This is a genomic window from Streptomyces sedi, from assembly GCF_006335015.1.
Lineage (GTDB): Bacteria > Actinomycetota > Actinomycetes > Streptomycetales > Streptomycetaceae > Streptomyces > Streptomyces sedi.
On record NZ_VDGT01000009.1, the window covers coordinates 1 to 56,125 of the forward strand.

Here is a 56,125-nt window from a genome sequence, read left to right on the forward strand (position 1 = left end):
GTAGTCGACCTCCACCCGGCGGACGGTTGCCCGCGCAGTTCCCCGCGCCCCCACACAACCCGCCGGCGGCCCGCAGACAACAACCGTCCAAGCCGCAACAACCCCAGGGGCGCGGGGAACTGCGCGGTGCACCCGAGCCGGGCCGCAGACGACAACGGCCCTAGCCGGACCGGTACGTAGTCGACCTCCACCCGGCGGACGGTTGCCCGCGCAGTTCCCCGCGCCCCCACACAACCCGCCGGCGGCCCGCAGACAACAACCGTCCAAGCCGCAACAACCCCAGGGGCGCGGGGAACTGCGCGGCGCACCCGAACCGGGCCGCAGACGACAACCGCCCAAGCCACAACGGCGCGTAGTCGACCTCCACCCGGCGGACGGTTGCCCGCGCAGTTCCCTAGTTCTTGTCCGTGACGCCCGCCGAGTCGAACGTCGCGACCTGACGCATCGCGCGGGCCACGCTCTGCACCACCGGCAGCGCCAACAACGCGCCGCTGCCCTCGCCGAGGCGCAGGTCGAGGTCGATCATCGGGCGCAGGCCGAGCGCCGTGAGCGCCGCCTGGTGGCCGGGCTCCGAGCTGCGGTGCCCCGCGACGCAGACCGAGACCGCCTCCGGCGCGATGGCGCGGGCCGCCAGCGCGGCGGCGCCGGCGCTCACGCCGTCCAGCAGCACCGGGACGCGCTGCGCCGCGCCGCCCAGGATCAGGCCGGCGAGCGCCGCGTGTTCGAGCCCGCCGACGGCGGCCAGCACGCCCAACGGGTCGCCGGGGTCCGGCTGGTGGAGTTGGAGCGCGCGGCGGACGATGTCCACCTTGCGGGCGTGGGTCTCGTCGTCGACCCCGCTGCCGCGCCCGGTGACCTCGGCGGCCTCGGCGCCGGTGAACGCGGCGACCAGCGCCGCCGCCGGCGTCGTGTTGGCGACTCCCATCTCGCCGGTGAGCAGCGCGAGGTTGCCGGCCGACACCAGGTCGCGGGCGATCTCGATGCCGATCTCGACGGCGCGCAGCGCCTCGTCACGGGTCATCGCGGGGCCGATGCTGAGGTCGTTGGTGCCGGGCCTGACCCGGCGCGGGATCAGCCCCTGCATCGGCGGCAGTTCGTCCCTGACGCCCACGTCGATGACGCAGACCTCAGCGCCGACCTGCGCGGCGAACGCGTTGCAGACCGCTCCCCCGCCGAGGAAGTTGGCCACCATCTGGCCGGTGACCTCCTGCGGCCACGGGGTGACGCCCTGGGCGTGGACCCCGTGGTCGGCGGCGAAGATCGCCAGGGCCGCGGGCTCCGGCACGGGCGGCGGGCAGCTGCGGGAGAGGCCGCACAGCTGCGCGGAGATGACCTCCAGCGCGCCGAGCGAGCCGGCCGGCTTGGTCATCCGCTTCTGGCGTTCCCATGCCTCGCCGAGCGCCTGGGCGTCCAGCGGGCGGATCTCGGCCAGCGTCTCGCTCAGCAGGTCGTGCGGCTCCGCGCCGGGCAGGGCCCGGCGGCCGTAGGACTCCTCGTGGACGACCCAGGACAGCGGCCGGCGATGCGTCCAACCGCCCTGGCCCTGCTCGGCCTCCTCGGGGAAGGTGTCGACATAGCCGACGCACAGGTAGGCGACGACCTCAAGGTGCTCGGGCAGGCCCAGGGTGTGGACCAGTTCGCGTTCGTCGAAGAACCCGATCCAGCCCACGCCCAGGCCCTCGGCGCGGGCGGCGAGCCAGAGGTTCTCGACGGCGAGCGCCGAGGAGTAGGGCGTGGTCTGGGGCTGCGGGTGCCAGCCGTAGGTGTTGCGTCCGCCGCGGGTCGGGTCGGCGGTCACCACGATGTTGACGGGGGTGTCGCGGATGGCGTCGACGCTGAGCTGGCGGTACTGCCGGGCCCTGGCCCTGCTCAGGGACTTGGCGTAGGAGTCGCGTTGCCGCCGGGCCAGCTCGTGGATGGTGGCGCGGGTCTCGGGGGACTTGATGAGCACGAAGTCCCAGGGCTGGGCCGGGCCGACGCTGGGCGCGCTGTGCGCGGCCTCCAGCACGCGCAGCAGCACCTCGGGGGGCACCTGGTCGGGGCGGAAGCCGTGGTGCACGTCGCGGCGGTCGCGCATCAGCCGGTGCACGGCGTCCCGTTCGGACTCCGGGTACCCGGCGACGGGCGCCTCGGCAGTGGCCTCGACGGGCTCGGCGGCGGCCGGCTCGGCGACGGCCGGCTCGGGCTGTGGGAGCGGCTCGGCCGGCGGCGGGGCGGCGACCACGACGGTCTCCGCGTCGACCGCCACGGGCGGCGCCGGTGCCGGTACGGCCGGCTGCTCCGGCCGCGGCTCGACGGGAGGCGCCGCCTGCGCGGGGACCTCGACCGGCTCGGCGGGAACGTCGACCTGTGCGGCGGGGGCCCCGTCCTCTTCGGGCTGGAGCGGCTCAGGTGCCGGCGCCGGCTCCGGCGCCGCCTCAGGCTCCGGAACGTCCTGCTCGGCCACGGGTGGCGCGGTCGGGGCCTCTTCCGCGGGGGCCTCTTCCGCGGGGGCCTGCGGCGCCGGAACGGCCTCCGTCTCGACGGCCGGCTCGGGCGCCGGAACGGGCTCGGCCGCCTCGGCCACCGCCGGCTCGGCGGCGGGCTCCGCGACCGGTTCGGCAACGGCGGGCCCCGGCTCAACCGGCTCGGCGACAGCGGGCGCCGGCTCGGCCACCGGCTCCGCCGGGGCCGCGCTCGCCGCTGACGGCTCGTCGGCACGGGTCATCGGAACGTCCAGGTACTCCGGCTCCGTGGGGTGCGGGCCGGGGCCCGCCACCGGGCGGACGTTCTGCCGGGGCCGGGGCGCGGGTCGCACCGGCTGGGGCGGCGGCGCGGACGCCGACTCGCCCCAGGCGGCGGCGCTGCCGGGCATGAGCAGCTCCTCCTCCTCGGCCTCCTCGTCGTCGGCCACCGGGACATGCCCCGCGACGGGCTGCCCCTGGTACGGGTAGGCGGCGGGAGTGGATGGCTCCAACCCGCCCGGCTGCTCCGGCTGTTCCCGCTCGGGAATCTCACCCGGGGCGTCCGTCATGCGTCCACCTCGCCCATCGCACGTGCTCCTTCCGTTGCCACATGCCGGACCAAGCGGGACGAAACCGCGCGGCCGGCCGATGGCACAACGGTCGATCAGCCTACCCGGGATGGGAGCACGGCCGGCCGCCGGGTGGGCGACTGACCCCGGATGATCCGCTTTTGTCAGGTCACCGACGACAACAGCCGCGCGGCGAGCAGAAAGACGACGCTCCGCCCGCGTTCCGACCAGTCCTGGGCGGCGAGTTCCACGGACTGGAGCAGCGTGCACTCCACCGTGTAGCCGGCGCCGGTGAGCACCCGTCCGGCCTCCTCGGCCTGGTCGCGGTTGATGGCGTGGGTGACGAGCCGTTGGGGTCGGCGGTCGGCGCAGGCGACCAGGACCCGTTGGCCGCCGCCGCCCACCCGGATCAGGTCCGGCTGCGGCAGGTCGGTCAGCACCTGGGGCGCCGCGCCCCGCACGCAGCTGACCTGGACGCCGACGCGGCGGGCCGTGGCCTCGGTGAGGGCGGCGGCGTTCGGGTCGCGGTCCACGGCGATGGCCGCCGCGCCCAGCCGGGCGGCCTCGATCGCGGTGAGCCCGTTGCCGCTGCCCACGTCCCACAGCAGGTCGCCGAAGCGCGGGCCGAGCGCGGCGAGTTCGAGGGCGCGCAGCCGGCGGTCGCGGCCCGCGCCCTCGCTGTCGGGGGCGGGCACCGGCTGGCCGTAGTCGGCCGGGTCCAGGCCCCAGCCGCGCGGGCCCTCGGGGACGTCGCCCGTGGCGAGCCCGGCGAGCCAGCTGCTGGTGCTGGAGTGGGGGACGTTGCCGCCGATGACGATGACCACGTTGGGGTCGCGCCAGCGGTGCTGGGGAACGCGGTCGGAGGTGAGGACGGAGACCCGTTCGTCGTCGGTGCCCAGCGACTCGCAGATCACGAAGGTGCGTTGCTCGGGCCCGAGGAGCAGCGCGATCTCTGTGGGGCCGGCGTCGGGCGAGGTGAGGACGGCGACCTTGGGGTGGGCCCGGCAGACGTTGACCGCGCGGCGCAGGGTGCGTTCGCCGGCGACGACGATCCTGGCGTCGTCCCACGGCATCCCGGCGCGGGCGAACGCGGCGGCGACGGCCGAGACGGCGGGCACGACCTCGACCTCCAGGCCGTGGGCCGGGGCGCGCAGGGCGCGGACCACGCCGAAGAAGCCGGGGTCGCCGTCGGCGAGCACGACGGCCGTGCCCCGGTGCGCGGCGATCCGCTCGGCGGCGAGGGTGAGGCTGCCCAGCACGACGCGTTCGGCGTGCGGGGGGATGCCCGGCAGGGCGAGGTGGCGGGGCGCGCCGGCTACCAGGGTCGCCGCCCTGAGGGCGGTCACTGCGGCCGGGGCGAGTGGCGACCCGTCCCATCCGATCACGGTGACGCGGTCGGCCATGGTCAGGGGTCTCCTGCGGGGCGAGCGTTGGGTGGACGGCAGTTGAGCCTACCCCGCCGTTCAGCCCTCGGTCGTCGCGTCCCCCGCGTCGCCCAGGTCCTCGACGTCCTCGGGGAGCAGGCCCCAGACGATCAGGTCGGTGCGGATGTCGGCCCAGCCGCCGTCCTCGGTGCGGGAACGCACTATCAGCGCGTTGCGCAGCACGCCCTCGCTGATGCAGCCGATCTTCTGCGCGACCTGCTGGGAGGCGGTGTTGCCCGCGGCGGTGCGGAGTTCGAGGCGTTCGAACTTCTGGTCCCTGAAGAGCCACTGGGCGACCACCAGCACCGCCTCGGCGGCGTAGCCCTCTCCCCTGGCCCAGGGCGCCACCACGTAGCCGACCTCGGTGCTCAGCGTGCGCCAGTCGGTGTTCATCAGGTGGACGCTGCCCACCAGCCGGTGGGTGAGGTACTCGACGACGGCCAGCACGATGCCCCGGCCGCCGACGCGTTCGGCGGGGGCTCTTCGGGTGATCCAGTCGTACGCCTCGCGGCGGGTGTAGGGGATGGGCGCGGAGGTCCAGGCGACGCTCAGCTCGTCGCTCATCATCGCGGCCAGCTCGGGGGCGTCGGCCTCCTCGAACGGACGGAGGGTCAGGCGTTCTGTGCTGAGGGAGATGTCGGGGAAGGTGGGTGTCATACGTCGCTCCATCGCCTGGCCTGGGATTCATGCCAAGCATGGCGCATCCCGTCTCGGCCCCGGCCGTCGGGCCCCGGCTGTGTGTCGCCGCGAAACGGGGTCCCCGCACGCTCCCACCCTCTACCCTGCTGCCCAGGACGAGCCCTGGAGGTCGTGCGGTGGCCCAAGACGCCCTGACACCCGAGCAGTTGGGGCTGCTCCACGGTGCGGGAAGCGAACGTTCGTGGGCGCGCGGGGAGGTGGTCGTCCTGGAGGGCGCCCCGGCGCGTGACGTGATCCTCGTCGAGTCGGGCCTGGTGAAGGTGACGACGGTGTCGGCCAACGGCTACACCAGCGTGCTCGCGGTGCGCGGCCCGGGGGAGCTGCTGGGCGAGCTGTCCTGCCTGGACGGCGGGCCGCGTTCGGCGACGGTGACGGCGCTGGGCGCGGTGCGGGGCACGGTGGTTCCCGGCGAGAGGTTCCGGCGGCTGCTGGCGGCGCACGGCGCGCTGGCGCTCGCGGTGCTGCGCAGTGTCGCGGTGCGGCTGCGCGACTCGGACCGGCTGCGGGCCGAACACGGCGCCTACCCGGCGGGGGTGCGGGTGGCCGGGGTGCTGTGGGAGATGGCGGTGCGGCACGGGAGGCCGGTGGCCGGGCCGCCGGGGGCGCTGGCGGTGCGGGTGACGCAGCAGGAGCTGGCCGGCGCCGCCGGAACGTCGCGGGAGTCCCTGGTGCGGGCGCTGGGCGAGCTGGCGGCCGAGGGGCTGATCGTCCGCCGCCGGGGCCACACGGTGGTGGTGGACCTGGACGGGCTGCGGGACTGGCACCGGGACTGAACGGGCTGCGGGACTGGCGACGGGACTGAACGGGTGGGCGTCGACGCGTCATCTGACGCTGTGCGGGCGGGCGTCGAGCGGTGTGCTGGGGGTTGAGCGGGCGGGCCGGTCGACGACGGGGGGCGGCCCGCCTCGCTCGCGGAAGGGGTGTTCAGACGATCACGAGGGGAAGTTCATGCCGGTCAAGTACAGGTACCACACGATCGTGGTCCTCGATGTCGAGGGCTTCGGGAGGCGTCCCAACACCGTCCAGTCCTGGCTGCGGGACCGGCTGCGCCAGCTGTGGGAGGACGCGTTGGAGGGCGCCGGGATCGACTGGGAGGCGGGGCCGGCGCCCGAGGACCGCGGGGACGGCTGCGTTCTGCTGCTGCCGGGGACGGTGCCCAAGGAGGATGTCACCGGCCCCTTCGTGGAGCGGTTGCGGCACGGTCTGATCGCCCACGCGCGCACCAGCGGCGAGGCGGGCCGGATGCGGCTGCGGCTGGCGTTGCACGGCGGCGAGGTCGGCCACGACGGTCACGGCTGGGTGGGCGCCGACCTCAACACCGCCTGCCGGATGGTGGACCACCAGCCGCTGCGGGACGCGTTGGCCTCGGTGCCGGAGGCGGAGATGGTGGTCGCGGTCTCGGACGAGTGGCACCGCAAGGTGATCAGCCACGCCCACCCGGGGATCGACGCGCGGGAGTACCGGCCGGTGCGGTTCGACGCCAAGGAGATCGTCGGCGAGGCGGTCTGGGTGCGGGTCCCCGGGCACGCGTGGTCGCCGCCGGCGCCGGTGGCGGGGGCCGATCCCCGCGCCGGCTGGTCGCGGCGCGCGCGGGCGGCGGAGGAGGAGTCGGGGAGGTCGGAGGAGTCGGGGACGCGGGGCACGCCCGGCGTGTACATCGAGAACAACTCGGGCATCGGCTCCGTCCGCGACCTCCGTGACGGCGGGATCGGCGTGATGCACGGGTCGGTCCACCAGGTGTTCGGCGACCGCGCGGCCCGCCCCGCGGGGCGGGGCGACGAGCGGCTGGTGCGGGAACTGGAGGCGCTGCGCGGGCTGTTGAAGCAGTCCCTGGAGCGCGGGGACATCGACGACGGCACCTACCGGGACGCCGCGCACGAGCTGGACACGGCCGAGGGGTGCGCGGAGGCGGAGGACGGGGAGAGCCGGGGCACGCTCACCCGCGCCCTGGTGAAGCTCGGCGCGCTGGTCGCCGGCGTCGCCTCGGTCGCCGAGCCGGTGAGGCGGCTGGTCGAGACGCTGCGGGGTGGGGAGTGAACGGGCCCGTGATCACCGACAACAGCGGCATCGGCGCGCTCAACGGGGACATCACCCAGGGCGGCGTCGGCGTGCTCCACGGCGACCAGTACGTCAACCAGTACGTGCTGGACCCGACGGCCTCGCCCGAGCGGGTCTTCGCGGAGGGGATGCGCTGTCTGAACGCGGGACTGCGGGAGCGCGCCCGGCACCTGGTGGAGATCGCGTTCGGCAGGGGCCACCGGCACTCCCGTGAGCTGTTCTACGGCTGGGCGCTGACGATCATCAGCCGGCGCTCCCCCGAGGACCTCACGGACGAGGAGTGGCACCCGTTGCGCACGGCCCTCGACGGCGTGCGGCGTTCCGCCCCCGAGGCGTCGAACGGGCCGGCGGACGGGCCGGCGGACGAGGGCGGGTACGCGGAGGCGGCGGCGCTGATCGACGACCTGCTGACGGCGGCCATCACCCCGCGGGACGCGGGCGGTTCGGCGGACGCGGACGGTTCGGGGGACGCGGCGGGCGAGCCGCGGGGCGCGGTCTTCGAGCTGCGGATGGCCGCGCTGCCGCCCGCGCGGCGGGCCGAGATGGCCGACCATCTGCGCAAGGTGTGGGAGAGCGTGGAGCGGTCGGTGCTCAGCTCCGTGGAGTCGGCGGAGATCGACGCGAGCCTGACGCCGGAGGCCAGGGGCGAACGGGCGGCGCGCCTTCCGCTGTTCTTCACGCCCGATCCGCTGCCGCTGGTCGAGCCGCCGCCGGTCAAGGAGTCGGCGCTGCCTGGCGACCGCTCGGGCGCGGCCACGGTGCTCGGGATCGCCGGCGCCTTCTTCGTGGCCGGTCTGGTGCTGGCCCTCTCCGAGCTGGCCGAGCTCGCCGCGCCCGTGCTGGTGCTTCTGCTCGTCTTCGCGACCCCCGCCGTGGTGCTGCTGTCGGTCGGCGGGCGGGGCGAGTTACGCAGGCGGGCGCGCCAGCGCCGCCGGCCGCCGTGGCTGCGGGAGGGGCGTCCGCTGTCGCCGGAGAAGGCGCGGCGGCGGGAGATGGCGGACCAGGAGTCGGGGGCGTCGCCGCCGGCGAGCGAGGCGTTGGCCTTCCACGCCTTCCGCGCCCGGCTGGCGGTGCTGGCCGCCGCCAGGTTCGCCGAGAAGCGCCCGGCGGGCGGTCAGGATCCCGACACCTGGCGGTTCGTCACGGCCCAGCTCAGGTCCGAGCTGGTCGAGAGGCTGTCGGTGCGCTACTGGCGGACCGGGCAGCCCGAGGGCCTGGACTGGCTGCTCCAGCTGCGGGCCGGGCAGGCGGCGCACGGCGGGAACCTGCCGCCCGCCCCCCGCCCGGCCTACCAGCAGTGGGCCTGGGTGCGCCTCGGTCTGATCCTCCTCGCCGTGGCGCTGGCGGTGCCGGTGCTGCCGCTGGCCGTGGTCGCGCCGCCGATGGCGCTCCTGGTGCTGCTGCTGTGGGGGGCGTCGGTGTGGACGGCGCTGAGCGTGGGGGTCCGGCTGGTCGAGGTGGGCATGGCGGCCCGGGAGATGGCCGACTTCGCCGACGAGGGGCGGGCCCACGCCGAGTGGAGCGCGTTTCTGCGGGCCAACAGGCCGGGGGACGAGCTGGTGGGACGCTGGATCGACCTGGAGCAACGGGCGATGCTGCGCGACGTGTTGCGGGATCACCGGATGCGGCACCACGGCATCCTCTTCACGTTCTCCCTGCTGGAGCCGGCGCCCGACTGCGTGCGGGCCAAGGTGCCGTTCGGGCCGCCGCGCTACTCGCGTTACGGGCTGAGGCTCTTCGTGCTGACGATGGCCGGCGTGTGGGTCTGCAGCTGGGAGATCGACGCGGCCACCGCGGTGCACGACGGGCGCAGGGACTTCGTCTTCCGCTTCGACTCGATCAGTTCGGTGGTGCTCCAGACCGCCGCGGCCCGGGCCGGCTCGACCGGTCTGGGAACGGCGCCCGAGCCCCGGGCCCGCACCGGGGAGGTGCTGCGTCTGGTGCTGAACAACCGGGAGGACCTGGAGGTGCGGATCGAGGACCACCACCAGCTGGTGGCGGCGGGCGCCGACCTCGGGCAGCTGCGGGAGGTGGCGTTGGAGACCTCGGGGGTCACGGCCGGCTTCCGGGTGCTGGCCGCGTTGGCCACCGAGGGCGAGGGATGGTTCGACGTGCGGCGCGCCCAGTCCCGCCAGGCGTTCCTCGACGAGGACGAGGACGAGGGGGAGGCGGAGGGGGGAACGGGCCGCCGCCCCGGCCCGGAGGCGGGGGCGGCGGCCCGGGAGGCGTTCGGGGCCGGTGCGCGTCAGGCGCCCGGGGCCTCGAAGGCCGGGATGACGGAACCCTCGTAGGTGTCCTCGATGAACTGCCGCACCTCGTCGGAGTTCAGCAGTTCGGCGAGTCGCTCGACCCGCGGGTCGTCCTCGTTGCCCGCGTTGACGGCCAGGAAGTTGGCGTACGGGTTGCCCTCGGCCTCCTCCAGGATCAGCGCGTCCTCGGCGGGGGCCAGGTTCGCCTCCAGCGCGTAGTTGCCGTTGATCACGGCGGCGTCGAAGTCGTCCAGGGCGCGGGGCAGGGAGGCGGCCTCCAGTTCCTGGAAGGTGATGCCGTTGTCCTCGGTGACGTCCGCCGGGGTGGCCTCGGCGCCGACGCCGTCGGCGAGCTCGATGACGCCCTCGGAGGCGAGCAGGTGCAGCGCCCGGCCGCCGTTGGTGACGTCGTTGGGAATGGCGACCCTGGCCCCCTCCCCCAGCTCGTCGGCGCCGGCCAGCTCGCTGGAGTAGAGGCCGAGCGGCTCCAGGTGGACGTTGGCCACCGGCACGATGTCGGTGCCCTGCTGGGCGTTGAAGTCGTCCAGGTAGGGCTGGTGCTGGAAGAAGTTGGCGTCCACGTCGCCGTCGTTGACCAGGGTGTTGGGGGTCACGTAGTCGGTGACCTCCCGGATGTCCAGGTCGAGCCCGGCCTCCTCGGCCAGGTTGTCGCGGACGAACTCCAGGATCGCGACGTGCGGGACGGGGTTGGCCGCCACGCTCAGCGGCTGCGACGGGTCGGCGTTGTCGCCGTCCCCCGAGCCGCCGGTGTCCGGGTCGGAGTCCGTGCCGCAGGCCGTCAGGGCCAGGGCGAGGGCGGTGGTGGCGGCGAGAACGGCGCCGTGCCTGAGGTGGGTACGCACGAAGAGTGCCTTTCACTTGCGGCGGGTGGTGACAGGGGCCGGGAGTCGTCCCGGGGTCTGTGGGGCGGGCCGGCGGGTCAGCCGGTCCGGGTGCGGCGGGCGAGGAGCCGGACGACGCCGTCGCCGAGCAGCTGCACGGCGGTGACGATCACCAGCAGGACGACGACGGTCAGCAGCATGAACTCGTCCTCGAAGCGCTGGTAGCCGTAGGTGTAGGCGAGGGTGCCGAGCCCGCCGCCGCCGACCGCGCCGGCCATGGCCGAGTAGCCGATCAGCGCGATGACGGTGGTGGTCAGCCCCGCGACCAGCGAGGGCAGCGACTGCGGCAGCAGCACCTTCCCGACCACGGTCCAGGTGCCGCCGCCCATCGCGTGCGCCGCCTCGACCAGCCCGTGGTCGACCTCGCGCAGCGCGGTCTCCACCAGCCGCGCGAAGAACGGGATGGCGGCGATCGCCAGCGGCACCACGGCGGCCGTCGGCCCGATCGCCGTACCGACCACGAAGCGGGTGAACGGGATCAGCGCGACCAGCAGGATGATGAACGGCAGCGAGCGGCCGACGTTGACGACGACGCCGATCGCCCGGTTGGCGACCACGTTGCGCAGCGGCCCGCCCTTGTCGGTGAGGACCAGCAGCACGCCGAGCGGCAGGCCGCCGAGGACCGAGTAGAACGTGGCCCAGCCGACCATGTACAGGGTGTCGATCGTGCCCTGGGTGAGCAGCGGCTCCATCTGGGACCAGGTCATCGGGTGCCCTCCGGGGCGAGTGCGTCGGTGGGCCGGGGCCCGGGGTCTTCGTCGGTCCCGCCGTCGGCGGGGGTCTCCCGGGGCGCGGGCGCCTCCCGCGCGGCGGGCTCCACGGTGAGGCCGCGCTCGCGCAGATAGGCGAGGGCCTCCGCGTTGCTCTCCGGGTGGCCGGGCAGCTCGATCCGCATCCGGCCGACCTGACGGCCGCCGACGGTGTCCATGGCGGCGCCGAGGATCGACACGTCGACATCGTGGGCCCGCGCCAGGTGGGAGATGACCGGCTGGCCGGCGTTCTCCCCGTGGAAGGTGACGTCCACGACGGTGCGCCCGTCGCCGGCGACCGGCCCGGCGACGGGGAACAGCTCACGCGCCAGCCGGGAGCCCGGCGTCGCCAGCAGCTCGTTGACCACGCCGGCCTCGACGATCCGGCCGTGCTCCATCAGCGCCGCCGAGTCGCACACCGCCTTGACGACGTCCATCTCGTGGGTGATCAGCAGCACCGTCAGGCCGAGCTGCTTGTTGAGGTCCCGCAGCAGCCCCAGCACGGAACGGGTGGTCTCCGGGTCCAGGGCGGAGGTGGCCTCGTCGGAGAGCAGCACCTTGGGGTCGCCGGCCAGCGCCCGCGCGATCCCGACGCGCTGCTTCTGGCCGCCGGACAGCTGCGCCGGGTAGGCGGCGGCGTGGTCGGCGAGGCCCACGAGGTCGAGCAACTCCAGTGCCTTCCGGGCCCGTTCGCGCCGGGTCAGCCCCAGGATCTCCAGCGGTAGCTCGACGTTGCCGCGCACCGTGCGGGAGGAGAGCAGGTTGAAGTGCTGGAAGATCATGCCGATGCCGGTGCGCGCCCGGCGCAGCGAACGGCCCGCCCTGTGGCGCGGTCCTGGCAGCGCGGTGAGGTCCTGGCCGTCGACGGTCACGGTGCCGGAGTCGGGGCGTTCCAGCAGGTTGACGCAGCGGATCAGGGTGGACTTGCCCGCCCCGCTGCGACCGATGACGCCGTACATCTCGCCCGGCTCGACATGGAGGCTGACGCCGTCGAGCGCGGTGACCTCGCGGCCACGTGAACGGTAGACCTTGGTGAGATCCGTGGTGGTGATCACTGGCTTCCATCGCTGTAGGCGGGCGCACGACGGCCGTGGGCCCTGGCGGAGGTGTCAGGTGCGGAGCGCGTGAGCGGGGAACGGCCGGCCGGGGACCGTCCGGTCAGGTCCGGCCGTTCCGGCGACGCACGGGCGGGCCGGCGCGGCGGCGGGTTCGCTTCGGGGCGCGAGGCGCTCGGTGGGGGCCCTCAGCGGGCACACATTCGACACGGACAGTGAGCACCGGGCAACATCTGCGCCTCGGTCGCCGCGTGGGGGCTGCTCGTCGGTGTCATGCCGTCCAGTAAAACAGACCGGTCAGAGCGTTATCACCACGGTCCGGCGCGCTGTGGCCAACGCCACGTCGCGCCGTCCCCGGCGGGCGGCGTCTCCCGGGCGCCGGGGGCCGGGCCCCGAGGTCCGGCGGGCCCGCGAGCCGGGCTAGAGTCGTCGCCATGTTCACCCCGTTGACGGTCACGGTCGTGGTGACCGGGCTGCTGCTGGCGGTCTGGTGCGGGTACGCGTCCTTCCGCGACCAGCCGGTCAAGGACTGGCACTACGGGGGCGCGGCGCTCGTCGAACTCTTCGCCCTGGCCCAGGCCGTGGTCTCCACGGTCGCCCTCGCGGGCGGCGACCGGCCGGCCGGCGACGGCAGCACGGTGGTCTTCGTCTGCTACCTGGTCGCGGTGCCGCTGTGTCTGCCGCTGACGGTCGTCGTCTCCTTCACCGAACGGAACCGCTGGGGCTCGGCGACGGTCGCCGTCGGCGCGGCCGTGGCGGCGGTCCTGGAGCTGCGGCTGGCCGACGTGTGGGCGGGGGCGGCCGGTGTCTGAGGCCCCGACGACCGCGTCCCCCGGCGGGCGGCCGGACCTGAAGCACGGCCCGGGGCGGCTGCTGGTGCTGCTCTACGGGATCTTCGCGGTGGGCGCCGCCTCGCGCTCGCTCTACCAGCTGTCGACCAGGTTCGACGACGCGCCGGTGGCGTATGTGCTGTCCGCGGTGGCCGCCGTGGTCTACGCCGCGATCACCTTCTGCCTCGTCCGGGGCGGGGAACGCGCGCGGCGCGTCGGACTCGTGTGCTGCGCGGTCGAGTTGGTCGGCGTCCTGACCGTCGGCACCTGGTCGCTGGTCGACCCCGGCGCCTTCCCCGACGCGACGGTCTGGTCCGACTACGGCATCGGCTACGTCTTCCTCCCCCTGATCCTCCCCCTCACCGGCCTGCGCTGGCTCCGCGCGGCGGCGTAGCCGCTGCGCGGCAGTGCGGGGACGCGGGCCCGTGCGGGGACGCGAGCAACCCACCACCGGGCCGGCGGACGACCACCCACCCGCACCACCCGGCACCGCTGTCGGCGGACGGCCCGCCGGAGGCCTCAGCGGGGCCGCGCCGGCTGGTATCCCTCACGGATACGGGCGTCCAACACCTCCAGCAGACCGGCGAGGTCCCCCGCGACGGCGAGGTCGTCCAACGTCCTGGCCGAGAGCAGCCCCGTGTCGGCGATGCCGCGCAGGGCGTCCAGCAGCGGCGTCCAGAAGCCGCCCGCGTCGAGAAGCCCGACCGGCTTGGCGTGGAGCCCCAGTTGGCGCCACGACCACACCTCGAATATCTCCTCCAGCGTGCCGAGCCCGCCCGGCAGGGCCGCGAACGCGTCGGCGCGGTCGGCCATGAGCGCCTTGCGTTCGTGCATCGTCTCGCAGATGACCAGCTCGGTCAGGCCCTCGTGCGCCCACTCCCGTGCGATCAGGTCGCGCGGCATCACGCCGATGACCTCTCCGCCCGCCTTCAGCGCGGCGTCCGCGACGACGCCCATCAGCCCCGAGCGGCCCCCGCCGTAGACCAGCCCGACACCCCGTTCGGCCAGCCCGGTCCCCACGGCGGCGGCCAGCGCGGCGTACGCCGGGTCGTTGCCGTGGGACGAGGCGAGGAAGACAGCGAGGCGGCGCATGGGGCACTCCGGACGAGAACGAGGGGCGGACAACACCTCGGCCGGCGGCAGACGCCGCCGGCCGGTGGGTGGGGGCGCGCCGCGAGGGAAGCGGGCGCCCGGGTGGGAACGGGTCGGAACGGGTGGGAAGCTACGCGGCGACCGTGCGCTCCGGCTCCGGGACGGCCACCGGCTTCTCCATGGTGACCAGCGACAGATGGCGCGAGATCTGCTCCACGGAGACCGGGGCGTAGCCGAGGCGGCGGTAGAGCCGCTGGTTGGCCGCGCCGCGCTGCCCCGTGGAGAGGCGGTAGCGGGCGGCGGAACGCTCGGCGGCCAGCCGCCGTTCGACCGCGACCAGCAGCCGCCCGCCCAGCCCGTGCCGCTGCATCCTCGGATGGACGATCAGCCGGCCGATCGGGGCCGTGCCGTCGGCCTCGACCGTGCCGCGTACCGAGCCGACGACCTCCGCGCCGAGCCGCGCCACCAGGACGCAGCTCTCGGCCAGTTCGGCGCGCAGCTCGTCGAGGGACTGGGTGAGCGGTTCGATGCCGTAGTCGCCGTACAGCTCGGCCTCCGACTGGTAACACAGGTACTGGAGTTTGAGGATCTGCTCGACATCCCGCTCGGTCGCCGGCTCGATCGTGACGCTCATGCCCATTGCACACGCCTCCAGGTGAGGAGTTCGGCCGGCCGCGCTGAGGTGAGGGTGCAGGCGGGCCGGCAACAGCCCTGACGACGCAGGTCAGAACCCGCGCCGTCAGCATTGTGCTAGGGAGCGGCCCGTGGGGGAATGCCCCCGGGCCAACCGCGCTGTGAGATTCACGACTCACTCACCGTTCCGGCCGCCACGAGCCGGGCGAAACGGCAGGGAAACGGACGGCGAACGACGCGCGCCGCCCGGTCGCTCGTTCGGGTGAAGGAGCCGGGCGGCGCGGTGGTGACGTGGCGTCAGCCCCTGAAGTCCTCCGCCGCGAGCAGCGCCGTGTCGGGGTGGTCGGCGAAGATCCCGTCGACGCCGGCCTCGAAGTAGGCGCGGGCGGCGCCGAAGACGTCGCCGTAGCCGTTGGGGTCCGTGCCGCGCTGGAAGTCGGCGGGCAGGAAGGCGTTCTCGTTGCGCAGCGTGTACGGGTGCACCAGCAGCCCGGCGCGGTGGGCGTCGGCGACCAGGGACGAGGGCTCGGCGAGCGAGCCGTCGTCGGCGCGCGGGATGACCAGGTCGAGGGTCGGGCCGAGACCGTGCGCGTAGCCGGCGATCTCGGCGAGTCCCTCGGGGGTGACCAGGTCGGCGACGGTGCGCGGGTCGCCGGACTCGACGAAGTCCCACGGCCGGTCGTCGGCCGCGCCCAGCAGCACCACGCCCGGCGTGTCGACCAGTTCGGCGAGCCGCTGGACGCTGGTGGGCTCGAAGGACTGGAGGAAGATCGGGGCGTTGGCGCGGTGCAGCCGGTGCCGGCGCAGCAGCCGGGCCAGCGGCTCCTCCAGACCGAGGCCGAGGGAACGGAAGTAGCTCGGGTGCTTGGTCTCCGTGTACAGCCACACCGGCCGCCCCCGCTCCCGGCCGCGCTCGGCCGCCCACTCCAGCACCTCATCGAAGGTGGGAACGGTCCAACGGCCGTCGTAGAGCGTGTTGTGGGGACGCTGCTCGGGGATGCGCTCGGTGGCTCGCAGGGTCTTCAGCTCGGCGAGGGTGAAGTCCTCGGTGAACCAACCCGTCAGCTCGACACCGTCGATGCTCTTCGTGGCGCGGCGGTCGGCGAACTCCGGGTGGTCGGCGACATCGGTGGTGCCGGTGATGTCGTTCTCGTGGCGGCAGACGAGATGGCCGTCGCGGGTCGGGACGAGGTCCTGCTCGATGATGTCGGCGCCGAGGTCGAGGCCCAACTGGTAGGAGCCCAGGGTGTGTTCGGGGCGGTAGCCGGAGGCGCCCCGGTGCGCGACGACGGTGGGTGTCGGCAGCCGGTCGCGCCCGCCGCCGGGGCGGCCGGGGCCGCCGGCCGCCCGGGCGGTGCCGGCGCCCAGCAGTCCCGCCGTGCCGGCGCCGGCCATCGCCGCGCCGAGCACGGCGCGGCGGCCCGGCCGGCCCCGCTCTGTCTCCGTCACCTGTCGCGCTGCCATCTCGTCTCCCTCGTCGGTGCTCCACGAAACGTCGCTCGACCCTAGGGAGCGGGGGTGGTCGTGTCCGGGAAGCGTGGGCGAACTCCAGACGAACCTGCTTGCCGCAGGATGTGAGGACGACAACGGTGCGGGGCCGCACGGTGCGTTGTCGCCCTCACCCCGGTGATGGGTTACCCGCGCAGTTCCCCGCGCCCCTGCACTGCCGGTGGGCGGCTTGGGGGCGCGGGGAACTGCGCGGTGCATCCGTGGCGGGGGAAAGACGGCCGCGGTGCCCCACCGGCAAGGTGAGTCGTGGGCCGGAGAGGGCCGGCCGCCCAGGCCCCCGTGGTGTGATGTTCTCCGCACCATGGGGTGAACCCTGTGCGGGAAGACTCCGTGCGCGCGAGTATCGTCCCTATGCGTCACGGTCCCCCGGATCGTGGCGCCCCGCGCGCGACCATGACCGACCGGAGGGGAAGTTGTCCCGTTTCGTTGTACTGAAGGTGCTGCTCGGCCCGCTGCTGAAGCTGCTTCTGCGCCCCCGGGTCGAGGGGCTGGAGCGGATTCCGGCCAGCGGTCCCGTGATCCTCGCCGGCAACCATCTCACCTTCATCGACTCGGTGATCCTCCCGCTGGTCTGCGAGCGCCAGGTCTTCTTCATCGGCAAGGACGAGTACGTCAAGGGCCGTTCGCTGAAGGGGCGGCTGATGGCGTGGTTCTTCACCGCCGTCGGGATGATCCCCGTGGACCGCGACGGCGGGCGCGGCGGCGTCGCGGCGTTGATGACGGGGCGCCGGGTGCTGGAGCGCGGTGACATGTTCGGGATCTACCCGGAGGGCACCAGGTCGCCCGACGGGCGGCTGTACCGGGGCCGGACGGGGATCGCCCGGCTGACGCTGATGACCGGCGCGCCGGTGGTGCCGTTCGCGATGATCGGCACCGACCGGGTGCAGCCGGGCGGCCGTGGGCTGCCGAAGCTGGGCGCGGGGCGGCGGATCACCGTGCGGTTCGGCGACCCGCTGGACTTCTCCCGGTACGAGGGCATGGACCGGGACCGCTATGTGCTGCGGGCCGTGACCGACGAGGTGATGACGGACGTGATGCGGCTCTCCGGTCAGGAGTACGTCGACATGTACGCCACGAAGGCGCGCGCCGCCTGATCCGTTCGGCCGTGCGCGCCCCGGCGACGACGGTTCACCGCCAGGGCAGCGCGGCGCGGGTGCGCCAGTAGGTCTCGGGGGTCTCGACCAGCCGGGCCAACGAGGTCAGCGGCGCCGGGTCGAGGCTGAGCCCGGCGGCGGCCACGTTGTCGTTCAGCTGGGCGACGGTCGCCGCGCCGGAGAGCACGATCCCCGCCCACGGCTGGGCCAGCACGGCGGCCAACGCGACCGCGTCGGCGCTGGTCGCGGTCTCCTGGGCGAGCCGCAGCAGTTCGGGCGGCGCCGCCTCGCCGGCGAGGCGGCCGTTGGCCAGCGCCTCCTTAACGATCACGGTGCGGCCCGCCTCGTGGGCCTCGGCGAGCGCCGGCGCGGCCGAGGGCTCCAGCAGGTTGAACGTCGCCTGCACGGTGGTGAAGAGCGGGCGTCCGGCGACCGTGATCTCCAGCGCCGCGCGGATCGCCTCCGCCTGCGCGGGCCCGCTGGTGGAGAGCCCGACGCTCACGCCGTCCTCGACCAGCCGCGCCAGTCTGGCGTGCACGGCCGGGTCACTCAACGCGGGGCTGGCGGGTGTCACCGAGTGGATCTGGTAGAGGTCGAGCCGGGCTCCGAGCAGCGCCGTGGTCTCGGCGTGCTGCCGGTCGAGGGTGGCCGCCGAGTGGTCCTTCACCTCGTGGACGTCGGCCTCGGTACGCCAGTCGGCGGTGTAGGTATAGCCCCACTTGCTGCCGACGACCAGTTCCTTGGCGGCCTCGGCGCGGCTGTCCAGCCAGCCGGCCAGGAACTCCTCCGACCTGCCGTAGGAGCGCGCCGCGTCGACGTAGCGCACGCCCTGGGTGAACGCGGCGTCCAGCAGCCGGTGGGTGCGTTCCCGCAGCGCCTCGGGGGTGCGTTCGGCCGGCAGGTCGGCGGCGCGGCCGAGGTTGAGGTAGCCGGGGCGGCCGACGGCGGCGAGCCCGAGCCCGATCCTGGCGGTCGGGGTGGCCTCGGGGTGGAACCGTGTGAACGCCATCGCGTCCCCTTTCACGCCTGTTCTCGTGGCTGTTCTCGCGCCCGTCCCGCGCCCGCCGGGCTGCCGCGGGCAGCGGCCCGTTCGTCGTCGGGCGGATGCTCACCGTACCGGCAGTGTCCCGGCGGCGGCCGTGGCGGCGTCGACGGCGCGAACTACGATGATCGGCCGGTGGCCGCCCGCCGGGTGGCCTGGCACGACGAGGGAGCACGGATGGCTGACGAGCAGGCTGGACTGGCCGGGCGACCGGTGCGGTGGGGCATCCTCGCGACGGGTGGCATCGCCGACAGGTTCGTCTCGGACGTGGCGAAGCTGCCGGACGCCGAGATCGTGGCCGTCGGCTCGCGGACGGCGGAGTCGGCGGAACGGTTCGCCGGGCGGCACGGCATCGCCCGCGCGCACGGGAGTTGGGCGGCGCTGGCCGAGGACCCGGGGGTGGACGTCGTCTATGTGGCGACCCCGCACAGCGCGCACGCCGAGCCGGTGCGGCTGTGTCTGGAGGCCGGCACCCCGGTGCTGTGCGAGAAGCCGTTCACGCTGAACGCGGCGCAGGCGACCGAGCTGGTGGAACTGGCCAGGGAGCGCGGGGTCTTCCTGATGGAGGCCATGTGGACCTACTGCAGCCCCGTGGTGCGGCGGATGATGGGGGTGATCGCGGAGGGCGCGATCGGCGAGGTGCGGTCGGTCCACGTGGACTTCGGCTTCGTGGCGCCCACGGACCCGGCGCACCGGCTGCGCGACCCGAAGCTGGGCGGCGGGGCGCTGCTGGACCTGGGGGTGTATCCGGTGGCGTTCGCGCAGCTGGTGCTGGGCGAGCCGAGCGAGGTGCGGGCCTGGGCGGCGATGTCGGGCGGCACCGACGAGAACACCGGGCTGCTGCTGGGCTACGAGTCCGGCGCGGTCGCCGCGTTGACCTGCTCCTTCGTCGCGGACACCGCGCGGACCGCGGTGGTCACCGGCTCGCGGGGCCGGATCGAGGTTCCCCGGGGCTTTCTGCACCCGGAGAGCTTCGTGCTGCACCGCGCGGGCGCGGACGCGCCCGAGGAGTTCACCGCGCCGGGTCCCGCGGTGAGCTACGCCCACGAGGCGGCGGAGGTGGGACGGGCGCTGCGGGCCGGCGAGTTGGAGTCGCCGCTGGTCCCGTTGGACGGCACGCTGGCCGTGATGCGCACGCTGGACGCGGCGCGGCGGGAGATCGGGCTGCGCTACCCGGGCGAGTGAGGGCGGCGGCTACGGCGCCCGGCAGCCCAGGCGTTCCGCCTCCGCCGCCGCGTACGCGTCGAGCAGCGCCGGCACGTCGATCTCGCGCAGGGACGGGATCCCGAGGTGTCTGCCGCGCGCCATGACCTGGACGGTGGTGTCGCCGCACTCCAGCGCGACCACCGGCCGGGCCGACAGCTCGCCGTGGGTCCTGAACGGGCCCGCCAGGTGCGGGTCCTCGACGGTCACCAGGCTCAGGACCTGGTCCGGGTCGCCGGGGTCCATCACGCCGCAGACCCGGACCGGCCCGCCCGTCGGGCCGAGGATCGTGCGGGGCAGCCCGCCGGGGCGGTGGGCGCCGGTGCCGCAGAACTCCTCGCTGGCGTCCTCGGGCTCGTCCCACGAGCCCGGCGCGCCGGCGAGCGGGTTCCCCTCGGTGGGGTAACGCCCGTGGCAGTCGTGCCGGTCCAGCGCCGCGTTGGCCACCAGCAGGGCGGCGCGGGCCAGTTCGCCCGGTTCGGGGTCCGGCCAGTCGCCCTCGGCGCGCACGGAGACCACCCGGCTGTGTGACCTGCCGGGGAGGTCGGCCGGGCGGCAGTCGGGGGGCAGTTTCAGCCAGGCGGCGGTGGGGCCCGCCAGGCCGTCGGCCGCGCCGGCGTAGGGGACGAGGTCGGGGCGGAGGAAGTCGCGGGCCCAGGCGCCCTCGATGTCGAAGTCGTCGATCGGGCCGACGGTGACGGCGAGTTGGCGCCCGGAGGTGCCGGCGTCGACCAGCACGCGGCACTGGGTCCCGGGGGCGTCGAACGGGGTCGCGCCGTGCTCGACGACCGCCGCGTGGCCCTCGTCGCCGAGGAAGCCCGCCAGGTCGTCGGGGGTGAGGGCGTCCCAGCAGTACGACGCCCGGTCGTCCTGGTCGTCGGCGAGCGCGCCGACCCCGGCGGCGCCGCCGGCTCCGAGCAGCAGGCCGGCGAGCAGGCCGAGCAGGGGCGCGCGGCGGAGCGCCGGGGAACGGAGGGCGCCGCGCCACCGCGGGCTCGTCACGCGCTCAGGCATCGGGGGTCACCTCCCCGCAGCCGCGGTGGGGTGCCGTGGCCCGCGTGTAGTCGGCGAGGAGCCGGGGGGCGTCGTCCCTCTCGTACGCCGCGAAGAGTGTCCTGGCCGGCTCGGCCTCGTCGCCGCGCGCGCAGTCGAGGGCGGCGAGGGCCAACGAGCCGCCGTGGACGACCGTCGCGCCGTTCAGCCCCTCCGGGCCTTCCCAGTCGTCGACGGGGCGGGCGCCGAGGCGGTCGGCGAGGTCCTCCAGCAGGCGGGCGGTGTCGGGTTGGGCCGTGGAGAGCAGCACGGTCGCCGAGGTCGGCGGGCCGAAGGCGAGCCGGTCGCCCGCCCGCGCGTCGAAGCCGTGGAGGCGCCGCGCGACGGTGCAGACGGCCGTGTCGTCCCCGGCGCCCACGGCCGAGGTCCAGGCGTGGAAGTAGCCCCGCGCGCTGTTCAACGATTCGGTGGGGCGGCCCTCCTCCGGCAGGTCGGGGTGGCCGCACAGGTGTCGGGCGCCCTCCCGCTCCGTGGGCCGGCCCCCCACGGGGGCGATGTCCGTGGACGCGTCGAGCGGCCCGGCGTCCGGGTCGTCCTCCCCGGCCGCGCAGCCCGCCCCCGCCATGCCCCGGCGGGCGACCTCGACCAGCAACCCGGCCATGTGGGAGGGGCCGTTCGCCGGCCGCGAGCCGTGGGCGGCCTCGTCGCCCCTGTCGGTCCGCTCCTCGCTGTACCGGGTGGTCATGGTGACGACGGTGGGGGCGCCTTCGGTGTCGCACCGCTCGGGGAGCACCAGCAGCCCGTGCTCGGCGGAGACGCCGCCGGGCAGGCCGTCGGGCAACGGGGCGGCGTCTCCGCGCAGATGTTCCCGGGCCCAGGTGCCCAGCTCCTCGCGGCCGTCGGGCAGGGTGCCGTAGGAGACCTCCAGCACGTGGCGCCAGGGTTCGTCGCCCTCGTTCTCCGTCATCGTGACCGCCACCTCGCACCGGCCCTCGGGGTGCTCGGGCGTCGGCGGGGATTCGGAGACGGCGACGTCTCCGCCGGACCAGGGGGACTCGACGGCGCCCCAGGCGCCCCAGCAGTCCGCTTCGTCCGACCCCGGCTCGCCGGCCAGCACGACGGCGGTCGCCACGGTGGCGAGCGCCACGGCCACGCCGCAGCCCCCGTACAGCAGTTTGCGTCCGCGACGAGTCAGCCCCGTCCCCGCTCCCCCGACCACGCTGTTCCTCCCCGTCGCGCCGCCTCTCAGTGCGGCATCCTACGTGGGTTTTCGCGCGAGTTGGTGGCCGGGGTCCGACGCGCGACATGGGGCCCGATCCCGGGGTGGGATCGGGCCCCTGTCATGCGCGAGCGCGAACGGGTGTCAGACCAGTCCGGGCCTGGCGGCGAGCCAGCTCCGCTGCTCGCCCAGGTCGGCGCGGACCTCGGCGAGCTGGGCGGCGACCGCGACCGGGGCCGTGCCGCCCCGCGCGGAGCGGGCCGCCAGCGCGCCCTCGACGGTCAGCACCTCGCGGACCTCGGGGGTCAGCCGGGGCGAGATCTTGGCGAAGGTCTCGTCCGTCAGCTCGTCCAGCTCGATGCCCTCGGCCTCGGCGGCCTGGACGCACTCGCCCGCCGTCTCGTGCGCGTCGCGGAACGGCACTCCGCGCTTGACCAGCCACTCGGCGATGTCGGTCGCCAGCGAGAAGCCGGCGGGCGCCAGCTCGGCCATCCGCTCCGCGTTGACCGTGAGGGTGGCCAGCATCCCGGTGAACGCGGGGAGCAGCACCTCCAGTTGGTCGCAGGAGTCGAAGACCGGTTCCTTGTCCTCCTGGAGGTCGCGGTTGTAGGCCAGCGGCAGCGCCTTGAGGGTGGCGAGCAGACCCGTCAGGTTTCCGATGAGGCGGCCGGACTTGCCGCGGGCCAGCTCGGCGATGTCCGGGTTCTTCTTCTGCGGCATGATCGAGCTGCCGGTGGAGAACGCGTCGTGCAGGGTCACGAAGGAGAACTCCTTGGTGTTCCACACGATCACCTCCTCCGCGATCCGGGAGAGGTCGACGCCGATCATCGCGGTGACGAACGCGAACTCCGCCGCGAAGTCCCTGGCGGCGGTGCCGTCGATGGAGTTGGCCGAGGAGCCGCCCTCGAAGCCCAGCTCGGCGGCGACCGCCTCCGGGTCGAGCCCGAGCGAGGAACCGGCCAACGCGCCGGAGCCGTAGGGCGAGACGGCGGTGCGGGCGTCCCACTGCCGCAGCCGCTCCGCGTCCCTGGACAGCGCCTGCGCGTGCGCCAGCACATGGTGGGCGAAGAGCACCGGCTGGGCGTGCTGGAAGTGGGTGCGCCCCGGCATGGCCACGGCCGGGTGGGCCTCGGCCAGCGCGATCAGGGTCTCCTGGAGGTCACCCAGCAGGCCGGCGATGATCCGCGCGTGGTCCCGCAGATACATCCGGAAGAGGGTGGCCACCTGGTCGTTGCGCGAACGGCCCGCCCGCAGCTTGCCGCCCAGCTCCGGGCCGAGCCGCTCCAGCAGGCCGCGCTCCAGGGCGGTGTGCACGTCCTCGTCGGCGACGGTGCCGGTGAACGAGCCGTCCTCCACGTCGGCCGCCAGCCGGTCCAGGCCGGCGAGCATCGCGGTCAGCTCGGCCTCGTCGAGCAGCCCGGCGCGGTGCAGGACGCGGGCGTGGGCGCGGGAGCCGGCGATGTCGTAGGGGGCGAGCCGCCAGTCGAAGTGGACGGAGGCGCTGAGCTTCTCCAGCGCCTCGGCCGGCCCGTGGGCGAACCGGCCGCCCCAGAGCCGCACCTCGGGCCCGGCCCCGGTCTGCTGCTGCTCGGTCACGGGGCGACGTCCCTCTTGGCGGCGATCTTGCTGGAGAGCGAGAACAGGTCGATGAAGCCCTTGGCCAGCGACTGGTCGAAGCTGTCGCCCGTGTCGTAGGTGGCCAGGCTGAAGTCGTAGAGCGACTGCTCGGAACGCCGGCCGGTGACCACCGCGCGACCGCCGTGCAGGGTCATCCGGATGTCGCCGCTGACGTGCTGGTTGGCCTCGTTGACGAAGCCGTCCAGGGCGCGCTTGAGCGGGGAGAACCACAGGCCGTCGTAGACCAGCTCGCTCCACCGCTGCTCGACCTGCCGCTTGTAGCGGGCCAGCTCGCGCTCGACGGTGACGTTCTCCAGCTCCTGGTGGGCCGCGATCAGCGCGATGCCGCCCGGGGACTCGTACACCTCGCGGGACTTGATGCCCACCAGCCGGTCCTCGACCATGTCGATCCGGCCCACGCCCTGGGCGCCGGCCCGCTCGTTCAGCTCCTTGATGGCCTGGAGCATGGTGACCGGGCGGCCGTCGAGCGCGACGGGGGCGCCCTCGCGGAAGGTGATGACGACCTCGTCGGCCTCCCGGGGAGCGGCCGGGTCCTGGGTGTACTCGTAGATGTCCTCGATCGGGCCGTTCCAGATGTCCTCCAGGAAGCCGGTCTCCACGGCGCGCCCGAAGACGTTGGCGTCGATGGAGTAGGGGGACTTCTTGGAGGTGGCGATCGGCAGCCCCTTCTCCTCGGCGAAGGCGATGGCCTTGTCCCTGGTCATCGCGTAGTCCCGGACGGGCGCGATGCAGGTGAGGTCGGGGGCCAGGGAGGCGATGCCCGCCTCGAACCTGACCTGGTCGTTGCCCTTGCCGGTGCAGCCGTGGGCGACGGTGTCGGCGCCGTGCTTGCGGGCGGCGGCGACCAGGTGCTTGACGATCACGGGCCGGGAGAGCGCGGAGACCAGCGGGTAGCGGTCCATGTAGAGGGCGTTGGCCTTGACGGCGGGGAGGCAGTACTCCTCGGCGAACTCGTCCTTGGCGTCGACCACCTCGGCCTCGACCGCGCCGCAGGCCAGCGCGCGCTTGCGGATCACGTCCAGGCTCTCGCCGCCCTGACCGACGTCGACGGCGACGGCGACCACCTCGGCGCCGGTGGCCTCGGCGATCCAACCGATGCAGACCGACGTGTCAAGGCCGCCTGAGTAGGCGAGTACGACGCGCTGGGTCACGGTGTCTCCTTAGGGCAAGCAGTGCGGGTACCGCGCTGGACTTCACATGCGCTTCCTCGTGCGCCTCACACGGGGAACTGAGGAATAAGTATGCGAGCCTCTGCATGATTCGTCAAACCTGCTGGTCAACGGAGACCGCACGGGAGCGCCGGGCCGTTCCCCGGCGGCCCGGCGGCCGGGACGCGGACCGGACGCGGGCGAACTGGGGTACCGCGAAAGGGACTTGGCGGACGCCCCGCGTCACCCCCGGCACTCGGCGCGTTAACCCACACGGGTAGATCACCGGCCGGCCGTGGACGGCGGGAGGCGGCCGGCCGCCGGCGGGGAACCGCTGGTCAGCTCGGGCGCGCGTGGGTCACGCCGGCGCGCGCCGCACCGCGCGGCGCGGTCGTGGTGCGGCAGGCACCGTTTTGGTACCGCCCCGCTGCGGCCAAGCTGGACGCGACCGTTTGCCAGACGATCCGCCTGCGAGGGAGTCCGCCGATGACGACCGTTCCCGACACCCAGGACGAGTGCGACACCGCCCGCGAGGCACTGCGCGAGGCGCGGGCGCTGCTCGATCCCGAGCTGCGGACCTGGGTGCGCCGGCTACCGCCGCCGGTGGCGCGTGTCGCCTCCTACCACTTCGGCTGGACGGACAGCGCCGGCCGGCCCGACACGGCGCCGGCGGGCAAGGCGCTGCGGCCGACGCTGGTCTTCGCCGCCGCCGAGGCGGTCGGGGGGCGCTCGCAGGACGCGCTCGCGCCGGCGGTCGCCGTGGAGCTGACACACAACTTCTCGCTGCTCCACGACGACATCCTCGACGGCGACACCACGCGGCGGCACCGTGCCACCGCCTGGGCGGTCTTCGGCTCGTCCTCCGCGCTGCTCGCGGGCGACGCGCTGCTCAACCAGGCCGTCCGGGTGCTCACCGACGCGGACGCGCCGGCGCACGCGCTGACCGGCGTGCGCTGGCTGACCGAGGCCACCACCCAGCTGATCGAGGGCGAACAGGCGGACCTGCACTTCGAGGAACGTTCCCAGGTCTCCCTCGGCGAGTGCCTGCTGATGACCGAACGCAAGACCGCCGCGCTGCTGGCCTGCGCCTGCGCGCTCGGCGGCCTCTGGGGCGGCGGCGAGGAACGGGCGGTCGACGCGCTGCGCCGCTTCGGCCACCACCTGGGCATGGCCTTCCAGTTGACGGACGACCTGCTGGGCATCTGGGGCGATCCCGAGGTCACGGGCAAGCCCGCCGGCGCGGACCTCGCCAGCCGGAAGAAGTCGCTGCCGGTGGTCGCCGCGCTGGACTCCGGCACCCCGGCGGCGCGACGGCTGGCCGAGCTGTACACCGACGAGGAGTCGACGGACGGCGAGGAGTCGACAGACGGCGCGGAGGGCGGCCCGACGGTGGCCGCCCTCGCCGCACTGGTCGAGGAGGCCGGTGGCCGCGCCTGGGCCGAACGCGCCGCTGCCGAGGAACTCACCCTCGCGGAGGAGGCGCTGGCGTCCCTCCCGACGAGGGGCGAACCCGTCGAACGCCTGCGGTCCCTGGCGGAGATGGCCTGCCACAGGACCAGCTGACGCTGGCGGTCCGGGAGGTCGGGTGCGCTGTCGGCTGCCGGCCCGTGGACGGTTGCGCCGGGGACGGCAACGGAGCAGGGACGGCAGGCGCGTTGTCGGCTATCGGTCCGTGGATGGTTGCTCGCGCCGTTCCCCGCGCCCCCAGAGCCGTGGCGCGCGCAGTCGTCACCGGGCAGACCCGCCCCCCCAGAGCCGGGGCACGCGTAACCGGCCACGCGCACCGGCAACAACCCCAGGGGCGCGGGGAACGGCGCGGTGCATCCGTGACGGGCCGCAGACGACAACCGAGCCGAGACACCAGGCGCGTTGTCGGCTACCAGCCCGGTGGACAGTTGCTCGCGCAGTTCCCCGCGCCCCCAGGGGCGCGGCGCGCGCAGCCGTCACCGGCCAGACGCACCCCCAGAGCCGGGGCGCGCGTAACCGGCCACGCGCACCGACGACACCCCCAGGGGCGCGGGGAACGGCGCGGTGCATCCGTGGCGGGCCGCAGACGACAACGGTTCGTCACCGGCAAGGTGGGTCGTCGGCTACCAGCCCGGTGGACAGTTGCTCGCGCAGTTCCCCGCGCCCCCAGAACCGTGGCGCGCGCAGTCGTCACCGGGCACCCCCGGCAAGGGGCTATTCGTCGCGTTGGGCCAGGCGGAGCAGGTGGTCGGCGAGGGACTGGCCGCCGTCGGGGGCGCGGCTGATGAGGAGGAGGGTGTCGTCGCCGGCGATGGTGCCGAGGATGTCGTGGACCTCCGCCTGGTCGATCGCCGAGGCGAGGAACTGCGCGGCGCCCGGCGGGGTGCGCAGCACCACCAGGTTGGCCGAGGCCTCCGCGGAGATCAGCAGCTCGCCGGCGAGGCGGGCCATCCGTTCCTCCTTGGCGGACTCCCCCAGCGGCGCCCTCGGCGTCCGGTAGCCGCCCTCGCTCGGCACGGCGTAGATCAGCTCACCGCTCGCGTTGCGGATCTTCACCGCGCCCAGCTCGTCGAGGTCCCGGCTGAGCGTCGCCTGGGTGACGCTCAGCCCGTCGTCGGCGAGCAGCTTGGCGAGCTGGCTCTGGGAGCGCACCGGGCCCCGGTTGAGGATCTCGACGATCCTGCGGTGCCGGGCCGTTCGGGTCTGGGGAACCGCGGGCCCGTTGCCCGATCCGCCCCTGGGCTGCGCCTGGTCCGTCATGCTCCCTCTCCGGTTGTCATCCTTGGCCCTCGCCGGCCGCCTCGGCCGCCGCGTCCAGCGCCGCGGGCAACGCGGCCAGGAACGCGTCGACCTCCGCGTTCCCGATGATCAGCGGGGGTGCCAGCCGCAGCACGTCGGGAGCGACGGCGTTCACCAGCAGCCCCGCGTCCTGGGCGGAACGTTGCGCCAGCGCGGCGACGGGCTCGGTGAGCACGATACCGAGCAGCAGCCCGGCGCCCCTGACCCCCTCGACCAGCGGGTGCCCCAGCCGCTCGACTCCGTTCCGCAGCAGCTCGCCGGTCGCCTTGACCCGCCGCAGGATGTCCTCGGACTCGACGGTGTCCAGCACGGCCAGCGCGGCGGCGCAGGAGACCGGGTTGCCGCCGAAGGTGGAGCCGTGCCGGCCGGGTGTGAAGAGCTCGGCCGCCCGCCCGAAGGCCAGGGTCGCGCCGATCGGCAGCCCGCCGCCGAGCCCCTTGGCCAGCGTGACGACGTCGGCCTCGACGCCCTGGGCCTGGCCGGCGAACCAGTGCCCGGTGCGGCCGATCCCGGTCTGCACCTCGTCGAGCACCAGCAGCGCGCCGTTGGCCGTGGCGATCTCGCGGGCGGCGGCGAGGTAGCCGTCCGGTGGGACGACCACGCCGTTCTCGCCCTGCACCGGTTCGAGGACCACCAGCGCGGTCTCCTCGGTGACGGCGGCGCGCAGCGCCTCGGCGTCGCCGTAGGGCACATGGGTCACGTCCCCCGGCAGCGGGAGGAAGCCGTCCTGCTTGCCGGCCTGCCCGGTGAGCGCCAGCGCGCCCACCGTCCGCCCGTGGAAACCTCCGTCGGCGGCGACCATGTGCCGCCGCCCGGTGAGCCGGCCCAGCTTGAACGCGGCCTCGTTGGCCTCGGCGCCCGAGTTGGAGAAGAAGACCCGCCCCGGCCGGCCGGCCAGTTCGAGCAGCCGTTCGGCGAGTGCCACCGGCGGCTCGGCGACGAACAGGTTGGAGACATGGCCCAGCGAGGCGACCTGACGGGAGACCGCCTCGACGACGGCGGGGTGGGCGGTGCCGAGCGAGTTGACGGCGATGCCGCCGACGAAGTCCAGGTACTCGCGCCCGTCGGCGTCCCAGAACCTGGCGCCCTCGCCGCGCGTCAACGGCACCCTCGGCAGGCCGTAGTTGTCCATCAGGGAAGCCTGCCACCTGGCGTGCAGGGACTCGTTGCTCATCGGGACTCTCCCTCGGTGGGCGCGGTGCTGGGCGCCGCGTGGGACGCGGCCTCCGGAACGGGGTGGTCGTCGGGGACGACCATCGTGCCGATCCCCTCGTCGGTGAAGATCTCCAGCAGGATGGAGTGCTGCACCCGGCCGTCGATGACGCGGGCGGTGCGCACCCCGCTGCGGACGGCGGTCAGGCAGCCCTCCATCTTGGGCACCATCCCGCTGGCCAGCTCGGGCAGCAGCCGCTCCAACTCGCTGACGGTCAGCCGGCTGATGACCTCGTCGCTGGCCGGCCAGTCGGCGTACAGGCCCTCGACGTCGGTGAGGACCATCAGCGTCTCGGCGCCCAGCGCGGCGGCGAGCGCGGCGGCGGCGGTGTCGGCGTTGATGTTGTAGACGTGGTCGTCGTCGGCGCTGCGGGCGATGGAGGAGATGACGGGGATGCGCCCGTTGTCCAGCAGCGCCTGGACGGCGCCGGTCTCGACGGCGGTGATCTCGCCGACCCGGCCGAGGTCGACGGGCTGGCCGTCGACCTCGGCCAGCCGCTTGACGGCGGTGAGGATGTGGGCGTCCTCGCCGGTCATGCCGACGGCGAGCGGGCCGTGCCGGTTGAGCAGTCCGACCAGCTCGCGCTGCACCTGGCCGGCGAGCACCATCCGGACCACCTCCATGGTCTCGGGGGTGGTCACGCGCAGGCCCGCCCTGAACTCGGACTCCAGGCCGAGGCGTTCGAGCTGTCGGCTGATCTGCGGGCCGCCGCCGTGCACCACCACCGGGCGCAGGCCGGCGTGGCGCAGGAAGACGACGTCCTGGGCGAAGGCGGCCTTCAGCTCCTCGTCGACCATGGCGTTGCCGCCGAACTTGATCACCACCGTCCTGCCGTGGTGGCGGGTGAGCCACGGCAGGGCCTCGATCAGGGTGCGTGCCTTGGGCAGCGCGGTGTGGCGGCGGGCGCCGCCCGCGCCCGGGTCGTCGGTGGTGGCGGAGGGTTCGGGGTCGGGGGCTGGGGCGGCCTTCGGTGCGTTGACCGTCATCACACGCTTTCGGCTCGGGGAACGGTGCCGCCGGCAGGTGCGCGGCGGCGGGTCGGTGGTCTCAACGGGCGGCGCCGGCCGCCCAGTCCGTGGTCCACAGGGAGGCGGAACGGTCCCCCGCGCCCAGGTCGACGGCGAGCCTCACCTCGCGGAAGCGCAGGTCGACGGCGGCGGCGTCCTCGGCGGGGGCGCCGTCGCGGCAGACCTGGACGCCGTTGATCGCCACGGCGAGCCGGTGCGGCTCGACGGGCGCGCCGCTCGCGCCGGCGGCGGCGGCCACGCGGGGCCAGGCGGGGTCCTCGGCGCGCAGCGCCGCCTTGACGAGCGGGTCGCGGGCGACGGCACGGGCGACGGTCAGCGCCTGCTCCTCGTCGGCGGCGCCGGTCACCTCGACGGCGATCTCCTTGGTGGCGCCCTCCGCGTCCTTCACCAACTGCCGTGCGAGGTCGGCGCAGACGGCGCGCACCGCCTCGTCGAACTCCCCCGGGTCCGGCGCGGTGCCGGAGGCGCCGGAGGCGAGCAGCAGCACGGTGTCGTTCGGGGAGGCGACGGCGTCGGCGTCGATCCGCTCGAACGTGACGCGGGTCGCGGCGCGCAGCGCCCGGGCCAGCTCGGGCGCGGGGAGGTCGGCGTCGGTGGTGAGCACCACCAGCAGCGTGGCGAGGGAGGGCGCGAGCATCGGGCCGCCCTTGGCCATGCCGCCGACGGTCCAGCCGGCGCCGTCGCCGCCGCGCACGGCGGCCGTCTTGGGCTGGGTGTCGGTGGTCATGATCGCGCGGGCGGCGCGGTCGCCGCCGAACTCGGAGAGCCGCGCGGCGGCGGCCTCCACGCCGGGCAGCAGCCGGTCGAGCGCGGGCCGCACGCCCATCGGGCCGGTGGCGGCCAGCGCGACCCGCGCGGCGTCGCGGTCCAGCAGGCGGGCGGTGTGCTCGACGACGGCGTGGGCGTCCTGGAAACCGGGCGGCCCGGTGCAGGCGTTGGCGCAGCCGGCGTCGACCAGCACGGCGGCGACCGCGCCGCCGCGCAGCACCTGCTCGGTCCACAGGACGGGGGCGCCCTTGACGCGGTTGGTGGTGAACACCCCGGCGGCGGCCAGGCGGGGCCCCTCGTTGACGACGAGCGCCAGGTCGGGCGCGCCGTCGGGGGCGTGGCCCGCGGCGACGCCGGTGGCGGTGAAGCCGACGGGGGCGGTGACGCTCACGGCGCGATCCCGTTCAGTGGGAGGCCGGTCTCCTCGGGGAGGCCGAGCGCGAGGTTCATGGACTGGACGGCGCCGCCGGCGGTGCCCTTGGTGAGGTTGTCGATCGCGCTGACGGCGACGAGCCGGCCGGCGGCCTCGTCGAGGGTGACCTGGAGCAGCGCGGCGTTGGAGCCGACGACGGCCGCCGTCCGCGGCCACTGCCCCTCGGGCAGCAGCCGCGTGAACGGTTCGCCGGCCAGCGCCTCGGCGTAGCTCTCGCGGATCGCGGCTGCCGTGGTGCCGGGGCGGACGCGGGCCGTGCAGGTGGCGAGGATGCCGCGCGGCATGGGCGCGAGCGTCGGGGTGAACGAGACGGTGACGGGCTCGCCGGCGAGCCCCGAGAGGTTCTGCGCGATCTCGGGGGTGTGGCGGTGGCCGCCGCCCACGCCGTAGGGGCTCATCGAGCCCATCACCTCGCTGCCGAGCAGGTGCGGCTTCAGCGCCTTGCCGGCGCCCGAGGTGCCGGAGGCGGCGACGATCACCGCGTCGGGCTCGACGAGGCCGGCCGCGTAGGCGGGGAAGAGCGCCAGGCTGACGGCGGTCGGGTAGCAGCCGGGCACGGCGATACGCCGGGTGGCGCGCAACGCCTCGCGCGCGCCGGGGAGTTCGGGCAGGCCGTAGGGCCAGGTGCCGGCGTGCGGGGTGCCGTAGAAGCGTTCCCACACGGCGGGGTCGCGCAGCCGGAAGTCCGCGCCGCAGTCGACGACCAGCACGTCCTCACCCAACTCCTCGGCGACGGCGGCCGACTGGCCGTGGGGCAGCGCGAGGAAGACGACGTCGTGCCCGGCCAGCGTCTCGACCGAGGTCGGGTCCAGCACCCGGTCGGCCAGCGGCACCAGGTGTGGCTGGAGCCCGCCGAGCGCCTGCCCGGCGTTGGCGTGCGCGGTGACCGCGCCGATCTCCATCTCCGGGTGCGCCGACAACAGCCGCAGCACCTCTCCCCCCGCGTACCCGCTGGCGCCCGCCACCGCAGCCCGCACTGCCATCGCCTCCTCCGTGGAATAGCATGACTATACGTAGCCAGGCACGTTTATGCAATGGCGCCTCGGTGGAGGCGCCCGCGCGGCGGAGGCGTCCGCGCGCACGGGGCCCGGCCGCGGTCGGGGAACGTAACCTGCCGGTGTGCGCCGCGCGTTGGCGCGCCGGGGCCCGCGGGCGCGGGGTGACGAAGGGGGCCGGGGTGGAACCGCTGAGGGCCGGGGATCCGGAGAAGGTGGGCGGGTTCCGGTTGCGTGGCCGGCTGGGTGCCGGCGGGATGGGCGAGGTGTTCCTGGGTTGGTCGCCTGGCGGGCGGGCGGCGGCGGTGAAGGTGGTGCACCCGCATCTGGCGCGGCGGGAGGAGTTCCGGCGGCGGTTCGCGCGGGAGGCCGCGGCGGCCCGCGCCGTGGGTGGGGCGTTCACGGCCCCGGTGATGGCGGCGGGGCCGGAGGACGACCCGCCGTGGATCGCGACCGTCTACGTTCCCGGGCCCGATCTGGCGACGGCGGTCGGCGTGGCCGGGCCGTTGCCCGAAGGCGCGGTGTGGCGGCTGGCGGCGGGGCTGGTGGAGGCGTTGGAGGCCGTGCACGCGGCGGGGGTGCTGCACCGGGACCTGAAGCCGTCGAACGTGCTGGTGGCCGCCGACGGGCCGCGGGTGATCGACTTCGGGATCGCCCGGACGCGGGAGGACACCGCGCTGACGGCGACCGGCATGGTGGTGGGGACGGCGGGCTTCATGGCGCCCGAGCAGGCCGAGGGCGGCGAGGTCGGCCGGCCGGGCGACGTGTTCGCGCTGGGCGCGGTGCTCGCGTTCGCCGCCACGGGGGCCGAGCCCTTCGGGGAGGGCCCGCCGCTGGCGGTGCTCCACCGGGTGGTCAACGGGCGGCCCCGGTTGGACGGGCTCACGGGACCGCTGCGCGCACTGGTCGACGACTGCCTGGCGAAGGAGCCCGGTGAACGGCCCACGCTCACCGCGCTGCTGGAGCGGATCGCCGCGCACTGGGAGCCGACCGGCGAGGCCCCTGGCCACTCGCCCTGGCCGGACGCCGTCACCGCCCTCGTTGAGCGGCACGCGGCGCCCCCGACCGCCCCCTACACCGAGGCCGAGGGGGCCGCGGCGCCGCCGGGCGCCGCGCCCGGCGCGGCGCGCGGGGCCGCCGTCGGCATCGACTTCGGCACGGCGCACTCGGCGGTTGCCGTCCTGGAAGGGGGCGAGGTCTCACTGGTCCCCAACGCCCAGGGCGCGCACACCACCCCCAGCCTGGTGGCCCTCACCGCCGAGGGGGACGTCCTGCTCGGCACGGCCGCCGCGCGGCAGGTCCTCACCAACCCCGACTTCACCCCGCACGCCGTCAAGCCGCAGCTGGGCACCGACTGGCGTGTCACCCGGGGCGGCGTCCGGCTGACCGCCGAGGACATCGCCGGGCTGGTCCTCGCCCGGCTGCGCGAGGACGCCGAGGACTACCTCGGCCACCCGGTCACCGACGCGGTGCTGGCGGTGCCCGCCGGCTTCCACCGCGACCAGCGGGCCGCGCTGCGCCGGGCCGGCGAACGGGCGGGGCTCACCGTCCTGCGCGTGATCAACGAGACCTCGGCCACGGCGATGAGCTACGGCGCGCGCCGGGACGACCGCACCGTCCTGATCGTCGACCTCGGCGCGGGCACCCTGGACGTCTCCGTGGCCGAAGTCGGCGACGGCGTCGTGGAGAACTGGGCCACCGCCGGCGACCCCCGGCTCGGCGGCGACGACTGGGACCTGCGGATCGTCAGGCATCTGACCGAGCGCGTGCGGCTGCGGCACGGCGTGGACCTCACCCGTGACGTCGCCGCGGCCCGGCGGCTGCGCGAGACGGCCGAGGCCGCGAGGATCGAGCTGTCGGCGGCGCGCACCGCGACCCTGCGGCTGCCCTACCTCGCCACCGGGCCGGACGGCCCCGTCCACCTCGAAGAGGAGTTGACCCGCGAGGAGTTCGAGGAACTCACCCGCGACCTGCTGGAGCGCTGCCGCGCCCCCGTCGCGCGGGTGCTCGCCGACGCCGAGCACACGCCCGCCGACATCGACCAGGTCGTCCTGACGGGCGGCGCCACCCGGATGCCCGCGGTGGGCGACCTGGTCCGGCGGCTCACGGACGGGCGCGCGCCCGACCGGCCCCTGGGCCCGGGCGCGGTCGCCGGGGGTGCCGCCCTGGTGGCGGGCGTCCTGACCGGCGCGGTGAGGGACGTACTCCTCCTCGACGTCACCCCCCACTCGATCGGCGTCGAGACCCACGGGGGCACGACCACGAAGCTGATCCAGCGGAACACGACGATCCCCACCAAGCGCTCCGACCTCTTCACCACACGCGCGGACGACCAGACCGTGGCCGTGCTCCACTTCGTGGAGGGCGAGCGCGAGGAGGCGGCGCGCAACCGGACCCTCGCGCTCCTCGAACTCTCCCTGCCCACCGCCCCCGGCGGCGTGCCCCGGATCGAGGTGACGGCCGACTGCGACGCCAACGACATCCTCCATGTCACGGCCAGGGACCTCGCCACGGGCAACGAGACGGGCGCCACCGTCGACCGGGCGGCGGGGGAACGGGCGGCGGCGTTCCTCCGTTCCAACCGCTGGGCGGGCCTGCGCGAACTCACCCCCGTGCCCCTCCCCGTCCCCTGACGGGCCGTCCGTGCCCCGCCCGCCGCGCGCCCGTGCGACCCTGGGGCCATGTGCGCCCCGGGTCAGCAGGAGGACGCGACGGCCGAGTGGGACGCCGCCCGCGCCTGGGTCGAGGAGACGCTGGGACGGCGCGGCCGGGTCACGCGCGTCGACCCGCTGCGGGGCGGCTGGACCTCGCGGATGCGCCGGCTCGTGGTCTCGGACGCGGACGGGACGCGCACCGTCGTGCTGCGCTCCCTCGTCCGGCCGTTCTTCGCGCGCCACGCGGAGGGGCTGCTCACCCGCGAGGCGCGGACGCTGCGGCTCCTGGCGGGGACGGACGTGCCGGCGCCGCTGTCGCTCGGGTTCGACGCGGGCGCCGCGCGGTGCGTGCACCCGTCGTCGCTGATGACCTGGCTGCCGGGGCGGCTGCGGCTGGAGCAGGCGGGGCACGGGCGGCGTGTGCCCGCGCTGGCGCGCGAGCTGGCGCGGCTGCACGCCGTGCGCGTCCCGGAGGAGCGACGCCCCAGGGTCTACCAGGCGTGGACCTCGGCCGAGCGGGTCGTCGCGCCGACCACCGGGCGGCCGGACCTCTGGGCCCGGGCGGTGGCGGCGATCCGGCGGGAGCCGCCGGGGTACCGCGGACGGCTGCTCCACCGCGACTTCCACCCGGGCAACGTCCTGTTCGCCGGGGAGGGCGCCGCCCTCTCGGTGAGCGGGGTGGTCGACTGGGTCGAGACCTCGTGGGGGCCGGCCGACCTGGACGTGGCGCACTGTGCGACCGCGCTGGCGCTCCTGCACGGTCCGGACACGGGGATGCGCTTCGCCGACGCGTACGTGTCCGCCGGGGGAGAGCTGGAGCGGGAGCCGGGCGCCCATCTGTACTGGCGGCTGCTGGACGCGCTGGCGTACGCCCCGTACGCGGAGAAGGTCGCCGGGCCCTGGCGCGAGTGCGGCAGGAACGACCTGACGCCCGGGGTACTCGCCGCACGACTGGAGGACTACCTGGGGCTTCTCCTGCGGCGGTACGGCTGAGTCGCGCTTCCCCGGGGCAGCCACGGGACGCGGCGAGGGGGCCCGCACGCACGCGGGCCGCGCGGCCGGGTGGCCGCGCGGCCCTGGGTCGTCGGTGGCGCTTCCGGAGCCCTTCTCTCCGGGGAACGCGGGGCTCACGCGTCCGGTTGCCGGGCTCGCACCATGCGTGGAGGTGTGCCGAACAACGTCGCGCGCTCGGACGGGACGCCTAGCGACCGCCGTCCTGTTCCTCGTCGAGTGCCTTGACCAGCGCGGCGCGCACCCGCGCCCACACCGCGCCGGCCTGGTCGAGCTGGGCCGCCGTCGCGCCGGGCTGGGCCCTGGCGACGATCGCGACCTGGATCTGTCCGTCCGGCGTGCCCAGAGACTGGACTTCGGAGTCGATCAACTCGCCCTGTGAGAGAGCCTTGCGGACCACCAGGGACAGCCCCGCCTGGCCGGAGTCGCCCGCGACGGTCGGCTCCTTCTGGCTCTTGCCCGCGGTGGACCGCTCGATGTCGTCAAGGGTCACCGGGTCCCCGCCCTCCAGCACGAGCCGCAGCGACTCCGGCGCCCAACCGACCATCTCCGCATAGCGGTTGATGGTCCCGGTGAGCTTCTTGATGGCACCCTTCTCGATGTTGTAGATGGCGCCGCGCTCCACTGTCAGGGACTTGGCGACGAACTTCTGTTGAAGCCCACGGCTCTCCCGCGCGCGCTTCAACATCGTTCCCAGTCGTGCCCAGTCTTGAGTCATGCACTGTAGGTTGCCGCACCTAAGCGCAACGCACCAGGCCCAAATCAGCCATTGATCAGCATGTGCCACGCCCCCAGGTTGACCGATGCTTACCGGGCTTCGCTGCTAAGCAACTACGATGCCTTAATGGATAGTTACTGATCTTCAATAGTTGCTCACGCATCGTGCGTGCCCCTATCCTCTGAACGTGACACCGAACGGCACCGCGATCCGTGCCATCCGCGTGGTACGACGGATGAGCCTGCGACAACTGGCCCGGCTCACGGATCTGGACCGAGGCCACATCTCCCGTCTGGAACGCGGCCTGGCCGGCGCCAGCGAGGCGAGCCTGCACCGGATCGCCACGGTGCTTGAGGTGCCGGTGGCGGACCTTCTCCGCGCCGACGACGAGCCCCCGCCACCGCCCCGACCGGAGCGAGACGTGCCCGCACCTGGGACTCCGGACGGCGAGCTGTTCCACTACACGCCCGAGGAGGCCGCGCGCTGGCTGCCGTGGTCGGCGCGCTGGCTGCGCCGCAAGGCGCGGCTGCGCGAGATTCCGCACAACCGGGGCGCGGGCCAGATCACCCTCACCGGACGGGACATCCAGGAGATCTCGACCATGACCGCGGTCCGCCCGACACCGGACGAGCACGGCGAGCCACCGGACCGATCCCCCGCGTGACGGTTCCGGAGCGCGGGGCTCCCGGGTGGCCGAAATCAACTGGACACGTTGGGTAGTCAACCCCGTTGAGGCGCGCCCCCGTTGACGCCCCCGTGCGCACCGACCCGCCGGCGCGCGGAACGGGAATGCCTGTGCGGTCCCACGGAACGGAACCGGAGCGGTACCGCGCGCGTCGCGACCGACGAGGGTCGTCCGCTCGTTCCGCGCCACCGGGGCCACACGACGGGCATCGCCCCACCCGCCCGTCACCCGACCGAGGGGGCCGCCGTGCAGCAGCCAGAGACCAACCCGTACTCGGGAGCTCCGCTCCCCGGGCCGCCGAGCCCGCCGCCGCCGGGCCGGTTCGGCCCGCCTCCCTCCCCGCCGCCCCCTCCTCCCGGGCCCGGGCGCCGGCGCGGACCCTGGGTGCTGCTCGCCGCCGCCCTGGGCCTGGTGCTCGTGGTGGCCGGTGGCGGCGCCGCCGCCTGGCTACTGCTCGACGGAGACGACGGGGACACGCGCGCCACCAACGAGGACGGCCCGAAGGAACCGACGGACCTCGAACCCGCGGACGGCTCCCTGGTGTTCGCCGAGGGAGCACCCGGGATCTCCCCCGACCGCTCCGCGCTCGTGGCGCGCGGCGCGTGGTTCGTCGACGGCGCGCTGGTCAGGGTCCTGGACAGCGCGGTCGTCGCCCAGGACCCGGGCACCGGCGAGGAGCTGTGGCGCCTGCCCGTCGAACGCAACGTCGACCGCAGCCAACGAGAGTGCCCGGTCTCGGCGAACGTCGACGAGAACCGGATCGCCCTGCTCCAGGGCGGCCACTGCGAGATGCTGACGGTGGTGGACATCGCCGCCGGCGAGGAACTGGTCACCTGGCCAGTGGAACTGCCGGCACCCCCCGGCCCCTACGACGAACCGGCGATCATCGGCGACACGGTCGCCCTCGCTGGCGGCTCGGCCACCGGGGGCGCCGGCTACCGGATCAGCACCGGTGAACGGCTCTGGTACGCCAACCGCTACGACGACGGCTGCGCCGACGTCGGATACGGCGTGATCGAGGGGGAGTTGGTGGCCCGGCACGGCTGCGGCGAGCAGGTCGTCCACGACGCGGAGAGCGGCGGCTCGGTCCGAGGACTGGACGAGGAGGGCAACGAGGCGTGGAGCTGGGAATACACCCCCGAGTACGAGGAGGGAACGCTGTCCGTCGACGGCGTCCTCGCCCTGGAGCCCCTCACCGTCCTCGCCTCCCTCGGCGACGGCGAGGGAGAGGTCGGAGCCGACGCGGTCCTGGTGGTAAGCGACAACCTCGCCGCCGTCTCACACCGGGTGGACTTCGACTCCGAGCGTCACGCCAACTGCGCGGCGTCGAACGTGCGTTGCCCCGTGGTGCCGGGTGAGGAAGGCAAGGTGCTCCTCGTGCCGACCGCGACGGCGGGCGAGACCGGCGGGGAACTGGTCGCCTTCGACCTGACCACCGGGGATCCCATCTGGGAGGCCACGCCGACCGAGGGGCACGAGGAACTGATCCCGTTCCTGGGTCCTGGCGACTCGCTCCACGCCTACCAGCCGTCGGCCGGCAGCCTCCCCGGGTCGCTGGTGGCCCTCTCGGCCGAGACCGGCGAGTCCCGCACGGTGATGCGCCTGGACGAGAGCGCGGCGGAGCGCGAGACGGCGATGGTGCGCAAGGCCGGCGTGGCGACCACCAGGCCGGTGGCGCCGCTGTGGCATCCGGAGACGGCGACGTTCGCGCTGGTCAGCGAGGAGTTCTCCAGCCGTGAGCAGGGACTGCCCGCGCTGCTGGTCTACCGCTGAGCGCCCGGGGGCCGCGGCAGGGCACAGGCGGCGGTGCCGCCCGGCATCCGCTGGCGGTTGCGGGCGACCAGCCGGTAGACGCCGGCCGCCAGCCAGTTGACGGGCGGAACCCTCAGCGACGCGCCCAGCGGCGCCCAGGCGCCGCCGGCCCGCATCAGCAGCTTCGCGACGCCGGCCGCGCCGCCGTACACCCGACCGTTCGGCGTCACCCACAGCACCTCGTGCCGGGCGCGTTCCTCGGTGACGCCGAGCGCGTCGAGGTCGGCGAACTGCCAGGCCACGATGGTGCAGTCCGGTCTGATCCAACGCTCGGCGAAGTTCACCGAGGTGGTACAGAAGCCACAGTCGCCGTCGAAGACCAGCACCGGTCGCGCGTTCATGCCTCCATGGTGCCGGACCGCCGCCCGCCGGGGTCGGCGGGGTGCGCCGTCCGCTCCGCTCGGGCCCGGCGCGGCGACGGTGACCGGTGAGCCGGGGCGGGCACCTAACCAGTGTGCCGAGCGCTTAACCAGTGGACCAGTCGCTTGACCAGTGGGGACCGGCCGCCTAATCAGTGTGCCCGGCCCCTTGACCAGTGCGACGGCGAGAGCGGTCGAGGCGGCTCAACCGAGCCGCAGGGTCCAACGCCCCCGGCAGCCGCTCAGGCTGACCACGGAGAGCGGGTGGACCTCGGTCCGCCAGTAGGAGGCGGGCGGCGCCTTGAGCGCGTAGAGCATCGCGGCCCTGATCACGGCCGGTTCGGTGACCGCGACGACCAGGCCCTCGCCCTCGACGGGGCGGGTGTCCAGCCAGGCCCCGACGCGGGAGACGAAGGCCAGCAGGGACTCCCCGCCGTGCGGCGCGGACCTCGGGTCGGCCAGCCAGACGTCGACCGCCTGCGGCTCCCGCCGCGTCACCTCCTGGAGGGTCATGCCGCGCCATCGGCCCATGTCGCAGTCCCGCAGGGCGAGTTGGACCAAGGGCGCCAGGCCGAGCGCGTCCCCTGTCTGGCGGCTGCACGGCGTCGGTGAGCAGTAACGTAACTCGGCTGCCGCCAGCGGCAGCAGCATCGGGATGGCGTGCTCCAGGGCCTGCCATCCGGCCGCGTCCAGGGGGCGCTCGTCGTCGAACCGGGCGTCCAGAAGCGAGGAACTGCGGGCAGCGGCTATCAGCGTTACCAGCATGGGCGTGATGGTACGAACACCTGGAGGAGTAGACCACTACTCGCGCGTTAATTCTCCGGTCCACTCCCCCACGGCGCCCCGCCCGGCTAGGAACCTGACTGGTAGTGGTCCTCCCAGACCCGGGTGAGCGCGCCCAACGGGTCGGCGGCGACCTGCTTCGCCGAGTAGAAGACATGCCCGCCGACCTGGGGGTGCCGTTCGGCGGTCAGCGCCAGGTGCGAGGACAGCTCGCCCGGCTCCTGCCAGGCCGCCGGCTGCGCGGGGTCGCCCACCTTGTACGCCGCCTCGCCCAGGTAGAGCGCGACGCCCGTGCCGTCGGCGACCTGCGACCACCACGCGGCGAGCACCGCGTAGTCGGCCGCCTCGTTGCCGATCTCCCAGTAGATCTGCGGGATCACGTAGTCGACCCAGGACTCCCGCACCCAGGTGCGGACGTCCGCGTAGAGGTCGTCATAGGTCTGCACGCCGCCCCTGGTGTCGGAGCCGAGCGGGTCGGTCGACTTGTTCCGCCAGACGGCGAACGGGCTGACTCCGAACGGGAGTCCGGGCTTCGCCTCGGCGACCCGGTCGCGCATCTCGCGCACCAGCAGGTCGATGTTGTTCCGACGCCAGTCGCCCTTGTCGGTGAAGTCGCCGCCGTGCTCGGCGAAGGCGTCGTCGTCGTCGAACGCCTCGCCCGCCACCGGGTACGGGTAGAAGTAGTCGTCCCAGTGCACGCCGTCGATGTCGTAGGAGGTGACGGCGTGCATCATCGCTTCCTGCACGAACTCCCGCACCTCGGGCAGCCCCGGGTTGTAGTACAGCCGCCCGCCGTAGGGCACCGCCCAGGTCGGCTCCCGCCGCGCGGGGTGGTCGGCCGCCAGCCGGGACGGGTCGGTGTGGGTGGCGACGCGGTACGGGTTGAACCACACGTGCAGCGCGAGCCCCCGCGCGTGCGCCTCCTCGACGGCGAACGCCAGCGGGTCCCAACCGGGGTCCTCGCCCTGGGTGCCCGTCAGCCACTCGGACCAGGGCTCGTGCGGCGAGGGCCAGAACGCGTCGGCGGTGGGCCTCACCTGGAGGAAGACCGTGTTCAACTCCCAGCGGACCGCGACATCCAGCAGCTTGACCAGGTCGGAGCGGACGGTGTCCGCCGACTGCCCCGGCTGGGCCGGCCAGTCGATGTTGCTCACCGAGGCGATCCACATCCCGCGCAGCTCCTCGGCGAGCGGCACGGCGCCGCCCCCCGCACCGTCGGCGGCCGGCGCGGCGCCGACCCGCTCCCTGGCCCCGGCCACCGATCCCGTGCTGAACGTGCCGACCAGCGTGGCCATCGAGGCCAGGGCGAAGCCCCGGCGGCTGATCCGACCCATGAGTGAACCCCCAGACGCGTCCGTTCCGTTCTACATGCCCAGCACAGCGTGACGGAACCAGCCGTTCAACAGCCGTTGACACACCCGGCGGGCCACCATCTTTCGCCTTCTCACCCCCCGTCAGCCGTGCGGGGTCGACGACCGGTGAGTTCAACGATTCACGCGGGTGGCGGAACCGCCCGGGCGACAGAAGCGTGTGCAGGGGTGACCGTTTCCTGACGGAGCGTACGCGAGAGGATGGGATGGGTGGCGCGACCGGCTGACTGGTCCCCGGTGGACATGGACCACGACCCGACGCCGGGGGACCCGGACGAAGTGCGGGCACTGGCGGACGATCTCCAGGAGTTCGCGGACGACGTGGGCGAGGCGCTGGGGAAGATCCGAGGCATGGCGGGCGAGCGCGCCCTGCTGGAGTGGGCGGGGCTGTCGGCGGACGCGTTCCGCTCGGAGTTCGACGGCGTTCCGGACAACCTCACGAAGCTGGAGGACAGTTACTCCCTCTGCGGGCAGGCGTTACGCGACTACTGGCCGAAGCTCCAGATGGCGCAGGGGATGGCGGACCGCGCGCTGGACCGGGCGATCACGGCGCGGGCGGATCTCGACTCGGCGCGGTCGGCGTTGGGGGACGCCACCGACTGGGTCGGACGGGCCGGCGACGAGGCCGACCGGCTGCAGCGCGAGGGCGAACGGGAGGACGTGGAGCCGCCGGACGAGGACGACGTCCGCGCCGCCGCCCGCGAGCGGCAGGCGGCCGAGGCCGCCGCCGGCGCCGCGCGGTCCCGGGTGCACGACGCGGAGGAACGCCTCTCCGCTGCCCGCCAACTCGCCCTCGACGCCCAGGAGATGCGCGAAGAGGCCGCGCGCGAGTGCGCCCGCGACATCGACGAGGCCTCGGACGCCGGCATCCACAACCGGCGCTGGTGGGAGAAGGCCATCAAATGGGTGACCGACAACTGGGACACCTTTGTCGAAGCCTGCAAGCTCGTCGTCGCGGTTCTCGGCATCGTGGTGATGATCATCGGCGGCCCACTTGCCTGGGTCGTCCTCGCCGCCGCGCTCGTCGTCCTCTCCGACACGCTGATCAAATACGCCCAGGGCAGGGTGGGACTGCTCGATGTCGCTTTCGCGGCTCTCGACTGCGTGCCAGGCTTCAAGGGCATCACCACGGCGGGCGGCCTGCTGCGCGGCGCCAAGCGCCTCGCGACCGACGGCCTCGGCGACATCGCCGCCGGGATGCGCGGCATGGCCAAGACGTTCAGGGGCTCCTCACGGCTGCCTGGCGGGACGATCCCGTTCCGTGAACTCAGCCCCAAGGCCAAGCAGTTGGCCCGTGCCGTGTGGACTCATGGAGACATCCCCATCCGGGCGGGGGAGGTCAACGTTTCCCACATGGCGGAATTGCAACGGTTCGCCGGTGTGGAACACGCGGTCATCCAGAACCCAGCTGGCAGGCTGCGACTCTTCCGAGGCACGGAGTATTCCTCAGTCATTCCCCCACGTCTGTCAGGGGAGGGCTTCACATTCATCGCTCACACGCACCCCGAGGACAGGCTCCCCGGCCCACCGAGCCCGATCGAGCGTCTACGCGGCACCAGTGACAGCATGAGCTGGGACATGGAGTACAAGAGGACGGACCACCCGGAGGTAGTCATCAGTCGCGACGACCAACTCAGGTTCTTCGACCGCAACGGGGTGTTTCCGCCAGGAGAGATCCCACCCGGCGCTCCCGTCAACGATCGCGGCTTCATCGTCCCTGTCCCCCGCCTGGGTTGAACCGAACACGGCTGAGAGGTGAGAACATATGGCTGGTGGCCTCCAATCCTGCCAAATCTGTGGTGATTTCACGCTGCAGATCGACGGCTGGAGCGATCTCATTCCCAACTACACACTCCTGCACGCGGAATGGCAGGAGGACGAAACTTTCTTCGACGGGATGCTGCATTTTTCCTGCCTCTCCGGCTGGGAACACCGGGATGCGTTTCTCACGGAGTTCCGACAGATCGAGACCGGCTACGGCCGAGTTCTCTCCTTCGAGATCGAAGGCACGATCCATCAGGTGAAGCAGCCAGGTTTCCACTACAACCAGCAGATCCATCAGGGGCGGGATTGCGATATCTTCCGCCACACGAGCACGGATACATGGCTGGTACTGACCCACCAAGGCCCCTGGTACAGGCTGGGAGCGGCGCAACTCGACGCGCTGGCGAACGGGCGTGCGGCTCGATTCCCCGGCGGTGGCCACCGGACGAAGCTGCCACCGGGCATTTCCAACGCCGAGGTCGCACGCATGGACCTGCCCGAACTGCTGGAGCGCCTGGGGACCACCGAGCACTATCCCGGCCTCCAGGACGGCTCACCCGAGTACGAGGTATGGAATTACGACGACACCCATCGCATCCTGGAGTACTCCGTCGCCGTGGACCTCCCCCTCCCGGAGGAGGCCGTGGAGTTCCTCGCCGACTACGCCCGCACCTACGAGCCGATCGTCTATGAGGACTGACCCGTGAGGGGCCGCGTCGGACCCGGGGGCCGGTGCTCCGCCGCCGCGCGGGTAACGTCGGGCCCCTGACGGGCGGCGGCACGGCGTCCGGTTTCCTGCGGTTTCAGGCGAAGGGGCATGGTATGGCGGATATCGAACGCGTGGGCGTGGTCGGGTGCGGGCAGATGGGGGCCGGGATCGCCGAGGTGTGTGCCCGGGCCGGGCTTGAGGTGCGGGTCGCCGAGACCACCGGCGAGGCGCTGGAGCTGGGCAGGACCCGACTGGTCAACTCACTGGACAAGGCCCTCGAACGCGGCAAGATCGACGTCGCCGCACGGGACGGGGCGCTGGAACGGCTGTCCTTTACCACCGACCTCGGCGAGTTCGCCGACCGCGACATGGTGATCGAGGCCGTCGTCGAGAACGAGCAGGTCAAGACCGAGATCTTCCAGGTACTTGACCAGGTGGTGACCAGGGAGGACGCCATCCTGGCATCCAATACCTCCGCCATTCCACTGGTTAACCTCGCGGTCGCGACCAGTCGTCCGGCGCAGGTGCTGGGCGTGCACTTCTTCAACCCGGCGCAGGTCCAGCGGCTGGTCGAGCTGGTTCCCGCGCTGACCACCGGCGAGGCCACCATGAAGCGGGCCGAGGCCCTGGTCACCGGCGTGCTGGGCAAGCACGCCATCCGGGCGCAGGACCGTTCGGGGTTCGTGGTCAACGGGCTGCTGATCCCCTATCTGCTCTCCGCCGTGCGGATGTACGAGGCGGGTGCGGCCAGCCGCGACGACATCGACGCGGGGATGGAGCTGGGCTGTGCCCACCCGCAGGGGCCGCTGAAGGTCGCCGACCTGATCGGGCTGGACACCGTGGCGTCGATCGCCGCCTCGATGTACGAGGAGCTGAAGGAGCCGCTGTACGCTCCGCCGCCGCTGCTGCTGCGCATGGTGGCCGCCGGCCAGCTGGGGCGGAAGTCGGGCGCCGGCTTCTACTCCTACCCGGGCTGACGGCCCCGGCCCCGGTTCCGGGCCCGGTCAGCCCGGAACGCCGGCATCGGCGGGAGCCGCGTGCGCTGCCGCCGCGCGGCACGTCCAGGAAGACGCGCGTTCAGGAAACGGCGCGCCCAGACGATGGCGCGGCCAGCCGGCGGCACGGCCGGGAGTCAGCCTCAGGAGGCGCGGCGGCGTGCGGCGGCGGTCTTGCCGCTCGTCGACTTCCCGCTCGCGCTCTTCTTGGCGGTGGCCTTCTTCGCCGTCGGCTTCTTGGCCGTGCTCTTCTTGCTCGCCGTCTTCTTCGCCGCGCTCTTCTTGTCCGTCGACTTGGTGCCGCCCGCCGACGACTTCTTGGCCGCCGTCTTCTTCGCCGCGCGCCCGCCGCCGCTCTTCCCGCCTCCCGCACCTCCGGAACCGCCGCCCGCGCCGCCGGAGATGTCGGTGACCGTGGCCTCCCCGCCGCCTTCCCCCCGCGACTCCCTCGCGTTGCGCACGCTGTCCTCCAACGCGGCCATCAGGTCGACCACCCGCCCGCCGCGTTCCGCCTCCTCGCCGGGGCTGGGCGGCTCGATGCCCTCGAGCTTCGCGTTGACCAGGGTCTCCACCGCCGCCCGGTACTCGTCGCGCAGCTCCGACATGTCGACCGAGCCCAGCGTGTCCATCAGGGTGTCCGCCATGTCCAGCTCGGCGTCGCGCACGTTGACCTTCTCGGTGGGCGCCAGCCCCTCGGAGGGGCGGATCTCGTCCGGCCACAGCAGCGTGTGCATTCCCAGCACGTCCTCACCCTCCCTGGTGCGCACGAGGGCCAGCGTCTCCCGGCCGCGCATCGCCAGCTTGGCGACGGCCGCCTGCCCGGAACGGCGCAGCGCCTCGCGGAGCAGCACGTAGGGCTTGGCCGCGCCGCTGTCCGGCGCCAGGTAGTAGGAACGGTCCAGCTGGTAGGGGTCGACGCCGGAGATCGGCACGAAGCCGAGGATCTCCACGGTCCGCGCGGTGGGCAGCGGCAGCGCCCCGAGGTCGGCGTCGCTGATCTGCACGAGCGTCCCGTCGGCCGCCTGGTACGCCTTGGCGATGTCGTCGCCGCTCAGCTCCTCGCCGTCCAGCTCGCACACCTTGCGGTAGCGGACCCGGCCCTCGTCGACGGCGTGCACCTGCCGGAACGAGACGGAGTGGTTCTCGGTGGCGCTGACCACCTTGATGGGAATCGTCACCAGACCGAAGGAGATGGACCCCTTCCAGATGGATCGCATGATCTGCCCCTTTCGCGCCAACCATGCCAGTCTCAATGTATGCCTGTGGTCACCGTGGAGGACCGTCGACTGACGCTCTCCAACCTCGACAAGGTGCTCTACTCCGACGGCACCACCAAGGGCGAGCTGCTGCACCACTACGCGAGCAACGGCGCGCTGCTCCTGCCCCACCTCGTCGATCGCCCGCTGAGCCTGCTGCGCTATCCGGACGGCGGTGAGGGGCAGCGTTTCTTCACCAAGAACGTGCCGCCCGGCACGCCCGACTGGGTGAGAACGGGCGAGGTGCCGCGTTCGGGCGGGGGCACGATGCGGCAGCTGGTGGTCGCGGACCTGCCCTCGCTGGTGTGGGCGGCGAACCTGGTCGTCGAGTTCCACACCCCGCAGTGGACGCTCCAGGCGCCCGACGTCGCCGACCGGCTGGTGCTGGACCTGGACCCCGGTGAGCCGGCGACGGTCGTCGACTGCTGCCGGGTGGCGCTGTGGCTGCGGGAGCGGCTGGGCGCGGACGGGCTGACCTGCTACGCCAAGACGTCGGGGTCCAAGGGGCTGCATCTGCTGTGCCCGGTGGAGCCGACGCCGTCGCGCGCGGCCTCCGCCTACGCCAAGCGGCTGGCCACCGAGGCCGCGCGGGAGCTGCCGGAGCTGGCGCTCGCGGTGATGACCCGGCGACTGCGGCCGGGGAAGGTCTTCATCGACCACAGCCAGAACGCCGCCCGCAAGACCACCGCCACCCCGTACACGCTGCGCGCCCGGCCGTTGCCGACGCTCTCCGCGCCGGTCACCTGGGAGGAGATCGAGGAGTGCGGGCGCCCGGAGGAGCTGGCGTTCACGCTGGCCGGGCTGCCGGACCGGCTGGAACGGCTGGGCGACCTGTTCGCCCCGCTGGCCGCCCGCACGGAGGCGGCGCCGTTGCCGGGCTGAACGCGGACGGGACGCCTCTCCCCGCGCGTCGCACGCGCCCCCGGGGCGGCGGCGACGCCGGGCGGGGCGGCGTCGCCGCCGCCCCGCCCGGCGTCACGCCCCGCGCAGCGTGTCGGGCCCAGCGCAGCGTCACGCGCCGCGCAGCGTCGCCCCCGTGCGGGAGACCGCCGTCGCCACGGCCGCCTCGCGGGCCGCGGTGGCCTCCTCGGCGGTCAGCGTCCGGTCGGGGGCCCGGAAACGCAGCGCGTAGGCGAGGGACTTCCGCCCGGCGCCCAGCTGTTCACCGGTGAAGACGTCGAACAGCCGCACGGACTCCAGCAGTTCACCCGCGCCGGCGCGCAGCGCGCCCTCCACCTCGGCGGCGGGCACCGCGTTGTCCACCACCAGCGCCACGTCCTGGGTGGCCACCGGGAAGGTGGAGATGTCCGGCCCGGCGACCGGGCCGCCCGCGGCCTCGGCCAGCACGTCCAGGTCCAGCTCCATCGCGCAGGAGCGCTCCGGGAGCCCCAGCGCCTTCACCACGCGCGGGTGCAGCTCGCCCGCGTGCCCGACCAGCCGGCGTTCGCCGTCCAGCCGCACCCGCAGCGCCGCGCAGCGGCCCGGGTGCCATGGCTCGTGCTGGTCGCGCTCCACGATCAGCTCGACGCGCGCCTCACGGGCCACGACCCGCGCGGCCTCCACTGCGTCGGCCCAGCCGGCCGGCCGCTCGCCGCCCCACCAGCCGGCGGCCTCCCTCGCGCCGGAGAGCACCACGGCGACGTGGCGCGGCTGCGGCGGCACGGCCGCCCGCAGCGCGGCGGCCTCCTCGTCGGTCGGCCGACGGGTCACCGGCGGCCGGGTCGCCGCCGGCTCCAGGCCGGTCGGGCGGAAGACCAGGCCGCTCTCGAAGAGCGCCAGGTCACCGCTGCCCCGGCCGTGGTTGCGGCGCGCCGTCTCCAGCAACCCGGGCAGCAACGTGGTGCGCAGCCACGGCTCCTCCTCGGAGAGCGGGTTGGCCAGCCGCACCGCGCGGCGCCGCGGGTCGTCCGCCGGCAGGCCCAGCGCGTCCAGCGCCTTCTCGCCCACGAACGGGTAGTTGAGCGTCTCGACATAGCCGGCGCCGGCCAGCGCGCGGCCCACCCGGCGGCGCAGCCGCTGCCCCTCGGTCAGGCCGCGGCCCGCCGGGGGCCGTGGCAGGGTGGAGGGCAGCGACGCGTAGCCCTCCAGTCGCAGCACCTCCTCGGCCAGGTCGTTCGGCTCCGTCAGGTCCGGCCGCCAGCTCGGCGCCGTCACGTCGAGGATGTCGGAACCGTCGACCGCGCAGCCGACCTCCTGGAGCCGGCGGACCACGACCTCGCGGCCGTAGGTCACGCCCGCCACCCGGTCGGGGTGGTCGGCCCGCATCTCGACGGTGGCCGGCGGGGCCGGAGTCCCGACGTCGGTGACGCCCTCGCCCGCCGTGCCGCCGGCGAGCAACACCAGCAGGTCCACGGCGCGTTGGGCGGCGGCGCCGGCCGCGGCCGGGTCCACGCCGCGCTCGAAGCGGCGCGACGCCTCGCTGCTCAGCCGGTGGCGACGTGAGGCCCTCGCGACGGTGACCGCGTCGAAGTGCGCGGCCTCGATCACGACGGCGGTAGTGCCCACCTCGGGCGCCAGCGGGCTGCGCGGCTCCTGCGGGACGTCGGCGATCTCGGTGTTCGCGCCGCCCATCACGCCGGCGAGCCCGACGGGCCCCCGGTCGTCGGCGATGACCAGGTCCTCCGGGTGCAGCTTCCGTTCGACGCCGTCGAGCGTCGTCAGCCGCTCCCCCGCCGCCGCGCGGCGGACCACGATCGTGCCGTTCAACCGGGCCGCGTCGTAGGCGTGCAGCGGCTGGCCCAGCTCCAGCATCACGTAGTTGGTGATGTCGACGGCCAACGACACCGGCCGCATCCCGGACTTCTGGAGCCGGCGGCGCATCCAGATCGGCGACCTGGCGTCGGGCCGCACCCCGGTGACCACGCGGGCGACGAAACGGTCGCAGGCCGCCTCGTCCTCGATCCGCACCGGGTGCCCGGGGCCGCCGGCCGCCGGGACGTCCAGCAGCGCCGGGTCGCGCAGCGGCAGCCCGAACGCGGTGGCCGTCTCCCGGGCGACGCCCCGCATCGACAGGCAGTAGCCGCGGTCGGTGGTGACCGCGATGTCCAGGACCTCGTCGAGGAGTTCGAGCAGCGTGATGGCGTCCGTGCCCACCTCGTGCTCGGGCGGCAGCACCATGATGCCGTCGTGGTCCTCGCCGACGCCCAGCTCGCGCGCCGAGCAGATCATGCCCTCGGAGGTGTGGCCGTAGGTCTTGCGCGCCGAGATCTTGAACCCGCCGGGCAGCACCGCGCCCGGCAGGACCACGACCACCTTGTCGCCGACGGCGAAGTTGGTCGCGCCGCAGATGATGTTCTGCGGCTGGCCGGTGCCGTTGGCCTGGCCGACGTCGACCTGGCAGTAGCGGATCGGCTTCTTGAACTCCGTCAACTCCTCGATGGCGAGGACCCGTCCGACCACCAGCGGGCCGGTCAGGTCGGCGCCGAGGCGCTCGACCAGCTCGACCTCCAGGCCGGCGGAGATCAGCCGGGTGGCCACCTCGCGCCCGCCGACCTCGGACGGCAGGTCCACGTACTCCCGGAGCCAGGAAAGGGGCACGCGCATCAGATCTCACTCCCGAACGGCCGGGTGAACCGCACGTCACCCTCGATGATGTCCCGCATGTCGGCGACGCCGTGCCGGAACATCAGCATCCGCTCGATGCCGAAGCCGAAGGCGAAGCCGCTGTAACGCTCCGGGTCGATCCCGCAGGCGACCAGCACCCTCGGGTTGACCACGCCGCAGCCGCCCAGCTCGATCCAGCCCTCGCTGCCGCAGGTGCGGCAGGGCCGGTCCGGGTCGCCCACGGACTCGCCGTGGCAGCGGAAGCAGACCATGTCCATCTCGGCGGAGGGCTCGGTGAACGGGAAGTAGTTGGGCCGCAGCCGGGTCCGCATCTCCGGGCCGAAGAGCGAGCGCACCATGTGGTCCAGCGTGCCCTTGAGGTCCGCCATGGTCAGGCCCTCGTCGACCGCCAGCAGCTCGACCTGGCCGAAGACCGGGGTGTGGGTGGCGTCCAGCTCGTCGCTGCGGTAGGTGCGCCCCGGGCAGATCACGTAGACCGGCGGCTCGCGGTCGAGCAGCGACCTGATCTGCACCGGCGAGGTGTGGGTGCGCAGCACCAGGCCCGAGTCGGGGCCGCCCCGTTCGTCCGCGACGAAGAAGGTGTCGTGCGTGGAGCGCGCCGGGTGGTCGGGGTCCAGGTTGAGCGCGTCGAAGTTGAACCACTCCGTCTCCACCTCGGGCCCCTCGGCCACCTCGTAGCCCATGGCCACGAAGATGTCCTCGATCCGCTCCGAGAGGGTGGTCAACGGGTGCCGGGCGCCGGCGGGCGCGCGGTCGTAGGGGAGGGTGACATCCACCGCCTCCTCGACCAGCACGCGCTCGTCCCGCTCCGCCTCCAGCACGGACTGCCGGGCGGCGAGCGCCTTGTTGACCGCGCCCCGCGCCTGGCCGACGCGCTTGCCGGCCGCGGCCTTGGCCTGCGGCGGCAGCGCGCCGATCTCCCTGTTGGCCAGCGCGAGCGGCGAACGGTCGCCGGTGTGGGCGATCTTGGCCTCGCGCAGCGCCTCCAGGTCGGCGGCGGCCTCGAACGCGGCGAACGCCGCGTCCCTGGCGCCGTCGATCGCCTCTGGTTTCAGTGCCTCGACCTCGACCGGGTCGTACGACTTGTTGGGTGCCGACATCTCTTCCCGTGCTTCCTGATGGCTTGGGCTCCGCCGCGACCCCCGCGCGGACCCGGGACCCGAGTCTAAGGGGGGTGGTGCGGCGGCCTGGACACGCCTGGGTGGGCCCACGGGGCCGGCCGCGCTGGTCCTGACGGGGACGTCAGCGGAGAAAGGCCGGGGTGCCCGCGGGCAGGATAAATCGGAAGCGTGCGCCGCCCCCGGTGGAGCGGCCGACGGTGACCGTGCCGCCGTGCGCCTCGACGATGCCCTTGACGATGTAGAGCCCGAGGCCGGTGCCGCCGTGCTGGCTGCCGCGCCAGAAACGCGTGAAGACCCGCTGCATGGCGTCCTCGGGGATGCCGGGGCCCTCGTCGCTCACGGTGACGGCCGTCCCTTCCTGGCGGGTCCTGGTCGCGGGTGCTCGGTGCACCCCAATGGTGACCCTACCGCTTCCGTGACGCACCGCGTTTTCCAGCAGGTTGACCAGAACCTGATCGATCTTGTCCGGGTCGCCCCAGAGGCTGGGCAGTTCGTCCTGGATGTCGAGGCGGAAACGTTCACGCTCCTGGCCACCGTTGATCAACGCGTCCACCCGCCGCCGCACCGCCTCGTCCAGCGCGACCGGCTGCCGGCGGATCTCCAGCCGGCCCGAGTCGATCCGGGAGACGTCCAGCAGCTCCGTGATCAGCCGGGTGACCCGGTCCGCGTCGCTGTCGACGGTCTGGAGCATCAGCCGCTTCTGGTCGTCGGTGAACCGCTCCCACCGCGCCAGCAGCGTCGCCGTGAAGCCCTTCACCGAGGTCAGCGGCGAGCGCAACTCGTGGGCCACGGTGGCGATCAGCTCCGCGTTCCCCCGCTCGGTGCGCTGGCGCGCCTCGGTGCCGCGCAACGTGACCACCAGCCGGGTCACCTTCCCCGAGGGCCTGGCCCTGACATAGCGCGCGGAGACCAGCAGCTCCCGCGCGCCGGGCAGTAAGAGGTTCCGCTCCGGCTGGCCGGTGCGGGTCGCCAGCCCGCCGTAGGGGTCGGTGAGCCGCCACCAGGGCCGCCCGTCCGGATCCTCCAGCGGCAACGCCCGCTCGATCGGCAGCCCCACCACCTGGGCCGCCGGCGTCCCGGTCAGCCGGGCCGCCGCGACGTTGCAGCACACCACCACCCCCCGGTGGTCGGCGATCACCAGCCCGTCGGGCAGGTCGTCGGGGTGTACCCGCGTGGGCTCCCCGACACCGACCGCTCTCTCCATCCCCTCGCCCCTCTCCCAGTGGTTCGCACCGAGCACGCCCAACCCGCCCCGAAAAGGGGCCGATTGAACAGGCAATCATCCCGCGTGGACCCCCGCCAGAGCACCTGCCGTGGCTACAGCCCTCGGGGGCGAACGTTGTGGGCGGCGTCAGGGACGGCGATCGCCGGGGCGCCGCTGGGCGCGCGCCGACGCGTAGAGGCAGACGGCCGCCGCCGTCGCCAGGTTGAGGCTCTCCGCCGCGCCGTGGATCGGCACCCGCACCACCGCGTCGGCCAGCCGCGTCGTCTCCTCGGGCAGCCCCCACGCCTCGTTGCCGAATATCCAGGCGGTGGGGCCGCCCATGGTCCCCTCGTCCAGCTCGTCGTCCAGGTCCCGCGCGCCCCCGCCGTCGGCGGCCAGCACCCGCACCCCGGCGCCGCGCAGTCCGGTGACCGCCTCGGCCACGGGAACGCCGACGGCCACCGGCAGATGGAACAGGCTGCCGACGGAGGCACGCACCGCCTTCGGGTTGTACAGGTCGACCGAGGCATCGGTCAGCACCACCGCGTCGGCGCCGGCGGCGTCGGCGCAGCGCAGGACCGTTCCGGCGTTCCCCGGGTCACGGACGTGCGCCAACACCGCGACCAGCCGGGGCCCGGCGGCCAGCACCTCGGCGAACGGGCGGTCCAGGAACGCGCAGACCCCCACGAGCCCCTGCGGGGTCACCGTCTGCGAGATCGAGGCGACGACCTCGGGGTCGGCCCGGTGGACCCGGGCGCCGACGGCCTCGGCCGCCTCGACCACCTCGGCGTAGCGCTCGGCGGCCTCCGGGCTGACGAACAGCTCACGCAGCGTCGCCTCGCCGTCGGCGGAACGGTGCGCCACCGCCTCCCTGACCGCCTGCGGTCCCTCCGCCAGGAAGCGCCGCTCACGCCCACGCAGGCTGCGCCGCGCCAGCCGGCGGGCGGCGGCCACACGGGGGGAACGCGCTGAGGTCAGCTGGGTGCCAGGGGGCATGAACGGCGCACTCGCTTCGATACGACGGCTGTGGAGAGCCTCCCCGACGCGCGGCACCGGCCGGCGCGGGGGAAGCGACGGACCCGCAGGCGAGGAACCTGCGGGTCCGGGAAGAGCGGGATCGCTCAGGCGGCCTTCGGCGCGTTGACGTCGCTCGGCAGCGCCTTCTGGGCGGTCTCGACCAGCGCCGCGAAGGCGGACGGGTCGTTGACGGCCAGCTCGGCGAGCATCTTGCGGTCCACCTCGATCTCAGCGGCCTTCAGGCCCTGGATGAAGCGGTTGTAGGTGACGCCGTTGGCGCGGGCGGCGGCGTTGATCCGCTGGATCCACAGCTGCCGGAAGTCGCCCTTGCGCTTCTTGCGGTCGTTGTAGTTGTAGACGAGGGAGTGGGTGACCTGCTCCTTCGCCTTGCGGTACAGCCGCGAGCGCTGGCCGCGGTAGCCGCTGGCCTGTTCGAGGATCGCCCTGCGCTTCTTGTGGGCGTTGACTGCCCGCTTGACGCGTGCCACGTGTGTACTCCTTGTAGCGGGGCCGTGGAAAGGTCACACGGCCCGGAACGGATGGGTCCCGGTCGATCCGCCGACCGCCTCCGCCGGGGCGGGCGGTCGGCGCGGATCACTTGCCGAGAAGCTTCTTGATCCTCTTGGCGTCGGCCGGAGCGGTCTCCGTGGTGCCGGCCAGGCGGCGGGTCAGGGTGGAGGGCTTGTGCTCCAGGTAGTGACGGCGACCGGCGCGCTGGCGCATCACCTTGCCCGAGCCACTGACCTTGAACCGCTTGCCGGTACCGGTGTGCGTCTTGTTCTTCGGCATGATCGCCGTACTCTCCTCGTTGTTCTGTCCAGTGAACCCGCGGGGAAGGCGGCCCGTGTCAGGCCGTCGTCTTCCCCTTCTGGCGTTCGGCCTTGCGGGCGGCCTGGGCCTCACGCGCCTCGGCCATCGCCTCGGTCTTCTTCTTGTGCGGACCGAGAACCATGATCATGTTTCGGCCGTCCTGCTTGGGGTTGGACTCGACAAAGCCCAGATCCTGGACGTCCTCCGCGAGGCGCTGGAGCAGTCGGAAGCCCAGCTCGGGGCGGGACTGCTCACGGCCGCGGAACATGATCGTGATCTTGACCTTGTCCCCCTGCTTGAGGAACCGGACGACATGACCCTTCTTGGTGTCGTAGTCGTGCGGGTCGATCTTCGGCCGGAGCTTCATCTCCTTGATGACCGTGTGCGCCTGGTTCTTGCGCGCCTCACGGGCCTTCATGGCCGACTCGTACTTGAACTTTCCGTAGTCCATGAGCTTGCACACCGGCGGGCGGGCGTTGGCCGCCACCTCTACCAGGTCCAGGTCGTACTCCTGGGCAAGCTCCAGGGCCTTGGCAAGCGGCACGATGCCGACCTGCTCGCCACTGGGACCGACGAGTCGCACCTCGGGGACGCGAATCCGGTCGTTGATACGGGGCTCGGCGCTGATGGGGCCTCCTCGGTTGCGCCGCACGGTTGCCTGGCGGACAGCCGTGCCGGATAGATCGTGTGACCGCCGACCCTCCGGGGCACAAAAAACGCCCCGACCGGCACACAGGCGGGGCTCCGAAACACAGACCGGGAGCGCCCACACGGTGTGACCGTGAGGCGCTGCCTGACCAGAGACCTCCCGGCCCGAGGGCCAGTAAGGTGGGAGCGCGGAGCCTCCACTTGCGGGCCGTCCACACACAGGTGTCCGGCCGGTCACGCTCCAGAATACACCAGCTCGGGCACCGCGCGAACCGGACCGCCGGTCGGGGCCCTCGTCGGCGGGGCCTAGGGTGGTCGCCATGAGCGACGAAGCGGCCGTGGCCGGCCAGGAGCCGAGCCCGCAGGTGGCGGACCTTACCCGGGACATCGCCGAGGTACCGGCGGTCGAGGTGATCACCACGGTGGCGGTGCACCTGATGAGCTCGGCCGCGGTCAACCTGGGCCTGGCCGAGGACGGCGAGGGCCACAAGGACCTCGACGAGGCCAGGAAGCTGATCACCGCGCTGGCCGGCCTGGTCACCGCCAGCGCCACCGAGGTCGGCTCGTACCACGCGGCTCCGCTGCGTGACGGGCTGAAGTCGCTCCAGCTCGCCTTCCGCGAAGCCTCCGCCGTGCCGGACGAGCCCGGCCAGGGCCCCGGCGAGAAGTACACGGGCCCGGTCTACGGCAAGTGACCCGCGCCCGCCCGGGCACGGCCGGGCTGAGCGCCGGACGCGCGCCCGCGTCGGTGCGGTATCTCCCGACGCGACAGGCCCGCCCGCCCGGGGCGGGCCCTGGGAAGAGAGGCCCTAACCCCGGCTCCGCGTGCCCGCGCCGCCACCGTGCCCGTTGCGCTTGGAGAGGAACGGCAGGTCGGAGAACCAGCCGTGCGGCTCCTCGTGGGTCAGGCGATGCGCCAGCACGGCGATGGCCGCGCCGACCAGCGGCGCCAGGACGAAGAGCCAGAGCTGGATCAGCGCGTCGCCGCCGGCGAAGATCGCCGGGCCGATGCTGCGCGCCGGGTTGACCGAGGCGCCGGTGAGCGGGATGCCGACCAGCGAGACGGCCGCCAGCGTGAGGCCGATCGGCAGGCCGTCGAGGCTGCCCAGCCGCACCCGGCGCGCGACCGAGAGATAGACGAAGACCAGCAGCGCCGTCAGCATCACCTCGGTGACGAAGGAGCCGGCGATGGACAGGCCGACGGCCGAGCGGTGGCCGTAGCCGTTGCTGCCGAACGCCTCGCCCGTCTTCAGCCCGGGCACCTGGTGGGCCACGAGGAAGAGCAGCGCCGAGCCGACGAGCGCGCCGGCCAGCTGCGCCAGCCAGTACCAGCCGGCGGCGCGCGGCGACATCCGGCCGGCCAGCAACATGCCGAGCGTGACGGCGGGGTTGAAGTGCGCGCCCGACGTGGGCCCCAGCGCGTAGACGAGCCCCAGCAGGACGAAGCCGAAGGTCAGCGCGATGCCGAGGGAGCCGACGAACTCCCCGGCGAGGACGGCCGAACCGACGGCGAAGAAGACCAGGACCAGCGTTCCGAAGGCCTCGGCGGCCAGTGCCCTGGGGTCGTGCTCCCCGACGCCTCCGGTGGAGGCATCGGCAGAGGTGGTGGTCTCGGCGGACATGGACGCCTCCCGTGCCTAGCGGATCTGCTGGCAGTCTTGGCGACCCCGCGCCGCGCCGCACCCCGGCCGCCGCGTTCGGGTGACGCCGCGCTCCGGGCGGCGTCAGCGCCGGTAGTCGGGCTCCCCCGGGAGGGTGGCGCCGGGCGGCAGCACGGCGAGGCTCAGGCCGCGCACCAGGTGGAGGCGGAGCGTGGGGTGCGCCGCGAGGGCGGCGAGCAGCGGGCGCGCCACGGCGGCCGGGTCGGCCTCGGCGTCCGACAGCACCGCCAG

At 73.9% G+C, this 56,125-nt stretch carries 50 protein-coding genes (1 of these 50 cut by a window edge); 17 read left to right on the forward strand and 33 right to left on the reverse strand.

The features are described 5' to 3' along the window. Window positions 1-394 precede the first annotated feature (394 nt). The 3 genes from cobT to FH715_RS13440 form a co-directional block, all read right to left on the reverse strand. A complete protein-coding gene (cobT, locus tag FH715_RS13430; RefSeq protein WP_139644842.1) occupies window positions 395-3,013 on the reverse strand; it encodes a nicotinate-nucleotide--dimethylbenzimidazole phosphoribosyltransferase in 2,619 nt (872 codons plus the stop codon). Window positions 3,014-3,177: 164 nt separating this feature from the next. Then, window positions 3,178-4,416 (reverse strand): precorrin-6y C5,15-methyltransferase (decarboxylating) subunit CbiE, encoded by a 1,239-nt coding sequence (cbiE, locus tag FH715_RS13435; RefSeq protein WP_139644843.1) that lies wholly within the window; start codon window positions 4,414-4,416, stop codon window positions 3,178-3,180. 60 nt (window positions 4,417-4,476) lie between these two features. Beyond that, a complete protein-coding gene (locus tag FH715_RS13440) occupies window positions 4,477-5,094 on the reverse strand; it encodes a GNAT family N-acetyltransferase (protein WP_139644845.1) in 618 nt (205 codons plus the stop codon). A gap of 158 nt (window positions 5,095-5,252) precedes the next feature. Between FH715_RS13440 and FH715_RS13445 the strand changes: the two genes are divergently transcribed. From FH715_RS13445 to FH715_RS13455, 3 genes are all read left to right on the forward strand, one after another. Beyond that, window positions 5,253-5,909, forward strand: coding sequence for a Crp/Fnr family transcriptional regulator (locus FH715_RS13445; protein ID WP_246108730.1), 657 nt, complete (start codon window positions 5,253-5,255; stop codon window positions 5,907-5,909). A gap of 175 nt (window positions 5,910-6,084) precedes the next feature. Then, window positions 6,085-7,173 (forward strand): hypothetical protein, encoded by a 1,089-nt coding sequence (locus FH715_RS13450; protein WP_139644849.1) that lies wholly within the window; start codon window positions 6,085-6,087, stop codon window positions 7,171-7,173. A gap of 8 nt (window positions 7,174-7,181) precedes the next feature. After that, entirely contained in the window at window positions 7,182-9,485 is a 2,304-nt protein-coding gene (locus FH715_RS13455) for a hypothetical protein (protein ID WP_139644851.1), read from the forward strand. Here the strand turns inward: FH715_RS13455 and FH715_RS13460 are convergent. From FH715_RS13460 to FH715_RS13470, 3 genes are all read right to left on the reverse strand, one after another. Continuing rightward, complete coding sequence (locus FH715_RS13460; protein WP_139644853.1) at window positions 9,440-10,306, reverse strand: MetQ/NlpA family ABC transporter substrate-binding protein; 867 nt, start codon at window positions 10,304-10,306, stop codon at window positions 9,440-9,442. The genes FH715_RS13455 and FH715_RS13460 overlap by 46 nt on opposite strands. Before the next feature lie 77 nt (window positions 10,307-10,383). Continuing rightward, window positions 10,384-11,052 (reverse strand): methionine ABC transporter permease, encoded by a 669-nt coding sequence (locus FH715_RS13465; RefSeq protein ID WP_139644855.1) that lies wholly within the window; start codon window positions 11,050-11,052, stop codon window positions 10,384-10,386. Continuing rightward, complete coding sequence (locus FH715_RS13470; RefSeq protein ID WP_139644857.1) at window positions 11,049-12,149, reverse strand: methionine ABC transporter ATP-binding protein; 1,101 nt, start codon at window positions 12,147-12,149, stop codon at window positions 11,049-11,051. The genes FH715_RS13465 and FH715_RS13470 overlap by 4 nt, the downstream gene beginning before the upstream one ends. 434 nt (window positions 12,150-12,583) lie before the next feature. Here FH715_RS13470 and FH715_RS13475 point away from each other — a divergent pair, with 434 nt between their 5' ends. Together FH715_RS13475 and FH715_RS13480 are read left to right on the forward strand one after the other, a co-directional pair. Then, window positions 12,584-12,961, forward strand: a complete 378-nt coding sequence (locus FH715_RS13475) for a hypothetical protein (protein WP_139644859.1) — start codon at window positions 12,584-12,586, stop codon at window positions 12,959-12,961. After that, window positions 12,954-13,373 carry a hypothetical protein gene (locus FH715_RS13480; RefSeq protein ID WP_139644861.1) on the forward strand — a complete coding sequence of 140 codons (420 nt, stop codon included), beginning with the start codon at window positions 12,954-12,956 and terminating at the stop codon, window positions 13,371-13,373. The genes FH715_RS13475 and FH715_RS13480 overlap by 8 nt, the downstream gene beginning before the upstream one ends. Before the next feature lie 125 nt (window positions 13,374-13,498). Here FH715_RS13480 and FH715_RS13485 read toward each other — a convergent pair whose 3' ends face one another. From FH715_RS13485 to FH715_RS13495, 3 genes are all read right to left on the reverse strand, one after another. Further along, a complete protein-coding gene (locus tag FH715_RS13485; protein WP_139644863.1) occupies window positions 13,499-14,071 on the reverse strand; it encodes an LOG family protein in 573 nt (190 codons plus the stop codon). A gap of 130 nt (window positions 14,072-14,201) precedes the next feature. Continuing rightward, window positions 14,202-14,711 carry a GNAT family N-acetyltransferase gene (locus FH715_RS13490; protein ID WP_139644864.1) on the reverse strand — a complete coding sequence of 170 codons (510 nt, stop codon included), beginning with the start codon at window positions 14,709-14,711 and terminating at the stop codon, window positions 14,202-14,204. 290 nt (window positions 14,712-15,001) lie between these two features. Then, window positions 15,002-16,168, reverse strand: coding sequence for a glycerophosphodiester phosphodiesterase (locus FH715_RS13495; protein ID WP_425472711.1), 1,167 nt, complete (start codon window positions 16,166-16,168; stop codon window positions 15,002-15,004). 458 nt (window positions 16,169-16,626) lie between these two features. On the opposite strand from FH715_RS13495, the gene FH715_RS13500 reads away from it, so the two are divergent. Continuing rightward, window positions 16,627-17,307: a lysophospholipid acyltransferase family protein gene (locus FH715_RS13500; protein ID WP_139644867.1), complete on the forward strand. Its 681-nt coding sequence runs from the start codon at window positions 16,627-16,629 to the stop codon at window positions 17,305-17,307. A gap of 34 nt (window positions 17,308-17,341) precedes the next feature. On the opposite strand, the gene FH715_RS13505 is transcribed toward FH715_RS13500, so the two are convergent. Beyond that, window positions 17,342-18,316 (reverse strand): aldo/keto reductase, encoded by a 975-nt coding sequence (locus FH715_RS13505; protein ID WP_139644868.1) that lies wholly within the window; start codon window positions 18,314-18,316, stop codon window positions 17,342-17,344. A 210-nt stretch (window positions 18,317-18,526) separates the two neighbouring features. Between FH715_RS13505 and FH715_RS13510 the strand changes: the two genes are divergently transcribed. After that, window positions 18,527-19,534, forward strand: coding sequence for a Gfo/Idh/MocA family protein (locus FH715_RS13510; protein ID WP_139644870.1), 1,008 nt, complete (start codon window positions 18,527-18,529; stop codon window positions 19,532-19,534). A 9-nt stretch (window positions 19,535-19,543) separates the two neighbouring features. Here the strand turns inward: FH715_RS13510 and FH715_RS13515 are convergent, their stop codons facing one another. The 4 genes from FH715_RS13515 to FH715_RS13530 form a co-directional block, all read right to left on the reverse strand. Next, entirely contained in the window at window positions 19,544-20,566 is a 1,023-nt protein-coding gene (locus tag FH715_RS13515; protein WP_139644872.1) for a hypothetical protein, read from the reverse strand. Then, window positions 20,559-21,698, reverse strand: coding sequence for a hypothetical protein (locus FH715_RS13520; RefSeq protein ID WP_139644874.1), 1,140 nt, complete (start codon window positions 21,696-21,698; stop codon window positions 20,559-20,561). Before FH715_RS13520 ends, FH715_RS13515 begins: the two co-directional genes overlap by 8 nt. Before the next feature lie 210 nt (window positions 21,699-21,908). Continuing rightward, the gene (argH, locus tag FH715_RS13525; RefSeq protein ID WP_139644876.1) at window positions 21,909-23,360 is read right to left on the reverse strand and encodes an argininosuccinate lyase; all 1,452 of its coding nucleotides are present in this window, start codon (window positions 23,358-23,360) and stop codon (window positions 21,909-21,911) included. Beyond that, window positions 23,357-24,553 carry an argininosuccinate synthase gene (locus tag FH715_RS13530; protein WP_139644878.1) on the reverse strand — a complete coding sequence of 399 codons (1,197 nt, stop codon included), beginning with the start codon at window positions 24,551-24,553 and terminating at the stop codon, window positions 23,357-23,359. The genes argH and FH715_RS13530 overlap by 4 nt, the downstream gene beginning before the upstream one ends. A gap of 483 nt (window positions 24,554-25,036) precedes the next feature. On the opposite strand from FH715_RS13530, the gene FH715_RS13535 reads away from it, so the two are divergent. Then, the gene (locus FH715_RS13535) at window positions 25,037-26,113 is read left to right on the forward strand and encodes a polyprenyl synthetase family protein (protein ID WP_139644881.1); all 1,077 of its coding nucleotides are present in this window, start codon (window positions 25,037-25,039) and stop codon (window positions 26,111-26,113) included. 618 nt (window positions 26,114-26,731) lie between these two features. Here FH715_RS13535 and FH715_RS13540 read toward each other — a convergent pair. From FH715_RS13540 to argC, 5 genes are all read right to left on the reverse strand, one after another. Then, a complete protein-coding gene (locus FH715_RS13540) occupies window positions 26,732-27,277 on the reverse strand; it encodes an arginine repressor (RefSeq protein ID WP_139644883.1) in 546 nt (181 codons plus the stop codon). 16 nt (window positions 27,278-27,293) lie between these two features. Beyond that, window positions 27,294-28,490, reverse strand: a complete 1,197-nt coding sequence (locus tag FH715_RS13545; protein ID WP_139644886.1) for an acetylornithine transaminase — start codon at window positions 28,488-28,490, stop codon at window positions 27,294-27,296. Continuing rightward, entirely contained in the window at window positions 28,487-29,515 is a 1,029-nt protein-coding gene (gene argB / locus FH715_RS13550) for an acetylglutamate kinase (RefSeq protein WP_139644888.1), read from the reverse strand. Before argB ends, FH715_RS13545 begins: the two co-directional genes overlap by 4 nt. Window positions 29,516-29,576: 61 nt before the next feature. Beyond that, the gene (gene argJ, locus FH715_RS13555) at window positions 29,577-30,716 is read right to left on the reverse strand and encodes a bifunctional glutamate N-acetyltransferase/amino-acid acetyltransferase ArgJ (RefSeq protein WP_139644890.1); all 1,140 of its coding nucleotides are present in this window, start codon (window positions 30,714-30,716) and stop codon (window positions 29,577-29,579) included. Beyond that, window positions 30,713-31,741: an N-acetyl-gamma-glutamyl-phosphate reductase gene (gene argC / locus FH715_RS13560; RefSeq protein WP_139644892.1), complete on the reverse strand. Its 1,029-nt coding sequence runs from the start codon at window positions 31,739-31,741 to the stop codon at window positions 30,713-30,715. The genes argJ and argC overlap by 4 nt, the downstream gene beginning before the upstream one ends. Before the next feature lie 194 nt (window positions 31,742-31,935). On the opposite strand from argC, the gene FH715_RS13565 reads away from it, so the two are divergent. Both FH715_RS13565 and FH715_RS13570 read left to right on the forward strand, forming a co-directional pair. Further along, complete coding sequence (locus tag FH715_RS13565) at window positions 31,936-34,386, forward strand: Hsp70 family protein (RefSeq protein ID WP_139644894.1); 2,451 nt, start codon at window positions 31,936-31,938, stop codon at window positions 34,384-34,386. 48 nt (window positions 34,387-34,434) lie between these two features. Further along, a complete protein-coding gene (locus tag FH715_RS13570; protein ID WP_139644896.1) occupies window positions 34,435-35,400 on the forward strand; it encodes a phosphotransferase family protein in 966 nt (321 codons plus the stop codon). Window positions 35,401-35,608: 208 nt separating this feature from the next. On the opposite strand, the gene FH715_RS13575 is transcribed toward FH715_RS13570, so the two are convergent. Next, complete coding sequence (locus tag FH715_RS13575) at window positions 35,609-36,136, reverse strand: helix-turn-helix domain-containing protein (protein WP_139644898.1); 528 nt, start codon at window positions 36,134-36,136, stop codon at window positions 35,609-35,611. Between the two features lie 187 nt (window positions 36,137-36,323). Between FH715_RS13575 and FH715_RS13580 the strand changes: the two genes are divergently transcribed. Then, entirely contained in the window at window positions 36,324-36,800 is a 477-nt protein-coding gene (locus tag FH715_RS13580; protein WP_281290743.1) for a helix-turn-helix domain-containing protein, read from the forward strand. Between the two features lie 267 nt (window positions 36,801-37,067). Then, window positions 37,068-38,594 (forward strand): outer membrane protein assembly factor BamB family protein, encoded by a 1,527-nt coding sequence (locus FH715_RS13585; protein ID WP_139644902.1) that lies wholly within the window; start codon window positions 37,068-37,070, stop codon window positions 38,592-38,594. On the opposite strand, the gene FH715_RS13590 is transcribed toward FH715_RS13585, so the two are convergent. The 3 genes from FH715_RS13590 to FH715_RS13600 form a co-directional block, all read right to left on the reverse strand. Next, window positions 38,585-38,974 (reverse strand): thiol-disulfide oxidoreductase DCC family protein, encoded by a 390-nt coding sequence (locus FH715_RS13590; protein WP_139644904.1) that lies wholly within the window; start codon window positions 38,972-38,974, stop codon window positions 38,585-38,587. The genes FH715_RS13585 and FH715_RS13590 overlap by 10 nt on opposite strands. Before the next feature lie 222 nt (window positions 38,975-39,196). Further along, complete coding sequence (locus FH715_RS13595; RefSeq protein WP_139644906.1) at window positions 39,197-39,757, reverse strand: histidine phosphatase family protein; 561 nt, start codon at window positions 39,755-39,757, stop codon at window positions 39,197-39,199. A gap of 86 nt (window positions 39,758-39,843) precedes the next feature. Further along, a complete protein-coding gene (locus FH715_RS13600; protein ID WP_139644909.1) occupies window positions 39,844-41,109 on the reverse strand; it encodes a glycoside hydrolase family 10-like protein in 1,266 nt (421 codons plus the stop codon). A 246-nt stretch (window positions 41,110-41,355) separates the two neighbouring features. On the opposite strand from FH715_RS13600, the gene FH715_RS28930 reads away from it, so the two are divergent. The 3 genes from FH715_RS28930 (at window position 41,356) to FH715_RS13615 (ending at window position 44,595) form a co-directional block, all read left to right on the forward strand. Beyond that, window positions 41,356-42,882 carry a WXG100 family type VII secretion target gene (locus FH715_RS28930; protein WP_246108731.1) on the forward strand — a complete coding sequence of 509 codons (1,527 nt, stop codon included), beginning with the start codon at window positions 41,356-41,358 and terminating at the stop codon, window positions 42,880-42,882. A 28-nt stretch (window positions 42,883-42,910) separates the two neighbouring features. Next, a complete protein-coding gene (locus tag FH715_RS13610) occupies window positions 42,911-43,609 on the forward strand; it encodes a hypothetical protein (RefSeq protein WP_139644913.1) in 699 nt (232 codons plus the stop codon). Between the two features lie 122 nt (window positions 43,610-43,731). Continuing rightward, entirely contained in the window at window positions 43,732-44,595 is an 864-nt protein-coding gene (locus FH715_RS13615) for a 3-hydroxybutyryl-CoA dehydrogenase (protein ID WP_139644915.1), read from the forward strand. A 161-nt stretch (window positions 44,596-44,756) separates the two neighbouring features. On the opposite strand, the gene ku is transcribed toward FH715_RS13615, so the two are convergent. Next, entirely contained in the window at window positions 44,757-45,830 is a 1,074-nt protein-coding gene (gene ku / locus FH715_RS13620; protein ID WP_139644917.1) for a non-homologous end joining protein Ku, read from the reverse strand. 39 nt (window positions 45,831-45,869) lie between these two features. Between ku and ligD the strand changes: the two genes are divergently transcribed. After that, window positions 45,870-46,751, forward strand: a complete 882-nt coding sequence (gene ligD, locus FH715_RS13625) for a non-homologous end-joining DNA ligase (protein ID WP_139644919.1) — start codon at window positions 45,870-45,872, stop codon at window positions 46,749-46,751. A gap of 129 nt (window positions 46,752-46,880) precedes the next feature. Here the strand turns inward: ligD and pheT are convergent, their stop codons facing one another. The 7 genes from pheT to infC form a co-directional block, all read right to left on the reverse strand. After that, on the reverse strand, window positions 46,881-49,412 hold the full coding sequence (gene pheT, locus FH715_RS13630; RefSeq protein WP_139644921.1) for a phenylalanine--tRNA ligase subunit beta: 2,532 nt from the start codon (window positions 49,410-49,412) through the stop codon (window positions 46,881-46,883). Beyond that, window positions 49,412-50,533 carry a phenylalanine--tRNA ligase subunit alpha gene (pheS, locus tag FH715_RS13635; protein WP_139644923.1) on the reverse strand — a complete coding sequence of 374 codons (1,122 nt, stop codon included), beginning with the start codon at window positions 50,531-50,533 and terminating at the stop codon, window positions 49,412-49,414. The genes pheT and pheS overlap by 1 nt, the downstream gene beginning before the upstream one ends. Before the next feature lie 142 nt (window positions 50,534-50,675). Further along, on the reverse strand, window positions 50,676-51,758 hold the full coding sequence (locus tag FH715_RS13640) for a sensor histidine kinase (protein WP_139644925.1): 1,083 nt from the start codon (window positions 51,756-51,758) through the stop codon (window positions 50,676-50,678). A 147-nt stretch (window positions 51,759-51,905) separates the two neighbouring features. Beyond that, window positions 51,906-52,754, reverse strand: a complete 849-nt coding sequence (locus FH715_RS13645; protein ID WP_139644927.1) for a TrmH family RNA methyltransferase — start codon at window positions 52,752-52,754, stop codon at window positions 51,906-51,908. 125 nt (window positions 52,755-52,879) lie between these two features. Then, on the reverse strand, window positions 52,880-53,263 hold the full coding sequence (gene rplT, locus FH715_RS13650; protein WP_097230068.1) for a 50S ribosomal protein L20: 384 nt from the start codon (window positions 53,261-53,263) through the stop codon (window positions 52,880-52,882). Between the two features lie 106 nt (window positions 53,264-53,369). Further along, window positions 53,370-53,564 (reverse strand): 50S ribosomal protein L35, encoded by a 195-nt coding sequence (gene rpmI, locus FH715_RS13655; RefSeq protein ID WP_097230069.1) that lies wholly within the window; start codon window positions 53,562-53,564, stop codon window positions 53,370-53,372. Window positions 53,565-53,622: 58 nt separating this feature from the next. Continuing rightward, complete coding sequence (gene infC, locus FH715_RS13660; RefSeq protein WP_097230070.1) at window positions 53,623-54,237, reverse strand: translation initiation factor IF-3; 615 nt, start codon at window positions 54,235-54,237, stop codon at window positions 53,623-53,625. A 316-nt stretch (window positions 54,238-54,553) separates the two neighbouring features. On the opposite strand from infC, the gene FH715_RS13665 reads away from it, so the two are divergent. Next, window positions 54,554-54,928, forward strand: coding sequence for a DUF1844 domain-containing protein (locus FH715_RS13665; RefSeq protein ID WP_139644929.1), 375 nt, complete (start codon window positions 54,554-54,556; stop codon window positions 54,926-54,928). Between the two features lie 114 nt (window positions 54,929-55,042). On the opposite strand, the gene FH715_RS13670 is transcribed toward FH715_RS13665, so the two are convergent. Together FH715_RS13670 and FH715_RS13675 are read right to left on the reverse strand one after the other, a co-directional pair. Next, the gene (locus FH715_RS13670; protein WP_139644931.1) at window positions 55,043-55,855 is read right to left on the reverse strand and encodes an MIP/aquaporin family protein; all 813 of its coding nucleotides are present in this window, start codon (window positions 55,853-55,855) and stop codon (window positions 55,043-55,045) included. A gap of 102 nt (window positions 55,856-55,957) precedes the next feature. Next, window positions 55,958-56,125, reverse strand: the end of a protein-coding gene (locus tag FH715_RS13675; protein WP_139644933.1) for an SseB family protein. The gene runs 561 nt beyond the window's last position; only the last 168 of its 729 coding nucleotides appear in the window; its start codon lies off the right edge, out of view; its stop codon occupies window positions 55,958-55,960.

Excerpts from the sequence above, each read along its gene's own strand:
- cobT (WP_139644842.1), bottom strand. The coding sequence starts at position 3,013 with ATGACGGACGCCCCGGGTGAGATTCCCGAGCGGGAACAGCCGGAGCAG.
- cbiE (WP_139644843.1), bottom strand. The coding sequence starts at position 4,416 with ATGGCCGACCGCGTCACCGTGATCGGATGGGACGGGTCGCCACTCGCC.
- FH715_RS13440 (WP_139644845.1), bottom strand. The coding sequence starts at position 5,094 with ATGACACCCACCTTCCCCGACATCTCCCTCAGCACAGAACGCCTGACC.
- FH715_RS13450 (WP_139644849.1), top strand. The coding sequence starts at position 6,085 with ATGCCGGTCAAGTACAGGTACCACACGATCGTGGTCCTCGATGTCGAG.
- FH715_RS13465 (WP_139644855.1), bottom strand. The coding sequence starts at position 11,052 with ATGACCTGGTCCCAGATGGAGCCGCTGCTCACCCAGGGCACGATCGAC.
- FH715_RS13475 (WP_139644859.1), top strand. The coding sequence starts at position 12,584 with ATGTTCACCCCGTTGACGGTCACGGTCGTGGTGACCGGGCTGCTGCTG.
- FH715_RS13485 (WP_139644863.1), bottom strand. The coding sequence starts at position 14,071 with ATGCGCCGCCTCGCTGTCTTCCTCGCCTCGTCCCACGGCAACGACCCG.
- FH715_RS13490 (WP_139644864.1), bottom strand. The coding sequence starts at position 14,711 with ATGGGCATGAGCGTCACGATCGAGCCGGCGACCGAGCGGGATGTCGAG.
- FH715_RS13495 (WP_425472711.1), bottom strand. The coding sequence starts at position 16,168 with ATGGCAGCGCGACAGGTGACGGAGACAGAGCGGGGCCGGCCGGGCCGC.
- FH715_RS13505 (WP_139644868.1), bottom strand. The coding sequence starts at position 18,316 with ATGGCGTTCACACGGTTCCACCCCGAGGCCACCCCGACCGCCAGGATC.
- FH715_RS13510 (WP_139644870.1), top strand. The coding sequence starts at position 18,527 with ATGGCTGACGAGCAGGCTGGACTGGCCGGGCGACCGGTGCGGTGGGGC.
- FH715_RS13515 (WP_139644872.1), bottom strand. The coding sequence starts at position 20,566 with ATGCCTGAGCGCGTGACGAGCCCGCGGTGGCGCGGCGCCCTCCGTTCC.
- FH715_RS13535 (WP_139644881.1), top strand. The coding sequence starts at position 25,037 with ATGACGACCGTTCCCGACACCCAGGACGAGTGCGACACCGCCCGCGAG.
- FH715_RS13540 (WP_139644883.1), bottom strand. The coding sequence starts at position 27,277 with ATGACGGACCAGGCGCAGCCCAGGGGCGGATCGGGCAACGGGCCCGCG.
- FH715_RS13545 (WP_139644886.1), bottom strand. The coding sequence starts at position 28,490 with ATGAGCAACGAGTCCCTGCACGCCAGGTGGCAGGCTTCCCTGATGGAC.
- argB (WP_139644888.1), bottom strand. The coding sequence starts at position 29,515 with ATGACGGTCAACGCACCGAAGGCCGCCCCAGCCCCCGACCCCGAACCC.
- argC (WP_139644892.1), bottom strand. The coding sequence starts at position 31,741 with ATGGCAGTGCGGGCTGCGGTGGCGGGCGCCAGCGGGTACGCGGGGGGA.
- FH715_RS13570 (WP_139644896.1), top strand. The coding sequence starts at position 34,435 with ATGTGCGCCCCGGGTCAGCAGGAGGACGCGACGGCCGAGTGGGACGCC.
- FH715_RS13575 (WP_139644898.1), bottom strand. The coding sequence starts at position 36,136 with ATGACTCAAGACTGGGCACGACTGGGAACGATGTTGAAGCGCGCGCGG.
- FH715_RS13590 (WP_139644904.1), bottom strand. The coding sequence starts at position 38,974 with ATGAACGCGCGACCGGTGCTGGTCTTCGACGGCGACTGTGGCTTCTGT.
- FH715_RS13595 (WP_139644906.1), bottom strand. The coding sequence starts at position 39,757 with ATGCTGGTAACGCTGATAGCCGCTGCCCGCAGTTCCTCGCTTCTGGAC.
- FH715_RS13600 (WP_139644909.1), bottom strand. The coding sequence starts at position 41,109 with ATGGGTCGGATCAGCCGCCGGGGCTTCGCCCTGGCCTCGATGGCCACG.
- FH715_RS13610 (WP_139644913.1), top strand. The coding sequence starts at position 42,911 with ATGGCTGGTGGCCTCCAATCCTGCCAAATCTGTGGTGATTTCACGCTG.
- FH715_RS13615 (WP_139644915.1), top strand. The coding sequence starts at position 43,732 with ATGGCGGATATCGAACGCGTGGGCGTGGTCGGGTGCGGGCAGATGGGG.
- ku (WP_139644917.1), bottom strand. The coding sequence starts at position 45,830 with ATGCGATCCATCTGGAAGGGGTCCATCTCCTTCGGTCTGGTGACGATT.
- ligD (WP_139644919.1), top strand. The coding sequence starts at position 45,870 with ATGCCTGTGGTCACCGTGGAGGACCGTCGACTGACGCTCTCCAACCTC.
- pheT (WP_139644921.1), bottom strand. The coding sequence starts at position 49,412 with ATGCGCGTGCCCCTTTCCTGGCTCCGGGAGTACGTGGACCTGCCGTCC.
- pheS (WP_139644923.1), bottom strand. The coding sequence starts at position 50,533 with ATGTCGGCACCCAACAAGTCGTACGACCCGGTCGAGGTCGAGGCACTG.
- FH715_RS13640 (WP_139644925.1), bottom strand. The coding sequence starts at position 51,758 with ATGGAGAGAGCGGTCGGTGTCGGGGAGCCCACGCGGGTACACCCCGAC.
- FH715_RS13645 (WP_139644927.1), bottom strand. The coding sequence starts at position 52,754 with ATGCCCCCTGGCACCCAGCTGACCTCAGCGCGTTCCCCCCGTGTGGCC.
- rpmI (WP_097230069.1), bottom strand. The coding sequence starts at position 53,564 with ATGCCGAAGAACAAGACGCACACCGGTACCGGCAAGCGGTTCAAGGTC.
- FH715_RS13665 (WP_139644929.1), top strand. The coding sequence starts at position 54,554 with ATGAGCGACGAAGCGGCCGTGGCCGGCCAGGAGCCGAGCCCGCAGGTG.
- FH715_RS13670 (WP_139644931.1), bottom strand. The coding sequence starts at position 55,855 with ATGTCCGCCGAGACCACCACCTCTGCCGATGCCTCCACCGGAGGCGTC.